The sequence below is a fragment of the Janthinobacterium algoris genome, assembly GCF_051380935.1.
Lineage (GTDB): Bacteria > Pseudomonadota > Gammaproteobacteria > Burkholderiales > Burkholderiaceae_D > Janthinobacterium.
In genome coordinates, this window is record NZ_JBNYXZ010000003.1 from 170482 (window position 1) to 225861 (window position 55380).

A 55380-nucleotide genomic window follows, 5' to 3' on the forward strand; every position below is an offset into this window, starting at 1 on the left:
GTGGGTTTCATCGTTGTCACGACCGACAAGGGTCTGTGCGGCGGCATGAATACCAACATCCTGCGCCAGGTGATGTCGAAGTCGCGCGAGCTGGAAGCAGCTGGCAACCGGATTGAAGCAGTTGCCATCGGTAACAAGGGTTTGGGTTTTTTGAATCGCATCGGCGTCAAGATCATCGCGCACGCCATTCAAACCGGTGATACGCCCCACCTGGACAAATTGATCGGACCCGTCAAGGTCATGCTCGAAGAGTTCCAGGCAGGCAAGATCGATGCAGTGTACCTGTGCTACACCAAATTCATCAACACGATGAAACAGGAACCAGTCGTGGAGCAATTGCTGCCCCTGACGGCCGACAAGATGGTCGCCGACAAGGGCGCCCACACGTGGGATTACATCTACGAGCCGGATGCGCAAAGCGTGATCGACGAATTGCTGGAGCGCTATGTAGAAGCGCTGGTGTACCAGGCAGTCGCGGAGAATCTGGCGTCCGAGCAATCGGCACGGATGGTCGCGATGAAAGCTGCAAGCGACAACGCGGGTAGTGTGATCGGCGAACTGAAGCTGATCTACAACAAGACCCGCCAAGCTGCGATTACCAAAGAACTCTCCGAAATCGTCGCCGGTGCGGCTGCGGTTTAAACGAATTTAACTATATTGAAGGAACGAACATGGCTGATGGCAAAATCGTTCAGTGTATCGGCGCTGTGGTGGACGTTGAGTTTCCCCGCAACGCGATGCCTAAGGTATTTGATGCCTTGAAGATGGCAGGCTCGGAACTGACCCTGGAAGTACAACAGCAGTTGGGCGACGGTATTGTCCGTACCATTGCACTCGGCACGTCCGATGGCTTGCGTCGCGGCATGATGATCCAGAACACCGGCAAACCTATCATGGTGCCAGTCGGTAAAGCAACCCTGGGTCGCATCATGGACGTGCTGGGCAACCCGATTGACGAATGCGGCCCAGTGTCGCACGAGCAAGTCGCGTCGATCCATCGTACCGCTCCTGCATACGACGAACTGTCGCCATCGCAAGAACTGCTGGAAACCGGCATCAAGGTGATCGACCTGGTTTGCCCGTTTGCAAAAGGCGGTAAAGTGGGTCTGTTCGGCGGCGCTGGCGTAGGCAAGACCGTCAACATGATGGAACTGATTAACAACATCGCCAAAGCGCACAGCGGCGTGTCCGTGTTCGCCGGTGTTGGTGAGCGTACGCGTGAAGGTAACGACTTCTACCACGAGATGGCTGACGCGAAAGTGGTCGATCTGGAAAATCCAGAGAACTCCAAAGTAGCGATGGTCTACGGTCAGATGAATGAACCGCCAGGTAACCGTCTGCGCGTTGCGCTGACCGGCCTGACGATCGCTGAATCGTTCCGTGATGAAGGCAAGGACGTTCTGTTCTTCGTCGACAACATCTACCGCTTTACGCTGGCCGGTACCGAAGTATCGGCACTGCTGGGCCGTATGCCGTCGGCCGTGGGTTACCAACCGACCTTGGCTGAAGAAATGGGCCGTCTGCAAGAGCGTATCACGTCGACCAAGACCGGTTCGATCACCTCGATCCAGGCCGTCTACGTTCCTGCCGATGATTACACCGATCCATCGCCTGCTACCACGTTTGCTCACTTGGATTCGACCGTTGCGCTGTCGCGTGACATCGCTTCCCTGGGTATCTATCCAGCCGTGGACCCACTCGATTCGACCTCGCGTCAGCTCGATCCATTGATCGTTGGTCAAGAGCACTATGACACCGCGCGTGCCGTGCAAACGACCCTGCAACGCTACAAGGAATTGCGCGACATTATCGCGATTCTGGGTATGGACGAGCTGGCACCGGAAGACAAACTGCTGGTTGCCCGTGCACGTAAGATGCAGCGTTTCCTGTCGCAGCCTTTCCACGTCGCTGAAGTCTTTACCGGCGCGCCTGGTAAATACGTTTCGCTCAAAGACACGATCAAGGGCTTCAAAATGATCGCTTCGGGCGAACTCGATCACCTGCCGGAACAAGCGTTCTACATGGTCGGCACGATCGAAGAAGCAATCGAAAAAGCCAAGAAACTTAACTAAGTTAAGTCTGGGCCTAACCCCGCCCGTCACACGGCGGGGTTCTTCAACCCGATAGGACACACATGGCACACACAATTCACGTTGACGTGGTTTCCGCTGAAGAACTGATTTTTTCAGGCGAAGCAGAATTCGTCGCGTTGCCGGGTGAACAGGGCGAGCTGGGTATCTACCCACGCCACACGCCTTTGATTACCCGCATCCGTCCGGGCGCGGTCCGCATCAAGGTAGTCGGCCAGGCTGAAGAAGAATTCGTCTTCGTTGCTGGCGGCCTGCTGGAAGTGCAACCGGACACCGTGACCGTCCTGGCCGATACCGCGATCCGCGGTCACGACCTGGATGAAGCGAAAGCGCTGGAAGCGAAGAAGTTGGCGGAAGAAAATATCCACAACAAGGATTCGGGCATCGACTACGCGCAAGCGCAAGCCGAGCTGGCCAGCGCGATTGCGCAGTTGGCAGCGATCCAGAAGCTGCGCAAGCATTAATTTGCTCGCACGCAGTAATACAAAAGGCAGCCTGCGGGCTGCCTTTTTTTTCAGCAAAAATTAGCGGCGCTTGTCTTTCCCCCTTTCCAGTCCCGCCTTCAATATCGTCTTCCACTTGGCGCGCGCCGCGATGCGCTCGAGCGGCGTTTCCTCAATGCGTCGCGCGTCGCGCAGCAGCTTGTGATAATTGCGCAAGCGGTCCGCATCGACGGCGCCGCGCACCTGGCAACCTGGTTCGCTGGCATGCCGGCAATCGCGGAATTGGCACGTCGATGCGAGCGCCGCAATGTCGTCAAACGTGGCCGCCAGGGTGTCCGCATCGGCATCGGCCCGCCAGCTGCGCAAGCCCGGCGTATCGATGATGCAGGCGCCGCTGGAGCACAGGTGCAGGGAACGCGCCGTCGTTGTATGCCGGCCACGACCGTCGCCGTGGCGCACACCATTGGTTGCCTGTCCTGCCGCGCACAGGGTATTGGTCAGGCTGGACTTGCCGGCGCCCGATGACCCGAGCAAGACCAGGGTCTGGCCTGCGCCCAGCCAGGGTTCCAGGATGGCCACGTCATACGCATGGCGCGTATCGATGGCAAACAGCGGCACGTGCTGCGGCAGGCGTTGTTTCAGCTGCGCCAGCTTGCCGGCCACGTCGTCAGCCACGTCGGCCTTGCTCAGCACCACCACGGGGATGACCTGGGCCGCCAGCACGATGGCCAGATAGCGCTCCAGGCGGCGCGGGTTGAAGTCCGCGTCCAGTCCCATCACCAGCAGGGCTGTATCGACATTACTGGCGAGCACTTGCCGCCGGCCGTCATTGCTGCGCCGCGCGATCTGCGTGCCTGGGGATAAGCGTGTAGTTATCCACAGCGTGCCGTGAAGATCATGTTCGGCGCCGACCCAGTCGCCGACCGTCAGGACGCTGTTCTGCTGCAGCAGTTGGTGCAGCAGGCGCGGTAGGATCTGCGCCGGGTGTTCCTGGTGGCCATCGTGCACGAGGATGCCGTCGCGGTGTACGGCGCTCACGCGCAGCAGCTGCGCGGCGGGGGAAGATAAGTCGAGTTGGGTGGCTGCGCCGGCGATGGCCTGCTGCAGCCCGATAAGGCGTAGTTGCGCAAAATCGAATGCGATCATGGTAGCGTGATTCCACATTTTGTCGTCCGCGTGCGGACGTGAAGCCTGCGCGTGCAGGCACCGCCAGTCGCTATGACTGGCACGAAAGAAGGGAAGTCGGCTACGCGATCACGCGTATAAAGAATAGCCGGCTAAGGGTCTTAGCCGGGAAAGACAGTGATCAGGCAGCCGACAGCACGGCAGTATCTGAATGACGCATGTTGTCTACTCCTGTTGTGTGATGGAAAACGTTAGTGTGCCAGTGGCGTGCGCCGCCGTCAATGGACGGCGTGGCTCAGCTGCACATGCCGTAGGCGCTGCGTTCGGGGAAATAGCGGTAGGTAAACGTGCGTACCGGGTAGCGCTTGCCGGCGACGAGCATGTCGGGCATCGACAGATCAAAGCGCTGCGGCAGTTGGCGCGGCAGTTGCAAGCGCAGCCGCCACTGGGTTTCCTTGCTGTTGCCGACGGCGGCAAACATGATGGGCAGCTTTTCGATGACGTCGACTATCTCTGCCTTCTGGTTCATGCCGCGCTGGTAAATGGTGAGTATCTTCGCTTCCGCGAAGGGCGGCTTTTTCGGCTCTTCCAGCAGGAACGACAGGCGCGTGAAACTGGCTTGCGTACCGACGGGCAAGGTGAAAATCAGCGCCAGCTCCGTGCCGCCTTCCTTCAGGGTGACAGGTGGCGTGGCATACACGCTGATACCGCGCGGTAGTTCGAAACGCGAGCCCTCCGTCCACGTCTTGCACTCGGGCGTGGTGGCCTGGTACAGGCTCGGTGCCGTGTAGTCATCGCAGGCGGAAACCAGCAGCAGCAGGGGCAGGGCAAGGAAGGCGGAACGGCGCATGGGAGTCACGGTTGGAGGATGAGCCGACAGTGTAAGCGATCCCCACGCGATCCACCAGCGAGCTTACCCCGGCGGCGCGCGGCGCACGGATTGCAGCTGGCAGTGCGTCGCCTGCAGCGCATCCTTGATGATGTCGAGCGCCAGTTGCGGCCGGGCCGCGCCGCACATGAAGATATCGATGGCGGCAAAGCTGCATTCCGGCCAGGTGTGGATAGAAATATGCGATTCGGCCAGCAGCACCACGCCAGTGACGCCCTGGCCCGCGCCAAAGCTGTGGAAATGGCTATGCAGTACCTGCGCGCCGGCCGTGACGGCCGCGTCGCGCAGCAGGCGCTCGAGCGCGGTGCAGTCGCGCAGGCGTTCCGGCACGATGCCCGACAGGTCGGCCAGCAAATGGGTGCCCAGGGGCAGGTGCGGTGTAGACGTCATGCTTACTTGTGGCTCCCGCCGCTGGAACCGCCGCCATAGCTGCCGCCGCCGCTGCCCGTGCGCGAACTCCAGCTGCTGCCGCCGCTGCCGCTGCCGGCCACCTTGAACATGCGCACCCAGTTGGCGGCCGTGACGGAAAACGTCACCATCAAGGCATAGATCACGTATTTACTCATGGGGGATTCTTTGCATTCTTGTCGAGAAAAGCGGCCGGCAGGAACAGCGCCAGGCAGCCCAGCAAACTCCACATCAAGGTGCTGGAGAACGAGACGAACATCGGTATCGCATTCAAGACCAGCACGATGATGATGAAGACCTTGGCGATGCCGCGGTGGCTCAGCTGGATATTCTGCACCTTGGCGCCACCATGGAAGGCGGCGCCGAACCAGGCGGCCATCTGGTCATAAGCGACGGGTACAGAGCGCGACCAGGTCATTTCCTCGCCGGTGATTTCCGCCGCCAGCTTGGTCTGTCCCTGCTCGAATTCATGGACGCGCGTGCTGTCGCCGACGGCTACCTTCCAGTTGAAGGCGCCTGCTGCATACACCACCTGCGAGCCGTAGTCATACAGTTTGCGGTAGGTGGCGCCATCGAGTGTGCAGGTATCGGCCTCCAGCGAGGCCCAGTTGGGCCAGTTCGGCAGCACGTCCGAGCGCGACCAGCCATCGTCCGTCTCCACCAGCCAGAAGAAGCCGGCGCGCGCGTTGTACAGCAGGTATTCGTTCCATTCGCTACCTTCGTCGTCGGCGCGGCGCATCATGCCGATGACCGTGAAATCGACATTGCTGATCTTTGCGCTGGCACCCAGCTCCAGCGTGATGTCGGCGTTGTCGTGCACCTGCTTGCCGATGGCCAGCACCTGCGCTTCCGGGCCGCTGGCGTCGAGCTGCGCGTGGCAGGCGGGGCACACCAGCTGCGCCGCCGCGCCGGGCACATACTGGATGCCGCTGCCGCAGGAGGGGCAGTCGAGCGCATCGAGCTTGCCGCGGTACTTGCCGGCGCTTTTGGCAATGGCATCGTCATCGCGCAGCAGCTGGCACTGCAAGCCATCGAGGGTGACGGCGACGCCCTGGTAGACGATGGGTTGCGGGCCATCCGTGTAATCGAGCGTGATAAAGCTGGCGTAGTTGCGGAAGTCCGCCACCTGGATGCGCCAGCCGGCGCCCACCTTGAACGGCAATTCACCCTGGCCGGCGATGCATTCGGCATTGCGGATCTCGGCCGCCGTGTATGGCTCGCCGCAGATCGTGTAGCGTTTACCTGGCGCCAGCTCGCCAAAGACGGGCAAGGCATCTTGCGTCGCGCGCTCGCGCGTCAGGGTGTACAGGCCGGACGAGTCGCCCAGCCACGCCGTGCTGGCATCGTCGAACAGCACATACCACTCGTTCCACGTGCCGGCGCTGTAGCGCTGCTGGATGCGTCCGACGACGGTGAAGTGGATGCCATCGTGCACGCCGGCCGTGCCGATCTGGATCGGCGAATAGTCTTCCAGGACGGCTGACATCTTGCCCACGTCCCTGACGGAGTCGGCATCCTTCAGGATGGTGCTATGGCAGTACTCGCATACGGCGAGCACGGAAGCGTGCGAGCGGAAGTGGACTTCCGCGCCGCAGCTGGGACAGGAAACAGTTTGCATGCAGTCGCGCTTAGCCGATCAGTTTTTTCAGCAGTTCAGCCTTGGCGCCGTCGTAGTCGGCCGGCGAAATGAGACCCTTGTCGAGCAAGCCTTTGAGCTTTTCCAGACGCGCCTCGATCGGTTCTTCCGCAGGCGCGGGCGGTGCCGCCGGACCTGGTGCCGGGGCGGGCTGCTGCAGCGCATTGCCCGTACCCTGCGCCATGCTTTGCGCCATCACCTGGCCGATCGACAGCCCGGCGCCGAGGCCCGCGCCGATGCCGGCCATGCCGCCTTCGTTCTGCGCCGCCAGCGGGATCGCGTTGGCGACCTGGAATTTCGTATAGCCGCTCATCTTGTCGGCGCCCAGGCCACCCTTCATGCCGGCGGAAATGCGCTCGTCGAGTGCCGCCTGCAATTCCTCGGGCAGGCTGATGCTGGCCACGTTGAATTCATCGAGGCCCACACCGTAGCGGGCAAACGCTTGCGCCAGGCCATCCTTGACTTCCTGTGCCATCAGCGCCTGGTTGGCCGCCATGTCGAGGAAGGGGACATTCGCGCCGCCCAGCGAGCTGGCCATGCTCGACATCAAAATGCCGCGCAATTGATCTTCCACCTCGTCGCGCGTATAGACTTCGCGCGTGCCGCTGATTTCGGTAAAGAAGGTGCGGGCGTCGGCGATGCGGTACGAGTACATGCCGAAGGCGCGCACGCGTATCATGTCGAAATCCTTGTCGCGGATGGTGATTGGCTGCGGCGTGCCCCACTTGCGGCCCGTCTGCACGCGGGTGCTGAAGTAATACACGTCCGACTTGAACGGCGAATCGAACAGCTTGTCCCAGTTTTTCAAGTTGGTCAGCAACGGTAAAGTTTGCGTCGTCAGCTTGTGCGTGCCGGGGCCGAAGACATCGGCGATCTTGCCTTCATTGACGAAAACGGCCACTTGCGATTCGCGCACATTCAGGATGGCGCCATTCTGGATTTCGAAATCCTGCATGGGAAAACGCCAGGCCAGCACGCCTTCCGTCTCTTCGTTCCACTGCAGTACGTCGATAAACTGCTTCTTGATAAAGCTGCCGAGGCTCATGATGGATATCCTTGAAAAAGGTAAAGCGGTGTCAGGAAATGCAGGCGGCGTTGATGGCGCCGATTGACAGGGAAATGGCGGCCAGCAGGCCGCCGAAGGCGCTGTTGTTCGATTCGATCTGGTCCTTCGACATGCGCAGCAGGCGCGTGGTGACTACGTACGCCAGCAGTTGCACCACCATGGCGCCGAAGGCCCAGGCGAAGAATTGCTGGTAGTCGGCCGTATGCATCAGCGAGGAGGCGATGGTGGCGGAAAAGCCCAGCAGGGAGCCGCCCAGCGACAGGGCCGCCGCCTGGTTGCCCTGGCGGATCAGCAGCACTTCGTTATACGGCGTGACGCGCGTATAGGTGATAAAAAATACAATCAGCAGCCCGGCGGCCAGTAAAAGATGGATCAGATAGTTTAGGATGGCGGGCACGGCTTTCCTCGCAGTGAGTATTTGATAACGTCAACGCATATTAGAACAAAAAAAGTCCAATGAACAAAAAAATTCTGATCTTGTCCGTCTTCGTGGTCGCCTCCTGCGGCCTCGCGTATGAGCTGATCGCCGGCGCCATGTCCAGCTACCTGCTCGGCGACTCCATTCTGCAGTTTTCCACCATCATCGGCTGCTACCTGTTTGCGATGGGTGTGGGTGCCCACTTTTCAAAGTATGTACAGGACGACGACGTGCTCTCGCGCTTCGTCGACATCGAACTGGCGGTGGGCCTGATCGGCGGCCTGTCGGCCGCCATCCTGTTCATGACGTTTTCATGGATGGCCGCGCCATTTCGCACCTTATTGTATGTGATGGTGTTCCTGATCGGCGCACTGGTCGGCATGGAAGTGCCGCTGGTGATGCGCGCCCTGAACTCGCGCCAGACGGAATTTTCTGAACTGGTCAGCCGCGTGCTGACCTTCGATTACCTGGGCGCGCTGGCCGTCTCGTTGCTGTTCCCGCTGGTGCTATCGCCGTATCTGGGACTGGTGCGCACGGGCTTCTTGTTCGGCATGCTCAACGTGGGGGTGGGCCTGTGGACAATCTGGGTGTTCCGCGCGGAGCTGAAGAACCTCACAGGGCGCTTCCTGCGCGCCTGCGCCGTGATGCTGGTGCTGATCGCCGGCTTTGCCATGTCGGACCGCATGGTGGCCTGGGGCGAACACGGCCTGTTCGGCGACCAGATCGTGTATTCCACCACCACGCCCTACCAGCGCCTGGTGATCACGCGCTGGAAGGACGATACGCGTTTGTACATCAACGGCAACCTGCAGTTTTCTTCGCGTGACGAGTACCGTTACCACGAGGCGCTGGTGCACCCCGTGCTGGAAGCCTTGCCGTGGGCGCGCCGCGTGCTGGTGCTGGGCGGCGGCGATGGCCTGGCGCTGCGCGAAATCCTGCGTTATCCACAGATTGAACACGTCACCGTGGTCGACCTTGACCCCGCCATGACGGCCGCGTTTACCACGCGCCCGGAACTGGCAAAATTAAATAACAGCGCGTTCTCGGATAAGCGCGTTACCGTCGTCAATGCCGATGCCGCCGTCTGGTTGCGCAATAACGGCGACATGTTCGATGCGGCCATCGTCGACTTTCCCGATCCGTCCAGCTTCGCGCTCGGAAAACTGTATTCCGTGCCCTTCTACGACCTGGTGAAAAAGCACCTGGCCGCCAAGGGCTTGATGGTAGTGCAATCGACGTCGCCCTTCTTTGCCCCGCATGCCTACTGGACCATCAATTCGACCCTGCGCGAAGTGGGCATGCGCACCTGGCCTTACCACGCCTATGTGCCCTCGTTCGGCGAATGGGGTTTTATTCTGGCTTCGCCCCAGCTCGACTACAAACCGCCCACCAGCTATCGCCTGCCCATGCGCTACCTGAATGCGGACACCACACGCGAGATGTTTATCTTCCCGCCCGACATGCAGCCGTTGCCGATGGCGCCGAATCGCCTCAACACCCAGTCGCTCGTGCATGAATTCGAGCAGGACTGGAACCGGGTGATCCGCTGATGCAGCGCCGTTCCTTCATGCTGTGGGCTGCCGGCGGCACTGCGGCGGCAGCCGCTGGCATTGGCAGCATCGCCGCGTATCTGCATTGGCAGGAAATCACACCCAAAGTGCTGTACCCGGGCCGCAGCGAGGGGCATTATTTGCGCAATCTGCTGCGCGAGCGCAAGGCGCTGCCGGCGCCTTCACGCACTTTGAGTACCGACGTGGCCATCCTCGGCTCCGGCATCGCCGGCCTGACGGCGGCATGGCGCCTGAACAAGCTGGGGCATCAGGATTTCCTGATGATCGACGGTCCCCAGCCGTATGGCAACGCGGCCGGCGGCCATTTCGGCGAGCTGGCTTACCCGACCGGTGGTCATTACCTGCCGCTGCCTTCGCCCGAATCGACGCATGTGCGCGAAATCCTGTTCGACCTGGGGATTATCCAGCGCGATCCACAGGCGGAAAAGCCGACTTACGACGAGCGCTACATCCTGCATGCGCCCGAGGAACGCCTGCTGTTCAAAGGCCAGTGGCAGGATGGCTTCATTCCCACCGAAGGCGTGCCGCCCGAGGAACTGGCGCAGCATGAGCGCTTCTTTGCCGAGGTGCGGCGGCTGCGCCAGGCGCATGGCAACGATGGCAAGCGCGTGTTTGTCTTCCCTACCGTGGAATCGTCGCAAGACCCGGTTTGGCAGGCGCTCGACGCCATCACCTTGAAGCAGTGGATGGAGCGCGAAGGCTATACCTCGCCCACCCTGCACTGGTACCTGAATTACTGCTGCCGCGACGATTACGGCACGCGCTACGACCAGGTTTCAGCTTGGGCCGGCTTGCATTACTACTGCAGCCGCTGGGGACAGGCAGCGAATGCGGGCAATGGCGCCTGGCTGACCTGGCCGGGCGGCATGCAGCCCGTGGCCACGGCCATGGAGCAGGCGTCAAAAGTGCAGCGCCATTCCGGCACGGTGGTCTCGCTCACCACCACGGCAAATGGCGTGGAAGCGCTGTGCCTGGAACTGGTCGATGGCCAGCCGCGCACTTACCTGGTGCGCTCGCGCAAGGCCATCTGCGCCATGCCGCTGTATGTGGCGGCGCGCGTGGTGAAGAATATCGCCGACTATGGCTTTGACGCGAAACGCGATACGCCCGCGTATGCGCCGTGGATGGTGGCCAACTTCCTGCTCAAGCGCTTTCCCGATGAACTGCCGCATGCGCCCCTGTGCTGGGACAACGTGGTGTACCAGGAGCCGGGCCTCGGCTATGTCGTTTCCACGCACCAGGACATCCGCGTCCGCCCGCCCGAGAAAACCGTCTTCAGCGCCTACGTGGCGCTGTCCGACCGCACGCCGCAGGCAGCCCGCAAGTGGCTCGATACGGCCACGCCTGAGGAGCTGCTGGCGCTGGCCAGCATCGACTTGAAAACGGCGTATGGACGCGACTTTGCAAGCTGCGTCGAGCGGGTCGACATCACCGTGCGCGGCCACGCCATGGCCGCGCCGCTGCCCGGTTTTCGCAGCAATACGGGGTTGAAGGCGCTGCGCGAACACGACGGCGCCATTCTGTTCGCGCATGCCGATTTGTCCGGCTTTTCCGTATTTGAAGAAGCGGCGTGGTGGGGGGATCGGGCGGCGCGTCTGGCCATCACATGAGAATAAAAATAAAAAAGGCCGGCGCGAGCGCCGGCCAGAGCCCCCTAAGGCTCGAACCGGTCTACTTGTTCTTGTTGATCACGTCGATGAAGACGGCGGCCAGCAGCACCAGGCCCTTGATCACTTGCTGGTAGTCGATGCCGATGCCCATGATGGACATACCGTTGTTCATGACGCCCATGATGAAGGCGCCGATCACTGCTCCCATCACCTTGCCCACGCCGCCCGAGGCCGAGGCGCCGCCGATGAAGCAGGCGGCGATCACGTCCAGCTCGAAACCCGTGCCAGCCTTCGGCGTGGCCGTGTTCAGGCGCGCCGCGAAGATCAGGCCGGCCAGTGCGGCCAGCATGCCCATGTTGACGAAGGTGTAGAAGCTGACGCGTTCCGTTTTGATGCCGGACAGGCGCGCCGCTTTTTCATTGCCGCCGACTGCGTAGACGCGACGGCCCAGCACGGTGCGGTTGGTGACAAAGGTGTAGGCGACGATCAGGATCGACATCACGGCCAGCACGTTCGGGAAGCCGCGGTATGACGACAGCAGGTAGCTGAAGTACACCATCACGGCGGCGAAGATCGCGTTTTTCAGCAGGAAGAAGGCACGCGGCTCGTTTTCCATGCCGTGCTTCAGTTGCTTGGCGCGGCTGCGCAGCGAGGTGATGATCAGCGCCGCGGCGGCGATCACGCCCAGCAGCAGTGACAGGCCGCGCAGGTTTTCGCCGCCGAACGGGTCGGGCAGGAAGCCTGAGCTGAGCATCTGGAAGCCTTCCGGGAAGGGGCCGACCGACTGGCCTGCCAGCAGCGCCAGGGTCAGGCCCTTGAACACCAGCATGCCGGCCAGGGTGACGATGAAGGACGGGATTTTAAAGAAGGCGACAAAGTAGCCTTGCGCGCCGCCGATGACGGCGCCGGCGATCAGGCAGATGATGCTGGCGGCGACAAAATTCATGTGGTAGTTGACGATCAGGACGGCCGCCAGCGCGCCGACGAAGCCGACCACCGAGCCGACGGATAAATCGATATGGCCGGCTACGATGACCATCAGCATGCCCAGCGCCATGATGACGATGTAGCTGTTCTGCAGCACCAGGTTGGTCAGGTTGAGCGGCTGCATCAGGGTGCCATCGGTCATGTACTGGAAAAATCCCATGATGACGATCAGGGAGAGCAGCATGCCGTAGTCGCGCATATTGTTTTTCAAAAAGCCGGCGTAGCTTTTCGTTTCCGGCGCTGCCGCTGGCGTTGCTGGTGCGCCCGCTGTCAGTTTATTGTCCATTGTTTTCTCCGTGTGTGACGATCGCGCGCATGATTCGCTCTTGCGATGCTTCTGCTGCGCTAAGTTCTGCCGCGAAGCGGCCTTCGTTCATGACATAGATCCGGTCGCACATGCCCAGTAACTCCGGCATTTCCGAGGAAATCATGATGATGCATTTGCCTTCGGCGGCCAGGTCGCTGATGATGCTGTAGATTTCATACTTGGCGCCCACGTCGATGCCGCGGCTCGGTTCATCGAGGATCAGGATGTCGGGGCGCGAAAACAGCCACTTCGCCAGCACTACTTTCTGCTGGTTACCGCCGGACAGGTTGACCACCTTCTGCGCGACGCTGGAGCAGCGTGTCTTGAGCTTGCGGCGGAACTCCTCGGCCACGCCGAATTCGCGCTGCTCGTCGATCACCATGTGCTTCGAGATCGCGTCCAGGTTGGCCAGGCTGGTATTTTTCTTGATGTCCTCTTCAAGGATCAGGCCCAGGCCCTTGCGGTCTTCCGTGACATACGCGAGGCCGTGGGCGATTGCCTTGCCGATGGTGCTGATGTCGATTTCCTTGCCATTCTTGAGTACGGTGCCGCTGATGCGCTGGCCGTAGGCGCGCCCGAAAATGCTCATCGCCAGTTCCGTGCGCCCGGAGCCCATCAAGCCGGCGATGCCGATGATCTCGCCTTTTTTTGCGTGCATGTTGATACCCTTGATGACGGGGCGGTCGGCATGCTCAGGATGGAATACCTTCCAGTCGCGCACTTCGAAAATGGTCTCGCCGATGGTTGGCGTGCGCGGCGGATAGCGGTCCGCCATCTCGCGCCCGACCATTTTTTCGATGATGCGGTCTTCGCTGACGGCTTCGATGCGGCAGTCGAAACTGTCGACCGTGTTGCCGTCGCGTAGCACCGTGATGGCGTCGGCGACGCGCGAGATTTCATTGAGCTTGTGCGAAATCAGGATCGATGCGATGCCCTGGCGTTTCAGGTCCAGCAGCAGGTCGAGCAGGGCCGCGCTGTCGCTTTCGTTGAGGCTGGCCGTCGGTTCGTCGAGAATCAGCAGCTTGACGTCCTTGCACAGCGCCTTGGCGATTTCGATCAGCTGCTGCTTGCCCACGCCCAGGTTGGTGATCAGGGTGTCCGGGGACTCTTTCAGGCCGACTTTGTGCAGCAGTTCGCGCGTCTTCGTTTGCGCGTATTCCCAGTCGATGACGCCCATGCTGGCCGGCTCGTTGCCGAGAAAGATGTTCTCGGCGATCGACAGCAGCGGCACCAGCGCCAGTTCCTGGTGGATGATGATGATGCCGATTTCTTCGCTGTCCTTGATGCCGCGGAAGTGCCGCGTCTGGCCCAGGTAATCGATGTCGCCCGTATAACTGCCATGGCCGTAGACGCCGCTCAGCACTTTCATCAGGGTCGATTTGCCGGCGCCGTTTTCGCCGACGATGGCGTGGATCTCGCCGCTGCGTACCCGCAGGTTGACATTGTCGAGCGCAACGACGCCCGGGAATGTTTTGCGTATCCCGCGCATTTCCAGGATAGTGTTCGTCATATAACCTCTCTGGCACGGCCGCGCTGGTCGGCATCGGTCGTGCGGCATTCTTGTTCTGGATAGTGCATGAAGCGTAAGGCCCGGCATCGCCGGGCCTTCAGTACTGTCGATGCTTATTTCACTTGCGCTTCCGTGTAGTAGCCGCTGCCGGTGACGAGCACCTGCTTCCAGTTCGCCTTGTCGACGGTGACCGGTTTCAACAGGTAGGACGGCACGACTTTCACGCCGTTGTTATAGGTCTTGGTATCGTTGACGGTCGGTGTCTTGCCGCTCATCATCGCGTCGACCATGTTCGCCGTCACCTTGGCCAGTTCGCGCGTGTCCTTGAACACGGTCGATGCCTGTTCGCCGCGGATGATCGATTTCACCGACGGGATTTCCGCGTCCTGGCCCGTCACGATGGGGAAGGGCTGTTTCGGCGTGCCGTAGCCGACGCCCTTGAGCGACGACAGGATGCCGATGCTCAAGCCGTCATACGGCGACAGCACCGCGTCGACACGCGCATTGCCGTAGTAGGCACTGAGCAGGTTGTCCATGCGCGCCTGCGCCACGGCGCCGTCCCAGCGCAGGGTGGCGACCTTTTCCATGCCCATCTGCTTCGAGCGCACTACCAGCTTGCCGCTGTCGATGTACGGTTTCAGCACCGACAGCGCGCCGTTGTAGAAGAAGTGCGCGTTGTTGTCGTCGGCCGATCCGCCGAACAGTTCGATATTGAACGGACCCTTGCCTTCCTTGAGTTTCAGCGCCGATTCGATATAGCCCGCCTGCAGCACGCCGACCTGGAAGTTGTCGAAGGTGGCGTAGTAATCGATGTTTTTCGTGCCGCGGATCAGACGGTCATACGAGATGACCTTGATGCCCTTGTCGGCCGCCTTTTGCAGCACGTTCGACAAGGTGGTGCCGTCGATGGCAGCGATCACCAGCACCTTGGCGCCCTTGGTGATCATGTTTTCCACCTGCGCCAGCTGGTTCGGGATATCGTCGTCGGCAAACTGCAAGTCCGTCTTGTAGCCGCGCTCCTTGAATACCTTGACCATGTTGTCGCCGTCGGCGATCCAGCGCATGGACGACTTGGTCGGCATCGAGATGCCGATGGCGCCCTTGTCGGCGGCGCTTGCCACGGGCATTACTGCCATGCCGCAGATGGCCAGCGCCAGGCTCGCGGTCAGCATTTTCATTGTTGTTTTCATTTCAGGTCTCCACCGTCTTCGATAGTTGAATGTGCCAGGGCCGTCGTCCCAGTGGGCGGGCTCCGTGCCGATGGCCGATTGCAGGCCACGGCTGATACTAGTTTGTCCATCCATCCCCCACCAATCACTTTTTTCGCATCGGCGATATCCAAAACGGTATCGATAAGCAGATTGATGCAATGCGCCATGCGGCCCGTTACCGCCGTGTAGACAGGGCGGTAACGGGAGCTCGGCGGCGGCTTCTTTTGGTGCGCTGCAATACCAATAATCATCATCCAATTTGGTGATTTTCGTAATTGCGACGACACAGGTCGGCGCGCAGAATCGGTCCGAACTTGAAGACCAGCCATCCCGCCATACCCTTTTGAAAGCTTGCCATGCAGCCGATTTCCCCCGCTTCCCTGTTGCCCGCCGACCTGGCGCAGGCCCTCCTCATCGGCCGCATCTGGCGTGACGGCCCGTGCGTCATCGCCGTGCGCTGCGGCGAGGTGGTCGACATCACGCAGACAGTGGCGACGGTGGCCGAGCTGTTCGAGCGCAGCGATGCGCTCGATATCGCCCGCCATGCGCCTGGTATGGCGCTCGGCCCCGTGCAGGCGCTGCTGGAGCAGGCGCTGGCCGCGCCGGTCGGCGAGCCGCTGCTGCTGGCGCCGTGCGACCTGCAGGCCGTCAAGGCATGCGGCGTGACCTTCGCCGTCAGCCTGCTGGAACGGGTGATCGAGGAACAGGCGGGCGGCGACGCGGCACGCGCCGCGAGCTTGCGCGCCGCGCTGCAAATGACCCTGGGCAGCGACTTGTCTGCGTTGAAACCCGGCTCGGAGGCGGCGCAGCGCCTGAAACAGCAGCTGCAGCAGCGCGGCGCCTGGTCGCAATACATGGAAGTGGGCATCGGCCCCGATGCGGAAGTGTTTACCAAGGCGCAGCCGATGTCGTCGGTGGGATGCGGCGCGCAGGTGGGCTTGCTGCCATCGTCCGCCTGGAACAACCCCGAGCCGGAAATCGTCCTGGCCGTCAACAGCCGCGGCGAGGTGCTGGGGGCTTCCCTGGGCAACGACGTCAACCTGCGCGATATCGAAGGGCGCAGCGCCCTCTTGCTGGGCAAGGCCAAGGACAACAACGGCTCCTGCGCCATCGGCCCCTTCATCCGCCTGTTTGACGAGGGATTTACGCTCGATACCGTGCGCCAGGCGGAAGTGTCGCTGCTGATCGAAGGCGCGGACGACGGCTTTGTGCTCGAAGGTGCCAGTTTCATGCGCGAGATCAGCCGCGACCCGCTCGACCTGGTGCGCCAGACGGCAGGCCAGTACCACCAGTATCCGGACGGTTTCATGCTGTTCCTGGGCACCATGTTCTCGCCCGTGAAGGACCGCAGTGCGCAGGGCGGGGGCTTTACGCACCACCTGGGCGACCGGGTCACCATCGCCAGCGCCGCGCTGGGCGCGCTGGTCAACGAAGTGCAGCGCTGCGATGTGATTCCTCCTTGGACGTTTGGCGTGCGCGCGCTGTACCAGAACCTGGCCCAACGCGGTTTGCTTTGATCCGATTATTTTGAAAAGAGAGACACCATGCAGCACGCAATCTATCCCAGCCTTGCCAACAAGCGCGTCGTCATCACGGGCGGCGGAACCGGCATCGGCGTAGCCATCGTCGAGGCGTTCGCACGCCAGGGCGCCCAGGTCACCTTTCTCGACATCGCCAGCGGGCCTTCGCGCGCACTGGAAGAAAAACTGGCCAGCCTGCCGCATCCTCCACGCTTCCGCTATTGCGACCTGACGGACCTGGGTGCTCTGGCCGCCAACTTCGCTGAGATTGAGCACAGCGTGGGCGCCACGGATATCCTCGTCAACAACGCGGCCAACGACGACCGCCACCAGTTGCAGGACGTCACACCGGCCTACTGGGACGAGCGTATCGCTGTCAACCTGCGGCACCAGTATTTCTGCGCCCAGGCAGTGGCGCCTGCCATGCGCGCCAAGGGCAGCGGCGTGATTCTCAACCTGGGGTCGATTTCCTGGCACTTGGCGCAGGCGAACCTGTCGATCTACATGACGGCGAAAGCCGGCATCGAGGGCTTGACCCGTGGCCTGGCGCGCGACCTGGGCGTCGACGGCATCCGCGTCAACTGCATCATTCCCGGCGCCGTGCGCACGCCGCGCCAGGAAAAACTGTGGCATACGCCGGAAGCGGAAACCCTGATCCTGCAGGGCCAATGCCTGCAGACGCGCGTGGAACCGGAAGACGTGGCGGCGCTGGCGCTGTTCCTCGCGTCCGATAACGCGGCCAAGTGCGCCGGCCGCGAATACTACGTCGACGCAGGCTGGTACGGCGCATGAGCACCCCAAGCAATCGCCAGGCGCGGCGCTTCCGCTCGCAGGACTGGTTCGACAATCCCGACCACATCGACATGACGGCGCTGTACCTGGAGCGCTTCATGAACTACGGCATTACGGCCGAGGAGCTGCGTTCGGGCCGTCCCATCATCGGCATTGCGCAAAGCGGCAGCGATATCAGTCCCTGCAACCGCATCCACGTGGAATTGGCGCAGCGCGTGCGCGATGGCATCCGCGACGCGGGCGGCATCCCGATGGAATTCCCCTTGCACCCGATCTTTGAAAACTGCCGCCGTCCCACGGCCGCGCTGGACCGCAACCTGGCGTATCTGGGCCTGGTGGAAATCCTGCATGGTTACCCGATCGACGCCGTGGTGCTGACCACGGGCTGCGACAAGACCACGCCGGCGCAGCTGATGGCTGCCGCCACGGTGGATATCCCCGCCATCGTGCTGTCGGGCGGCCCCATGCTCGATGGCTGGATGGACGGCGAACTGGTGGGTTCGGGCGCGGCCATCTGGAAGGGCCGCCGCCAGCTGTCCGCCGGCTTGATCGACAACGACAAATTCCTGCAAATCGCTGCCGCGTCGGCGCCGTCGGCCGGCCACTGCAACACCATGGGCACGGCATCGACCATGAATGCACTGGCCGAGGCGCTGGGCATGTCCCTGACGGGCTGCTCGGCCATCCCCGCGCCGTACCGCGAACGGGGCCAGATTGCCTACGCAACGGGGCGGCGCATCGTCGGCATGGCGTTCGAGGACGTGCGTCCTTCGAGCATCCTCACACGCGACGCGTTTTTGGACGCGATTATCGTCAATGCAGCCATCGGCGGCTCTACCAATGCCCAGCCGCACCTGATGGCCATGGCGCGCCATGCGGGAGTGGAATTGCACTCGAGCGACTGGATGGAGCACGGCTACGACGTGCCGCTGCTCTTGAACATGCAGCCGGCCGGGAAGTATCTGGGCGAGCGCTTCCACCGCGCCGGCGGCGTGCCGGCCGTGATGTGGGAACTGCTCAAGGCGGGTTTGTTGCATGCGCAGCGCCCCACCGTCACGGGCCAGAGCATGGCGGCGAACCTGGCCGGCCACGAAAGCGCGGACCGCGAGATGATCCGCCCGTTTGCCTCGCCGCTTAAGGAGAAGGCCGGTTTCATGGCCTTGCAGGGCAACCTGTTCGACTTCGCCATCATGAAGACCAGCGTGATCTCGCCCGCTTTCCGCGAGCGTTACCTGAGCACGCCTGGCAGTGTAGGCGTGTTCGAGGCGCGCGCCATCGTTTTTGACGGCTCGTTTGACTATCACGCGCGCATCAACGACCCGGCATTGGCCATCGACGACAGCTGCATGCTGGTCATGCGCGGCGCCGGCCCTGTCGGCTGGCCCGGCTCGGCCGAAGTGGTCAACATGCAGCCGCCCGATGCCTTGCTCAAGGCGGGCATCCTGAATTTGCCGACCCTGGGCGACGGGCGCCAGTCGGGCACCTCGGACAGTCCCTCGATCCTGAACGCCTCGCCGGAAAGCGCCGTCGGTGGCGGCTTGGCGCTGCTGCGCACGGGCGACATCATCCGCGTGGACTTGAACGCGGGCCGCTGCGACATGCTGGTCGATGCCTTTGAGCTGGCGCGCCGCGCGCAAGAACTGCCGCCGCCCGTCAACGACAGCGCCACGCCGTGGCAGGAGATTTACCGCGCCAGCGTGGGCCAGCTGGAAACGGGCGCCTGCATGGAGCTGGCACTGAAATACCGCGCCGTGGGACAGACCCTGCCACGGCATAACCATTGATGTAGGAAGCCGCAACACCCGTAGTTAAAAAACGTTGTTAATAAAATCCACAAGGAGACACCTAATGAACAAGATCATCAGTGCAGCCATCATGACCGCCATGCTGGCATTCACCAGCAGCGCCGCCCTGGCCGATGCGAAAAACCCGAAGATCGGCTTTTCCATCGACGATTTGCGCGTGGAACGCTGGACGCGCGACCGCGATTTCTTCATCGCCGCCGCCGAGAAACAGGGCGCCAAGGTGTTCGTGCAATCGGCCGACGCCAGTGAACAGCGCCAGATTTCGCAGATCGAAAACCTGATCTCGCGCGGCGTGGACGTGCTGGTGATCGTGCCGTTCAACGCCACGGTCCTCAACAACACCGTCAAGGAAGCGAAAAAGGCCGGCATCAAGGTGCTGTCGTATGACCGCCTGATCCTGAACGCCGATATCGACGCGTATATTTCGTTCGATAACGAAAAAGTGGGCGAGATGCAGGCCGAAGGCGTGACCAAGCTGCAGCCGAAGGGCAATTACTACCTGCTGGGTGGCTCGCCGACTGACAACAATGCCAAGATGCTGCGCGAAGGCCAGATGAAGGTACTGAAACCGTTCATCGACAAGGGCGACATCAAGATCGTCGGCCAGCAGTGGGTGAAGGACTGGAGCGCCACCGAAGCGCTGTCCATCGTGGAAAACGCGCTGACGGCCAATAGCAACAAGATCGACGCCATCGTCGCCTCGAACGATGGCACAGCCGGCGGCGCCATCCAGGCCCTGGCCGCGCAAAAGCTGGCTGGCAAGGTGCCGGTCTCTGGCCAGGACGCCGACCTGGCGGCGGTGAAACGCGTCATCGCCGGCACGCAATCGATGACGGTCTACAAACCGCTGAAAACCATCGCTTCGGAGGCGGCCAAGCTGGCCATCCAGCTGGCGCGCAATGAAAAGCCGGCCTACAACTCGAGCTATGACAACGGCCTGAAAAAAGTCAGCACGGTGCTGCTGAAACCTACACCGCTGACCAAGGCGAATGTAAACATGCTCGTCGACGACGGCTTCTATACCAAGGCGCAATTGGGTAATTAATCGCCCGGCTGATGTCGGCTTGCGCACTGTGCGCTAAGCCGACATTCTTCTTCGTATCCGCAACGAGAGTGAGCATGTCCGACTATCTGCTTGAAATGAAAGGCATCGTCAAACAGTTTGGCGACGTCCGCGTAGGCGGTGTCCGCGCGCTTGACGGCATCGACCTGCAGGTGCGGGCCGGCGAGTGCATCGGCTTGTGCGGCGAGAATGGCGCCGGCAAGTCGACCCTGATGAAGGTGCTGTCCGGCGTCTACCCGCACGGCACCTGGGATGGCGAAATTCGATGGGTTGGCCAACCCCTGCGCGCGCAATCGATCCGCGACACGGAAGACGCGGGCATCATCATCATCCATCAGGAACTGATGCTGGTGCCGCAGCTGTCCGTGGCCGAAAATATCTTCATGGGCCGCGAGCTCACCCTGCCCGGCGGGCGCATGCATTACGCGGCCATGTACAAGCGCGCCGACGAGCTGCTGCGCGAACTGAAAATTCCCGAACTGAACGTGGCGCTGCCGGTCATGAACTATGGCGGCGGCCACCAGCAGCTGGTGGAAATCGCCAAGGCGCTCAATAAGAATGCGCGCTTGCTGATCCTCGACGAGCCATCGTCGTCGCTGACGGCCTCGGAAATCGCCGTGCTGCTCGATATCCTGCGCGCCCTGAAAGCCAAGGGCGTCACCTGCATCTATATTTCGCACAAGCTCGATGAAGTGGCGGCCATCTGCGACACCATCGTCGTCATCCGCGATGGCAAGCATATCGCCACCACGCCGATGGCGCAGATGAACGTGGAACGCATCATCGCGCAGATGGTGGGGCGCGAAATGAACCAGCTGTATCCGCACCGTACGAAAAAAGACGCCATCGGCGAGGTGCTGTTCGAGGCGCGCCATGTCACATGCATCGATGCCGATAACCCGCAGCGCAAGCGCGTCGACGATGTGTCATTCACCCTGCGCAAAGGCGAGATCCTCGGCATCGCCGGCCTGGTGGGGGCGGGGCGCACGGAGCTCGTCTCGGCCCTGTTCGGCGCCTACCAGGGGCCGTGCCAGGCCGAGGTGTGGCTCGATGGCCGCCGCATCGATACCGGCTCGCCGCAAAAGGCGATTGCCATGGGCCTGGCCATGGTGCCGGAAGACCGCAAGCATCACGGCATCGTGCCCGACCTCGACGTGGGGCAGAACATCACCCTGGCCGTGCTGGAGGAATTTGCGCGCGCCACGCGCATCGACGGCGAGGCGGAACTGACGGCCGTGCGCGGCGAGATCGCCCAGCTGGAACTGAAGGCTGCCAGCCCGTCGCTGCCCATCACGAGCCTGTCGGGCGGCAACCAGCAAAAGGCCGTGCTGGCCAAGATGCTGCTGACGCGCCCGCGCGTGCTGATCCTCGACGAGCCCACGCGCGGCGTGGACGTGGGCGCCAAATATGAAATCTATAAATTGATGCTGGCGCTGGCCGACCGGGGCGTGGCCATCATCATGGTCTCGTCGGAACTGGCCGAGGTGCTGGGCGTGTCCGACCGCGTGCTGGTGATGGGCGAAGGCCGTCTGCGCGGCGACTTTATCAACGATGGCCTGAGCCAGGAAACCGTGCTGGCGGCGGCGCTGGCCCAGCACCCGGCGCCCGCCGCCCCTACCGCCTACAAGGAACCCGCAGCATGAAACCGCACAGTATCAAACAGCTGTTCACCCAATACAAGATGCTGGCCCTGCTGATCGCCGTGGCGCTGATCTGGGCCTTTTTTTCGTGGAAGACGCAGGGCAGTTTCCTCACGCCGCGCAACCTGTCAAACCTGCTGCGCCAGATGTCCGTCACCGGCATCCTCGCCTGCGGCATGGTGCTGGTGATTATCGCCGGTGAGATCGACCTGTCGATCGGCTCCCTGCTGGGACTGTTGGGCGGCATTGCCGCCGTGCTGGATGTGACGCAGCACTGGCCGCTGGCGCTGAACCTGGCGGCGGTACTCGGCTGCGGCTTGGTGATCGGTCTCTTGAATGGCTACCTGACGGCGTACCGGGGCATCCCTTCCTTTATCGTCGGCCTGGGCGGCATGCTGGCGTATCGCGGCATCCTGCTGGGCATCACGGGTGGCATCACGATCGCGCCCGTGTCCGAGCCGCTGGTTTACCTGGGACAGGGCTACCTGCCCGCCTCGCCCGGTATCGCGCTGGGCATCGGCCTGTTCCTGCTGGCGGCCTTTTTGACGTGGCGCGCGCGCGCCAGCCGCGCGCAGCATGGCTTGCCGCAAACGGCGCCCTGGGCCGACGGCTTGCGCCTGGCCGTCATCGGCGCCGTGTTGTATGCCTTCGTGCAAACCCTGAACGGCTATGAAGGCATCCCGCTGCCCGTGCTTTTGCTGCTGGCCTTGCTGGGACTGTTCAGCTACATCACCAGCCAGACCGTGTTCGGCCGCCGCATCTACGCCGTGGGCAGCAATATGGAAGCGACGCGTCTGTCCGGCATTAACGTGAAAGCCGTCAAGCTGTGGATCTTCGGCATCATGGGTTTGATGTGCGCGCTGGCTGGCCTGATCAACACGGGCCGCCTGGCGGCCGGTTCACCCTCGGCCGGCACCTTCAGCGAACTCGATGCCATCGCCGCCTGCTTCATCGGCGGCACCTCGATGCGCGGCGGCTCGGGCACGGTGTATGGCGCGCTGATTGGCGCGCTGGTCATGGCCAGCCTGGATAACGGCATGTCCATGCTGGACGTGGACACCTACTGGCAGATGATCGTGAAAGGCAGTATCCTCACCCTCGCCGTGTGGGTCGATGTCAGCACGCGAGCAGGGCGCAGATAGCCGTGAAACGATCTGGCACGGGAGGAGACACCATGAAGATGCCGACCGCGCACCGGATCGCGCTGTTGTTTAACGGGAATAAAATCTACGACCGTGACATCATCGCGGGCATTGCCGCTTACCTGAACACCACGCGCGTGTCGTGGGACCTGTTCCTGGAAGAGGATTTTCGCTGCCGCCTGCCCGGCATCGAACGCTGGCAGGGTGACGGCATCATTGCCGATTTCGACGATCCCGCCGTCTGCGCGGCGCTGGCGCACAGCCGCCTGCCTGTGGTCGCCGTGGGCGGCTCGTATGCGCGCCCCGAGGATTACCCTGCCGGCATCCCGTATGTGGCGACCGATAATTTCAAGATCGTCAAGCTGGCCTATGAGCACCTGGTGGAAGCGGGCTTGACGCGCTTTGCTTGTTTCAGCCTGCCTGAGGCCGATGTCAACCGCTGGGCGCAGGAGCGCGAAACGGCGTTTTGCGCCTTGATGGAGCGCGACCACATGCGCGCCGATGTGTACCGGGGCGTCGCCACCAGCGCGCCCTCGTGGGACGAGGCAGTGGAGCAGCAGATCGCCTGGCTCAATAGCCTGGAAAAACCCGTCGGCATCATCGCCGTGAGCGATGCGCGCGCGCGCCAGTTGCTGCAAGCCTGCATGCATGCGGGCATCGCCGTGCCGGAGCAAGTGGCCCTGATCGGCATCGACAACGATCCGCTGGCGCGCATGCTCACGCGCATTCCGCTCAGTTCCGTGATCCAGGGCACCGAGGAAATGGGCCGCACGGCGGCGCACCTGCTGCACCAGATGCTGAATGGCGCACGCCTGTCCGGCACGCGCATCCTGGTGCCGCCGGCCGGCTTGAATGTGCTTGCGTCCACGCGTCACCAGCCGTTCCAGCACCCGCAGGTGATGCAGGCGCGCCATTTCATTCGCCAGTACGCCTGCCAGGGCATCAAGACGGAGCAGGTGGCCGATTACGTGGGCGTGTCGCGCTCCTCGCTCGAAGCGCACTTCCGCCACGAGCTGGGGCGCAGCGTGCACGATGAAATCCTGCATTTCAAGCTCGATGCGGCCAAGACCCTGCTGGCGCGCGGGCCGGGGCAGGTGGCCGAGGTGGCCGTGCGTTGCGGCTTTACCACGGTGCAGTACATGCATGCCGTCTTCAAGCGCGAACTCGGTTGCACGCCGCGCGAATTCCAGCAGCGCAGCCAGCCACCGCCCGCCCCCGGACAGGCGCCATGATGCACACCCTGCGCAACGGGCGCGGCATGCGCGTGGCCATCGACGCGCACGATGCCAGTGTGCGGGCCTGGTGGGCGCCAGATCGCTATGGCCGCTTGGCCGATGTGCTGGGCGCGGCGCCCCCTGCGGCGCTTTCGGCCACTGGCTGGCAGTGTGCGCCGCCGGACGATGGCCACCTGCGCTTGCGCCTGGAACAAGACGGCCTGTCGGTGCGCTTGGCTTACCGGCTCGACGAGGATGGCAGCCTGCACCTCGACTGCCTCGCCACGGCCGAGACGGTTTCCCGTTTTGCGCTTGCCGCGCCCCGCTTCAATCTGCAGGGCAGAGGGGCCGCCGTGGGCGACCATGTGCTGCGCCTGGATGCCGATCGCTATTGGCCGGGTGGCCGCACGGGCGAGGCGCCGCTCGATGTGGCGGGCAGCGCGTTTGACTTCCGCCAGCCGGCGCCGCTCGCTTCGCGCCTGGCCTGGCCCGCGTTGGCGAACTTGCCGGGATTCCGGCATGACTTTTACTGGACGGGCAGCGGCCAGCTGCGCGAGGCGGCGCGGGTTGCCGACCCCGCGTCGGGCCGGGTATTGCGTTTTTCCAGTACCCAGGACAGTTGCCGTCTGTATTCCGATACGCGCTGTTTTTCCCTGCTGGCGCTGGGTGTGGAAATGCCGCCGGGACAGGTGATGCGCTTCAAGCTTGCCTACCGTCTGGGCGTGCAGGATATCGATGCGTTTGACATATCCGAACCGGTATCAATGATGTCAAATAAGTGATTGGTCAGATATGCGGGGCAGTTCTACCATGGGGTAGTTTTTCCTCATCTATTTTTGCCCTTACCGACGCTGCTAACCTGCCCATGAACATACTCACCATCGATGCCGGCACCACCAATACGCGTACCTTGCTGTGGCGCGCAGGCGCGGTCATCGCCCAGGCGCAGCTGGAAACGGGCGTGCGCAATACCGCCATCGATGGCCATAACGGCGCGCTGAAACAGGCGCTGCGCGACACCATCGCCAGCGTGCTGGCCAGCGCGGGCATCGCGCCCTCCGAGATGGACCTGGCGCTGGCCTCGGGCATGATCACCTCGCCCATGGGGGTGCAGGAAGTGCCGCACTTGCCGGCGCCTGCCGGCCTGGCCCAGCTGGCGCAAGGCATGCAGGCGGTGGACTTGCCCGACGTGCTGGCGCAGCCCCTGTGGCTGATTCCCGGCGTGCGCAATCAGCATGGCGCCGTCGGCCTGCATAACGTCGAAGCGATGGACATGATGCGCGGCGAAGAGACGGAAGTCGTCGCGTTGTTGGAGCGCCTGGAATTGCGCGGCGCGGCGACCTTGATCATGCCCGGTTCGCATACCAAATTGATCAGCGTGGATGAGCAGCGCCGCATCCTCGGCTGCAGCACCACCATCGCGGGCGAGCTGCTACAGGCGATCACGCAGCACACCCTGATCAAGCAATCGGTCGATGGCGGTTTTGCGCAGACCCTTGTGCCGAAAATGCTGCTGGCCGGCGCGGCCGCGGCGCAAAAAACGGGGCTGGCGCGTGCCTGCTTCAGCGTGCGCACCCTGGGCCAGTTCAGCGCGGTCGAATGCAATGAACGGGCCAATTTTCTGATGGGCGCTGTCCTCAGCGGCGACTTTCTGGCGCTGCGCAACAGCACCGCCATCCAGATGCGGCCCGAGACCCCGCTCGTCATTACCGGCAAGCCCATGCTGCGCCAGGCGCTCGGTCTGCTGATCGAAGAACACGGATTTTTTTATGGCAAGCGCATCATCGTCGACGACCAGCAGCAAGCCAATCTGGCTGGTTACGGTGCGCTGCTGATCGCCGCCGCGCGCGGCTTGATTTCCCCGCAGGAGACAGTATGAGTGACAACAAGAACAAGCGTCCCTTGCGTTCGCAAGCGTGGTTTGGCGGCGACGACAAGGACAGTTTTATTCACCGCAGCTGGATGAAGAACCAGGGCTATCCCGGCGACGCCTTCGATGGCCGTCCCGTCATCGGCATCTGCAATACCTGGTCCGAGCTGACGCCCTGCAATGGCCATTTCCGCGACCTGGCCGAGATGGTCAAGCGCGGCGTGCTCGAAGCGGGCGGCTTTCCCGTCGAATTTCCCGTCATGTCGCTGGGCGAGACGAATCTGCGTCCGACGGCCATGCTGTTCCGTAACCTGGCCAGCATGGATGTGGAAGAATCGATCCGCGCCAACCCGATCGACGGCGTGGTGCTGTTGACGGGCTGTGACAAGACCACACCGGCCCTGCTAATGGGTGCGGCCAGCGTGGACTTACCCACCATCGTGCTGTCGGGCGGCCCCATGTTGAACGGCAACTATCGCGGCAAACCGATCGGTTCGGGCACCGACGTGTGGAAGTTTTCCGAGGACGTGCGCGCCGGGCGCATGACCTCAAACGAATTCAAGCAGGCCGAATCGTGCATGTCGCGCTCCGCGGGCCACTGCATGACCATGGGCACGGCGTCCACCATGGCCAGCATGGTCGAGGCGCTCGGCGTGACCCTGCCCGGCAACGCGGCCATTCCCGCCGTCGACGCGCGCCGCAAGCTGCAGGCGCAGCTGACGGGCCGGCGCATCGTCGACATGGTGCATGAAGACCTGAAACTGTCGCAGATCCTCACGCGCGCAGCGTTTGAAAACGCCATCATGGTCAATGGCGCCATCGGCGGCTCGACGAATGCCGTGATCCACCTGCTGGCGATTGCCGGGCGCATCGGCGTGGACATGCGCCTGGCCGACTGGGACCGCCTGGGCCGCGACATTCCCTGCCTGCTCAACCTGATGCCGTCGGGCCAGTATCTGATGGAAGATTTTTACTATGCGGGCGGCCTGCCCGTGATCATCCGCGACTTGCTGGGCAAACTGCATGGCGAGGTGCTCACTGTCACGGGCGCCAGCATGGCTGTCAACGTGGCCGAAGCGGAAAATTTCAATCCCGAGGTGATCACGCCGCTGGCGCAGCCATTCAAGGACGAGGGCGGCATCGCCGTCTTGCAGGGCAACCTGGCCCCGCGCGGCGCCGTCATCAAGCCATCTGCCGCCTCGCCGGAACTGATGCAGCATCGTGGCCGCGCCGTCGTCTTCAACAGCATCGAGCATTATAAAAAGCGCATCGACGATCCCGCACTCGATATCGACGCCAGTTGCGTGATGGTGCTGCAAAATTGCGGCCCGCAGGGCTATCCGGGCATGGCTGAAGTGGGCAATATGGGATTGCCGAAAAAACTGCTGGAGCAGGGCGTGCGCGACATGGTGCGCATCTCGGATGCACGCATGAGCGGCACGGCCTATGGCACGGTGGTGCTGCACGTGGCGCCGGAAGCTGCCGTGGGCGGGCCGTTGGCGCTGGTGCGCGATGGCGACATGATCGAACTCGATGTGGCGGGACGGCGTTTGCACCTGGACGTCGACGATGCCGAGCTGGCGCGCCGGCGCGAAGAGTGGCGCGCCCCCGAGCCGGCCATGAAAGGCGGCTATCAGTCGATGTATATCAAGCACGTGACGCAAGCCGACGAAGGCGCGGACCTGGATTTCCTCGTCGGCTGCCGGGGATCCGCCGTGCCGCGCGAATCACACTGAAAAACAAGGAAAAATGATGGGGACACAGGCCCAATTGCTGGTCGATGCGCAAAACTTCCTGGGCGAGGGAGTGCGCTGGTGCGAACGCAGCGGCCGCGTTTTCTGGACGAATATCGAAGGCTGCCAGCTGCATGCGCTGGTGCTGGCCACGGGCGAGCGCCAGACGTGGGACATGCCCGAGCGCCTGGCCTGCTTCGCGCTGACGGACAGCGATGAGGTGCTGCTGCTGGGCCTGGCTTCGCGCCTGGCCTGGTTTGACGCGCGCAGCGGGGCCGTCACGCCCTTGCACACGGTGGAGGGGGACTTGCCCATGACGCGCCTGAACGATGGCCGTTGCGACCGCCAGGGACGCTTTGTATTTGGCACGCTCGATGAACGCCCGTGCCGCGCTGCCATCGCCAGTTTCTACCGCCTCAACCTGGACTTGACTCTGGAGCGTCTGCCGCTGCCGCAGATCGCCATCTCGAACAGCATCTGCTTCAGCGTTGATGGCACGGCCATGTATTTTTGCGACTCGATGAAGAGGGCGATCTACCGCTGGGACGATTACCTGGGCGGCGACGCCAGCCGGGTGCGCGTGTTTGCCGTGCTCGATCCGGGGCCGGGCGCCGCCGACGGCGCCACCATCGATGCGGACGACCACCTGTGGAGTGCGCAATGGGGCGGGGGCAGGGTCTTGCGCTTCGCGCCGGACGGCAGCGTCGAGCGCGCGATCACCTTGCCCGTGTCGCAGCCCAGTTGCGTGAGCCTGGGCGGGCCGCACTACGACGAATTGTTCGTCACCACCGCTCAGGAGAGTTTGACGCCGGCGCAGCTGGCGGGCGAACCGCTGGCCGGGGGATTATTTCATGCGCGCCAGCCTGGCTTGCGCGGCTTGCCGGAAGTGCGCTTTGGCGCCCTGCCGGCCTGACAGGAGAGAGCATATGCAAAAGCACACGGTTTTTGAGGGCATCCTCACACGGGGCATGGTCGGCATCGTGCGTGCAGATTCGGCGCAGGCTGCCGTGCAGATCGCCGAGGCGTGCATCGCCGGTGGCATCACGGCGCTGGAAGTGGCCTTCACCACGCCCGATACCCTGGGCGTGCTGCGCACCCTGCGCGAACGCCATGGAGACGACGTGCTGCTGGGTGCGGGCACGGTGCTCGATACCGAGACGGCGCGCGCCGCCATCCTGGCCGGCGCGCAGTTCATCATCTCGCCCGGCGTGAACGTGGAAACCATCGCGCTGTGCCAGCGCTACCAGGTGCTGGCCATGCCGGGCGCGATGACGCCGACGGAAATCGTCACCGCGCTGCAGGCGGGCGCCGACATCGTCAAGGTCTTCCCCGCCGAGATGTTCGGTCCCGCCTACATCAAGGCCCTGCGCGCGCCCTTGCCGCAAGCGCCGCTGATGCCGACAGGCGGGGTCACGGTAGAAAATCTGGGCGAATGGTTCGCCAGCGGCGCCGTGGCCGTGGGCATCGGCAGCAGCCTGAGTGGACCGGGTGCCACGGGCGACTATGCGGCCGTGACGGCGCGTGCACGCGAGTTTGTGGCGAAGATGGCGCTGGTGCGCACTTCTAGGTCTTCTGGATAGCTCCCTGTCCTGGATAATTCTGCTACGCTAGGCGGGCAATGTCGCACGCCTGACCACGACCCGAATATGCCCAACATCGCCCGCATCCTGCAAGACAGCCGTATCATCGCCATCGTCGGCATGTCCGACAAACCCGAACGCGCCAGCCACGAAGTGGCTGCATACCTGCTGCAGCATGGCTACCGCGTGCTGCCCGTCAATCCGGCCCTCGCCGGTAAGGAAGTGCTGGGACAGCGCGCTTACGCCACCCTGACGCAGGCTGCGGCGGCGGTCGCGCCGGCGCGCATCGATATCGTCGACTGCTTCCGCAAGTCCGAGGATATCCTGCCCATCGCCGAGGAAGCCATCGCCGTCAAGGCGGGCTGTTTATGGCTGCAGCTGGATATCGTCAACGAGGCGGCGGTGCAGCTGGCACGGGCGGCTGGCCTGGACGTGGTGATGGATCATTGCACAAAAATCGAGCATCGCAAGCTGGCGGTGACAGCATGAAGGCGCGCACGCAATTTCGCGCCGGCCAGGGTTTCGACCTGAACGAGGATTTCGCCGGCAAGCGCCTGCTGGGCGCTGCCACCAAGGCGGCGAACAAGAAGCTGACGGCAGCCCAGTGCAAGGCCCTGGACCGCGAGGAAACCGTGGCGCTGACGGCGCAGATCGCCGAGTGCCAGAGCATGCTGTATGCGCAGCACAAGAAAAAAGTGCTGCTGGTCCTGCAGGGCATGGATACCTCGGGCAAGGATGGCACGGTCAAGGCCATCTTCAGCAATATCAACCCGATGGGCATCCGCGCCGTGGCGTTCAAGGGTCCCACCGATATCGAACTGGCGCACGATTACCTGTGGCGCGTGCACCAGCATGTGCCCGTGAAGGGCGAGATCGCCATCTTCAACCGCAGCCATTACGAGGATGTGCTGATCACGCGCGTGCAGGACATGATCGACAAGGCCGAATGCCAGCGCCGCTACGCGCAGATCCGTGATTTCGAGCGCATGCTGAGCGAAACGGGCACCGTCATCCTGAAAGTCTTCCTGCATATCTCGAAGGACGAGCAACGCGGACGGCTGCAGGAGCGGCTCGACGATCCCGACCGCCAGTGGAAGTTCGACCCCAACGATATCGCCCAGCGCAGGAAGTGGGATGGCTACCAGCGCGCCTATGAAACGGCGATCCGCGAGACCGATGCCGATCACGCGCCGTGGTATGTGGTGCCATCCAATTCCAAGACCCAGCGCAACCTGGTGGTGGCGTCCCTGCTGCTGGAAACCCTGCAGGGCATGAAGTTGGAATACCCGGCGCCGGACCCGAAACTGTCGTCTTTCAAGGTCGAGTAGAGGCGAGGGCAGTTCAGCGCTGCGCCTGCGGAATCGGCCGCGCTGTGGCATAGTATCCCTCGTCGATAATTCAAACCAGACCGGAGATCCATATGCTGCAGTTGAAAGATCCTACCTTGTTGCGTCACCAGGCTTACGTGAATGGAGCCTGGGTCGATGCCGATGGTGGCCAGACGATTAATGTGAGCAATCCGGCCACCGGCGAGCATATCGGCACGGTGCCCCTGATGGGCGCAGCCGAGACGCGCCGCGCCATCGAGGCGGCCAATGCCGCCTGGCCTGCCTGGCGCAAGAAGACGGCCAAGGAACGCGCGGCCGTGCTGCGCCGCTGGCATGACCTGATTCTGGAAAACGCCGACGACCTGGCGCTGATCATGACCACCGAGCAGGGCAAGCCCTTGCCGGAAGCGAAGGGCGAAGTGCAGTTCGGCGCCTCGTTCATCGAATGGTTTGCGGAAGAAGGCAAGCGCGTCGCGGGCGATACCCTGCAATCGCCGTGGCCGGACCGCCGCCTGGTCATCACCAAGGAGCCGATCGGCGTATGCGCCGCCATCACGCCGTGGAATTTCCCCGCCGCCATGATCACCCGCAAAGTCGGCCCGGCCCTGGCAGCCGGCTGCCCGATGGTCTTGAAACCGGCCGAAGCAACACCGTTTTCCGCGCTGGCGCTGGCCGTGCTGGCCGAGCGCGCGGGCGTGCCTGCGGGCGTGTTCAGCATCGTCACGGGCGCGCCGAAAGACATTGGCGGCGAAATGACGTCGAATCCCATCGTGCGCAAGCTGACGTTTACGGGCTCGACCCAGGTGGGCCGTTTGCTGGCCGAGCAATGCGCGCCGACGATCAAGAAACTTTCGCTGGAACTGGGCGGCAACGCGCCGTTCATCGTCTTTGACGACGCCGATCTGGACGCGGCAGTGGAAGGCGCCATTGCCTCGAAATACCGCAATGCGGGCCAGACCTGCGTCTGCGCCAACCGCCTGTACGTGCAGGACAGCGTATATGACGCCTTCGCCGACAAGCTGGTGGCCGCCGTGGCCAAGCTGAAGGTGGGCAATGGCATCGAGGCGGGCGTTACGCAAGGACCGCTGATCGACGCCAAGGCCGTCGCCAAGGTGGAAGAGCACGTGGCCGATGCCTTAGCCAAGGGCGGCCGGCTGCTGGCCGGTGGCAAGCGCCATGCGCTGGGCAACGGCTTCTTCGAGCCGACCATCATCGCCGACGTGACGAACGACATGCGCGTGGCCACCGAGGAAACCTTCGGCCCGCTGGCGCCGCTGTTCCGCTTCAAGACGGACGATGAAGTGATCGCCCTGGCCAATAACACGGAATTCGGCCTGGCCGCCTACTTCTATTCGCGCGACATCGGCCGCATCTGGCGTGTGGCGGAAGGCCTGGAAACGGGCATGGTTGGCGTCAACACGGGCCTGATCTCGAACGAGATCGCCCCCTTCGGCGGCGTCAAGCAATCGGGCCTGGGCCGTGAAGGGTCGACCTACGGTATCGAAGACTATCTCGTCATTAAGTACATCTGCATGGGCGGTATCTAAGGCCGCCTAGCGTGAGCCGCGGCGCGCAGCCAACCTGTCCAGCATGCCCTTGACCGCTTGCATCTGTGTGCCGCTCTTGCGGTAAAAATCCGGATCGATCGGATTGATGCTGGTGTAGCCCCAGAAATCCCAGCAGCCTTTCGGGTTGTAAGGGTAGACGGGGCTCGGTTCGGCCTGCGGATACAGCACGATGATCTTGTTGGCGTCCGCCACCTGATTGTAGCCGGTGGTGGTGTAGAAGCGGTTGCCGATGGCTTGCGTCGTTTGCAGGCAGCCGTGGAAGACCACGTGCACGCGGCAGCTCTCGCTGTCGCAGGCTTTCGGGATGTAGGCGTAGCCCGTATTGTTCATGCTGGAATACGTGCTCTGGATGAAGCTGCGCTGGTTGAAGGCGATCAGCTTGCCCGTCAGGGTGGTCGACGAGGGCTGCAGGTCCGGGTACAGGTGCTGCAGGATGTCGCGCGCCTGCACGAAGTCGCAGTCATTGATGAACGGCGATTCCGTCACGGCGCAGGGTTTGTCCTGATTGTTGTCTGTGATGATGGCATGGCCCGCGCCGACCGTATCGACGAAGCGGATTTGCGCCGCCGGCGTGCCCGCCAGTTGATAGAATTTTTCCACCTGCTCCACCACTGGCCGCGTCACGGTCTGGTCTTTCGTTCCGCTGAACAGATATACGCGCTGGCGTTTCAGGTTGGCCGTGTCGTCGATGAGACGGGTGCGCGCAAAATCGTTTGCCGCGCGCAGCAATTCGCTGGCCACGGGCGGCGCCACTTGCGCGCTGCCCGGATTCATGCAGGTGGTCAGGGCATTCGTCAAGTAGGGAATATAGGGGAAGCGGCCCGGCTGACCCGAGCAGAAATACGGGCCACCGGCGATGATGCCGGCGCCGGCGACAGTGGCCGAGTAGGCGACGGCAAATTGCGCCGCCATGAAGCCGCCCGAAGACAGGCCCGATACGGTGGTCTGGCTCAGGTCGGCCTGGTAGGCGGGCAGGGCGGGGGCATCCTTGGTCGCGGCGGGCTTGACGGCTTTGGCAGCCGTGGCGGCGTGCGCGCCGCCTGGCGCCAGGACGAGCAGGCTGGCGGCCAGCAGGGCGGTGGGTAATGCGGTCAGGTGCGGGAAGGACATGGTAACTCCACAGGGCAAGGGCAGGAAGGCCGAGCATAGGTAAAAAAACTGTGCGCTGGGCAAGTACTGCACTGTCATTGATGTCGCTCAAGCAATCGCTGTTGTTGTACGTCTTATACGCGCGCGCGGCGTTTGGCATAGAATGGTTTTTTTCCTTTTCAACCACGGTGCCCTTCATGTCCAAGACCCTTGCCCAGCTGTTTGCGCTGACCACCCTTGCCGCCGGCGCCAGCCTGGCCATGCCAGCCCAGGCTGCCGAAACCGCTGCTGCCACGAGTGCCGCAGCGGCCGCCTGTCCCGCCATCCTCAAGCAGACCTTCAACCGCTTGCAGGATGAAGCGCCGCAAAACCTGTGCCAGTACGCGGGCAAGGTCGTGCTGGTGGTGAATACGGCCAGTTATTGTGGTTTTACTAATCAATACGAAGGGCTTGAGGCGCTGTACGCCAAGTACGGCAGCAAGGGCCTGGTGGTGCTGGGTTTCCCGTCGAACGATTTCGGCAAGCAGGAGCCCGGCAACAGCAAGGAAATCGCCGATTTTTGCTACAACACCTATGGCGTGAAGTTCCCCATGTTTGCCAAATCGGTGGTCTCCGGCCCCACGCCGAATCCGCTGTACGTTGATTTGATCAAGCAGACGGGCAAGACGCCGGCCTGGAATTTCCATAAATACCTGATCGACCGCCATGGCAAGGTCGTCGACAGCTTCCCCAGCAAGGTGACGCCGGACGACAAGAAACTGGTGGGCGCGGTGGAAAAAGCGCTGGCGATGTAAGTTGCCGATACCCGAGCAGGCTTGCGCGCCTGCTTTTTTTAATGCCGCGCTTGTCGTCTTGCCATCATTGTCCTAAGCTGGTTGTGCGCGTTTGTCACAACAAAGGAGAACATCATGGCGTATGTCGATGGATTTGTGGTGTCCGTGCCGAAAGCCAAGCTCGATGCTTACCTGGCCATGTCGCGCGCCTGCGGCGCCGTCTGGCGCGAATATGGTGCGCAGGAATTTCGCGAATGCGTGGGCGACGATGTCAAGCCGGGCAAGCTGACCTCGTTCCCGCAGGCGGTGGACTTGCAGGATGGCGAAGTGGTGGTGTTTTCCTGGATCGTGTTCGAATCGCGCGCCAGGCGTGATGAAATCAACGACAAGGTCATGAAAGACCCGCGCCTGGCCGAGATGATGGACCCGGGAAAATTGCCGTTCGATGGCAAGCGGATGATATACGGCGGTTACGAAATGCGCATCGACCTGTAACCCCTGAAACAGTCCATGGCGGCGTTGCAGTGCCTCGTAGTGCGTTCGCACTGCCTTCGGCAATGCGCCTTGCCCTGAACGGTTTCAGGTGCTACCGGATTTACAGGATGAGCTTGGCCGGCATCGCGCCGCGCAGTGCATTGCACACGACAATCGCCTCGGCCTGCGCCAGCATGGCGCGCGTGATGATGGTTTCCTGCGCATTCCAGGCGGGATCGGCCAGCATGGTCGCGCGCTGCACGCCGGGCAGCAAGCCGCAGGACAGGGGAGGCGTGTGCCAGCAGCCATCGAGCTGGACGAAGACATTGCTGCGCCCGCCTTCCGTCAGCTCACCCCGCTCGTTAAAGAACAGCATGTCGAAACCGCCTTGCGCCTCGGCCGCGCGCCAGGCCGCGTCGTAGCGCGCACGCACGCTGCTCTTGTGGCGCAGGAAGAGGTCGTCGGCCATGCTGGCGTCGGGCGCCAGCAGGATTTTTACCGTGTCCGGCAAGGTGGTGAGCGCACCGCTTTGCACTGTGAACTGGCCATCCTGGCGCAGCGCCAGGCGCAGGCGGAAGGGGGTATCGTCGGGGCGTGCCGCGCAGGCTGCCTGTAGCGCGGCGCGGGCAGCGTCTGCATCCCAGGCAAAACCGAAGTAGGCGCTGGAGGCGGCCAGGCGCGCCAGATGGCGCTCTTGCTGGCGGCAGCCATAGTCGCGGCTGGCGTGCAGGGTTTCGAACAGTTCGAAGTCGTTGGTCAGACCCGTCAGGAAGCGGGCCTTGAGCTGGCATTCCGCAAATTCCTCCTGCGGATCGCTATCGAGCACGATGCCGGCGCCCACGCCCATTTCGCCGCGCCGGATGCCGCCGGGGCCAGCCGCTTGCAGGGCCAGCGTGCGGATCGGCACGGACATGCAGAAGTCGCCCACCGCGTGGACAGCGCCGGCGGCAGGCGGATCGAACCAGCCGATGGCGCCCGTATAGATGCCGCGCGGCGCCCCTTCCAGTTCGGCGATGATTTCCATGGTGCGGCGTTTTGGCGCGCCCGTGATCGAACCACACGGATACAATGCCTGGAAGATGTCGGCCAGGCTGGCGTCGCCGCGCAGGCGCGCTTGCACGGTGGAGGTCATTTGCAGCACGCTGCTGTAGCGCGTCACCTGGAACAGGGTCGGCACCTTGACGGAGCCCGTGGCGGCGATGCGGCCGATGTCGTTGCGCAGCAGGTCGACGATCATCAGATTTTCCGCGCGGTTTTTCGGATCATTGGCCAGGGCGGCGGCGCGGTGCGCGTTTTCTGCTATTTGCTCAGGCGGGGCGGCCGGCGCCGTGCCTTTCATGGGACGTGCCGTCAACTCGCCTTGCGCATGGCGTACGAACAGCTCCGGCGACAGCGACAGCAGGGCGCCGCCATCGGGCAGCATCACCAGCGCGCCGTAGGGCACGGGTTGGCGCGCGCGCAGCCGCGCATACAGGGCCGGGGGCGAGCCAAAGGCATCGAAGCGCAAACGATAGGTATAGTTGACTTGATAGGTGTCGCCGGCCACGATGTAGTCGTGGATGCGGTGCAGCGCCTGCGTAAATTGCGCCTGCTCGACATTCGCGCGGATGTCGGCCACGCCGGCCGGCCCAGCGTCCGCGTGGACGCGTTCGGCCAGCCACTGCGCCACGTCGTCGTGCGACAGCTGCGTGCAATGGTCGAAGACGAGCACTTGCGCCAGCGGCGGCGCGTCGATACCGGCCGCGCGCGGCGGCATGGCCAGCAAATGCGCGCCCAGCTCGTAGCTGCACACGCAGACGGCGTACTGGCCGCGTTTTAAAGCCGCTTGCAGCCCTTCGAGCAGGGCCGGCCACCCGCCGCCCTCGGTGCACTGCAAAACCGCTGTCAGGCCCGTGTACAGGCGCGAACCGGCGCCCGGGGTGCTGGCATCGTCGAGCAGGGCGAAACAGTCGGTGTGCATGGGGACAGCCACGGCGTTGACTTACCCCAGCAGCATGGCGATTTGCAGCGCCGCTTCCTGGGATGGATTGATCTTGAAGCCGCTCTTGGCGTAGCGGTGCCAGCGCCCGATGACGAAGCTGACGATCAAGGTGGCGCGCGCCGCCACTTCGCTTTCCTTGCCATGGCCTTCGGCGGCGGCCACGCGCAAGGCTTGCTTGAGCGCCAGTTCGACGCGGTCGTAGAACTGGTTCATGCGCACTTGCAGGCGCTCGTCCTCATTCACCAGCGCATCGCCGATCAGCACGCGCGTCATGCCCGGATTGCTGATGGCGAAATTGAGCAGCATGCCGACGATGTCGCGCGTCTGCGTCATGCCGTCGCTGTGCTTTTCTGCGATCTGGTTGATCAGGCCGAAGACGCTCGACTCGATGAACTCGATCAATCCTTCGAACATTTGCGCCTTGCTGGCGAAATGGCGGTACAAGGCCGCTTCCGAGACGGCCAGTCTGGCGGCCAGTGCGGCAGTGGTGATCTTTTCGCCTTTCGGCTGCTCCAGCATTGCGGCGAGGGCCTGAAGAATTTGTAGCCTGCGTTGGCCCGGCGGTGTGCTTGCCATATTTTCTCTTGTCGTTAAAAAAAATGCTGCCTTGATGGGGAGGTCCGTCACCGCCGCTAGCGGTGCGGCTTCCGGCGTCAACCGGAAGCCCAAGAGTCCCCTTCAGCGCAGACGGTGAAGGCGGCGTGCCAAATGCCGGACAGATTTTACTTTGACATCGACGTAAGCGGGGCGATTTAACGCTCTGGGCAGCTTTGCCACGCCGATCGGATCGGCCATTTTCAGGTATTGCGTGATCCAGGCCGTGCGCAGGCCCAGTTTTTTCGCACCCTTCAGGTTGGCCAGGGTGTCTTCTACCAGGATGCAGCGGCCAGGGTGGATCTGGTGCTTGCGCATCAGTTTGCGCAGCATCAGGGTCGATGGCTTGGGTCGCAGCTGGCGGTGCACATGCATCGCCTCGATGGCGATATGTTGCGCAAAGTGCTGGCGCAGGCCCAGGTGGCGCATCACGTCGCTCGAATAGCGCAGCGGCGCGTTGGTGAGTAAAATTTTACGGCCAGGCAGGCGTTTGAGTAAAGCCCCCAGCCCCCGCTCGGCGCGTATCATGGCGCGCAAATCGTCGAAGGTATGCGTCTCGTGCAAAAAATGTGCTGCCTGCACCTGATGGTGCTTGACCATGCCAAGCAAGGTGGCGCCATAGCGGCGCCAGTAGGCCGCGCGGGCCGCATTGACGATGGCGTCGTCGGCCGGCGTCACACCGTCGCCTAGTACGCGGGCAATATACGTGTTCATATTGGCCGTGATGGTGGGGAAGATGGCGTGCGAGGCATTGTGCAGCGTGTTGTCGAGGTCAAACAGCCAGACCGGCGACGAGCGGTTAAGATGGGACACAGGCACAAGAGTCTTTGCTAGCGAGAGAAGATGAAAAATTCAACAATCAGGAAAACCATGCGACGCCAGATTATAGTGATGTTTTGCGGATTATTCTTGCTGCCGTTGCAGGCTGCCCTTGCCGACGCGCCGCCCGTGGCGCAAAACCGGGGCGCCCTGTTCAAGGTGCAGGACGCCAGCCATACCTTGTATTTGTTCGGTACCATCCATGTCGGCGCCCCTGATTTTTATCCGCTCGAGCCGACCGTGACGCAGGCATTGGAAGGCGCCGGGGCGCTGGCGCTGGAGATCGATCCCGACGTCGATCCGCGCGCCGCCCTGGGCGCCGTGCTGAAATACGGCATGGACGCGCCGGGCAGCACAGTGCCTGCCGATTGCCGCCAGACCCTGGCACCGCGCCTGGCACCGTTGTTGCAAAAATACGGCATTCCAGCCGAATCGGTGGCGCCGATGAAGCCGTGGATGCTGGCCAGCATGCTGGCCATCGGCGAATTTTCCACCCTCGGCTACCGCTCCGACCTGGCGGTGGACAATTATCTGTCGCAGCAAGCCAAGGCGCGCAAGATCCCCGTAGTGGAACTCGAATCGATGGAAGGCCAGATGGCGCTGTTTGGCGCCATGTCGCCGGCGGACCAGTGCCGCTTCCTGGAGGACGGCGTGGCATCGATCGAGGATCAGGAACAAAGCCAGGAAGCGCGCGAGATCGCCAACGCCTGGCGCACGGCCGACGCGGCGGCCTTCGACAAGCTGGCGGCAAAGGCGGCGCAAGACCCGTCGTTCGCCGCGCAGTTCGTGCAAAAAGTGCTGCTCGACGGCCGCAACCCGGCCCTGGCCGACGGCATCGCCAAGTTGCTGGCGCGCGAAAAGCACAGCCTGGCCGCCATCGGCGTACTGCACCTGGTCGGAACGAAAAGCGTGCCGGACTTGTTGCGTCAAAAGGGCTTGAAGGTCGAGCGGGTGTATTAAGTTCTGACAGCAGACAGCAAGAATGCCGTGGCTTAGCCGCGCGACAGGCTGCGGCAGAGTAGATGAAAAGTGTTCAGGGCAAGGCGCCGAGCCGAAGACAGTACGCATGTACGGCGAGGCGAGGCAACGCAGCCATGGACATTTTTCAGATACGGGGAGATATAGTTGGTGCCCTTGACGTGGATCGAACACGTGGCCTCTCCCTTACCAAGGGAGTGCTCTACCACTGAGCTACAAGGGCATAAAAAATCGGCGCTGGGTGAATTGCGCCGAATTAATTTTTAGTGCGAACGGATCATAGTACCAAAAGCCTGCTCGGTCAACACTTCCAGCAATAATGAGTGTTCGATGCGGCCATCGATGATGTGCACCGTGTTCACGCCGGACTTGGCGGCGTCGAGCGCGGACGATATCTTCGGCAGCATGCCGCCCGAAATCGTGCCATCGGCGAACATCTCGTCAATTTCACGCGCGGACAGGTCGGTCACCAGGTTGCCCTGCTTGTCCTGGACGCCGGCGATGTTGGTCATCATGATCAGCTTTTCCGCTTTCAGGATTTCCGCGATCTTGCCCGCCACCACGTCGGCGTTGATGTTGTAGGCCTGGCCATCCTGGCCGAAACCGATCGGCGAGATGATGGGAATGAAGGCATCGTCTTGCAGCGCCTTGACGACGGCCGGGTTGATCGCGTCGATCTCGCCCACAAAGCCGATGTCGAGGAATTCGCCCGGATGTTCGCGGTCCGGCATCTGCATCTTGCGCGCGCGGATCAAGCCGCCATCCTTGCCCGTCAGGCCGACAGCCTGGCCGCCGTAATGGTTGATCAGCATGACGATATCCTGCTGGACTTCGCCGCCCAGCACCCACTCCACCACTTCCATGGTTTCTTCATCGGTGATGCGCATGCCTTGCACGAAGGTGCCTTGCTTGCCGATTTTTTTCAGCGCGTTGTCGATCTGCGGTCCGCCGCCGTGCACCACGACCGGGTTCATGCCAACCAGCTTGAGCAGGATGACGTCGCGCGCGAAGCCGTGCTTCAGGCGTTCGTCCGTCATGGCATTGCCACCGTATTTGATGACGATGGTCTTGCCATGAAAATTGCGAATGTAGGGAAGGGCCTCGGCCAGAATCTGCGCCTTGATTTGCGGCGACACCGCCGTCAAGTCGTCATTCATGTCCAGGTTCAAGTTAGCTAGTTGATTCATGGCGAGTCCGGAAAATAGATTGGTGAGATTTTACAGGGAAGAAGAAAATCTTGGAGGCATTATAGGGCGATCTTGTTGTATTTTCCCTGATGATCCTATAGTCTGGCCCGATATGTCCCCCAGCCAGCCCTTTTACTGCCAGTTACATCTGCGTCGCATCCCGGCGCAGCATGACACACACTTGCCAATTCAAACACAGCTATGAGCCAGTGCAGCCTGTGCGGCGCCACCTTCCAGTGTGGCCAGCTAGACCCGGACGCCAAGGAACCCTGCTGGTGCGTGGCCCTGCCGCCGGCCGTTCCTGTGCCCGGCAGCAGCGCCGGGCGCTGCTGGTGTCCCGCCTGTCTGCAAGCCCACATCGCCTCCTTGACTCCGCCTGAAAAAGTCCCAACAGCGCCTAAATAAGCGCTTCGACGTCTAATTCCTTTGCAATAAACCTTGCATTCCGTAGGGGAATACGTTCAGACTTCGATTTTCAAGAATTTCTGATAGGAAAGTCATGCGCTTCAGGGATATCCGCATCGGCGTGCGCATCAATGCCGGTTATGCCATGTTGATCGTGCTGATGCTGGTCGTCATCGTCCTGGCGGGTAGCCGCATCTATGCCATCCGTGCCGAGACCGACGATATCCTGCAGCGCGACTGGGTCGCCGCCAAGGCCACCAGCAAGATCCATGGGCTGGCGCGCGAGGCGGCCACGCGCATAGGCAGCCTGCCGAACCAGCACGAGTTGGCATGGCGCCAGGCGAATCAGGTGCGCCTGGAAGCGATCAAGCAAGGCATCGACGAACAGGTGCGCATCCTCGATGGTCTCGATGCGCGGCCGGAAGAACGGCGCCTGCTGGAACAGATGCACCTGGCACGCGCCGACTACTATGCTTCGCTCAAGGCGATGTTCGAACTGGTCGAGCGCGGCGAGGATGCTGCCGCGGAGCAGGCCATGCAGACGCAGACCTTGCCGGTGCTGGAAAAAGTGCTGCTGTATGTGGGCCAGCTCGATGACTTGCAGCAGCAACTGATACGCGACAGCGCGGCCAGGATACGCAACGACATCGATACGTCGCTGATCCTGATGGGCGGCATCGGACTGGCAGCCCTGTTGACCGGCATGGCCTTTGCCTGGTCGGCGCGTTCGATCACGCGTCCGCTGGGCGAGGCGGTGGCGATCGCCACGCGCGTGGCCAAAGGCGACTTCAGTTCCGTCATCGAAGTGACGTCGCGCGATGAAACGGGCGAATTGCTGCAGGCGCTGAAAAACATGAGTACTAACCTGGCCGTCGAGCAGGATCTGCGCCATGCCGTCGAAGTGGCCGAAGATGCGACCAAGATGAAGTCGGACTTCCTGGCCAATATGTCCCATGAAATTCGCACGCCGATGAACGGCATCATCGGCATGACCCACCTGGCGCTGCAGACCGAGCTCACGTCGACCCAGCGCAACTACCTGGAAAAGGTGGAATCGGCTTCGAAGAATCTGCTGGCCATCATCGACGATATCCTTGATTTCTCGAAGATCGAGGCGGGCAAGATGGCCTTTGAAAAAGTCGACTTTTTCCTCGAGGATGTGCTGGCGCAGATCGCCGACCTGTCCGTGATGCGGGCGCAGGACAAGGGGCTCGAACTGCTGTTCGACATCGGCCCCGACGTGCCGAACGCATTGCAGGGCGACCCGCTGCGCCTGGGCCAGGTGCTGATCAACCTGACCAACAATGCCATCAAATTTACGGACAAGGGCGAGATTGTCGTCAGCATCCGCCTGCAGCAGCTGGAAGAGCATGCGGCGGTGCTGCGCGTGGACGTGCGCGACACGGGCATCGGCCTGACGCCGCCCCAGCGCAGTAAATTGTTCCAGGCATTTACCCAGGCCGACACGTCGACCACGCGTCACCATGGCGGCACCGGCCTGGGGCTGACCATCAGCAAGCGCCTGGTGGAAATGATGGAAGGCGAGATTGACCTGGTCAGCGAAGCGGGTGTGGGCAGTACCTTTTTCTTTACGGCCCGCTTCGGCCTGGCCGCCGTGCCGCGCGACAGCCTGCCAGTACCGCCGCAGTTCCAGGGCCTGCGCGTGCTGGTGGTGGACGACAACCCCAGCGCGCGTGAAATCTTCGTCAGCATGCTGACGGCGCTGGGTTTCGAGGCGCGCGCCGTGTTTGGCGGCGTGCTGGCCATCGGCGCCGTGGCGCAGGCGCGCACCGAAGGGCGCCCGTACGGCCTGGTGCTGATGGACTGGAAAATGCCGGGCATGAACGGTCTGGATACTCTGGCCGGCATCCGCGCCGATGCCGCCGGCATCGATGCGACGCCGGCCTGCATCATGGTCACGGCCTTCCACCGCGAAGCGCTGCTGGAGGCGGCGCGCCAGCGGGACTTGCCGCTCGACGGCGTATTGAACAAGCCGGTCAGCGCCTCGACCCTGCTCGACCAGATATCGTTCGTGTTTGGCGGCGTGACGGGGCAGAGCCGCAAGACGCAGCGCCAGAGCAGCTACCGCGACGACGAACGCGCGCTGCGCGGTGCCTGGCTGCTGCTGGTGGAAGATAATGAAGTGAATCAGGAAGTGGCGCAGCATATTCTCAACGACGCCGGCATCCGCGTCGATATCGCGAGCAATGGTGCCATCGCGCTGGCGAAGATCGAGGAAAACGCCTATGACGGTGTGCTGATGGATTGCCAGATGCCTGTGATGGACGGTTACCAGGCCACCCGCAAGCTGCGCCAGGATCCGCGTTATTCGAATTTGCCGGTGATCGCCATGACGGCCAATGCCATGGTCGGTGACAAGGAAAAATGCCTGGACGCCGGCATGAACGATTTCATCGCCAAGCCGATCGACGTGGCGCAGCTGTTCGGTACCCTGGCGCGCTGGATCGCGCCGGCCACGCCGCAGGAAATGACGGCGATGGTGGTGCAGCCGGAAGCGGAGCTGCCGGTGATCGCCGGCCTGAAAATGGCGGAAGCCATGCGGCGCGTGGGAGGCAATGCCACTTTGATGCGAAAATTGCTGGATCGTTTTGTGGAAACCCAGTTCGATGCCATGCAGCGCATCGTTGCCGCCATCGAGAACAACCAGCTCGAGACGGCGATCCGCGAAGCGCATACCCTGAAAGGCCTGGCCGGCAATATCGGCGCCGGCGGCCTGGCCGACAGCGCCGCGCGGGTCGAGCATTTGCTCAGCCTGGGCTCGCACGATGGCTTGCCGCAGGCGCTGGCCGCCTGCACCCTGGCACTCGATGAACTGGTACCGAAAATCGTGCTGGCCATGCAGTCGCGCGGCAATGTGACCGAGCCGGGCAACGCCGTGGTGGCGCCGGTGGACCGGGCATACCTGGAGGCGGGCTTGCGCGAACTGTCGCAGTTGCTGCAGCAGGACGACGCGCAGGCCGTCAAGCATCTCGATGGCATCGGTCCCGTGCTGGTCGCGGCCGGGCAGGCGGAACACGCGCGTCAGTTGAAGCGCATGCTGGGACAATACGATTTCGAAGGTGCGCTGGCGCAGCTGGGCGAGGTGGCCGATGCGCTGGAGCTGACACTGTGACAAGGATAACTATGCAGAACGAAGGACGGGCATGAGAGCCCCAGCAAGCAAGCCAACCATTCTGGTAGTCGACGACACGCCAGATAATATCGACCTGTTGCGCGCGGTGCTGGAAGACGATTACCGGACCAAGATCGCCGTGAATGGCGAGCGCGCCCTGAAGATCGCCGGCGGCGGCGACCAGCCCGACCTGATCCTGCTCGACATCATGATGCCGGGCATGAGCGGCTACGATGTGTGCCGCGCGCTGAAGGCCGATCCCGCCACGGCTGGCATACCCGTAATTTTTGTGACCGCCATGAGCGAAGTGGCCGACGAGCAGCTGGGCCTGGCCCTGGGCGCCGTCGACTACATCACCAAGCCGATTTCGGCGCCCATCGTGCTGGCGCGCATCAGGACGCAGCTGGCGATGAAGCAGATGCAGGATTTTTTGCGCGACCAGAATCATTACCTGGAAACGGAAGTGGAGCGCCGCGTGCAGGAAGTGGCGGCGCTGCAGGACGTCACCATTCACGCCATGGCCTCGCTGGCCGAGACGCGCGACAGCGAGACGGGCAACCATATCCGCCGCACCTCGCACTACCTGAAGGCGCTGGCCGAGAAAGTACGCGGCCTGCCGCGTTTCCGTGACTTTTTGACGGACAAGAATATCGAACTGCTGTTCAAGACGGCACCGCTGCATGACATCGGCAAGGTGGGGATCCCCGACCATATCCTGCTCAAGCCGGGGCGTTTCGAACCACACGAAATGGCCATCATGAAGACGCACACCACCCTGGGGCGCGACGCCATCCTGGCGGCCGAACACGAGCTGGGTATCGAAGTCGATTTCCTCAAGTACGCCAAGGAGATCGCCTACAGCCACCATGAAAAATGGGATGGCAGCGGTTACCCGCTAGGACTCGCAGGCGAAGACATTCCGATTTCGGCGCGCCTGATGGCGCTGGCCGACGTATATGACGCCCTGATCAGCCGGCGCATCTACAAGCAGGGCATGCACCATGCGCAGGCCGTGCAGATTATCGTCGAGGGGCGCGGTTCGCACTTCGACGCCGAGATCGTCGACGCCTTCCTGGAGATCCAGGACCAGTTCATCGCCATCTCCAACCGGTATGCCGATGGCGTGTGCGAGATCGCCGACAAGCAGCGCCAGATCGCGCCCTACACCGAAAACATCAGCTAACGGTCTTGAAGAAGCGCAGCATCTCTCGGCTGGCGTCCGGCCCTTTGCCATCCGTGTAGCTGCCACTGCCACTGCCGCCGGACCAGGCATGACCTGCGCCGTGGATGACCCAGTGTTCGCCCAGCGGCGAGCCATCGGCCTGGCTGTGCGTGGTGCGCGTGTAGCGGTGGCCATTCGGTACGCTGCCATCCATGGAAGCGGCCTTGGCAGCCTTGCCGCCCGCCTGGCTGCGCACGCCCTGGGCAATCAGTTCATCGCCATTGCGCGGGTTGACGGTGGTGTCGCGGTCGCCGTGGAAAACGATGATGGGCACGCCGCCCGCCGGCGCCTGGCGCTGGGCATTGGGCATGGCGCCGCCCTTCATGGCGGCCAGCGCCGACGGCAAGTCCTTTGCCGAGGCGAACGGCAGGCCCGAATGCACACCGACGGCGGAAAACAAATCCGGGTACAAGGTGCCGACAATGACGGCCATGGCGCCGCCCGCCGACAGGCCGGCGACGAACACTTCGCGTTCATTCACCGGGTAGTCGTCGATGACTTGCCGCGCGATGCCGGCGATCAGCGACGGTTCGCCCTGGTCGCGCTGCTGGTCGATGGCATTGAACCAGTTCCAGCAGCGCGAACTGTTGGCACCCTGCGTCTGCGCCGGATAGACGACAAAACATTCCTTTTCTTCGGCCAGCGCATTCATCTGCGTGCCGGCCGCGAAATCGTCGGGATTTTGCGTGCAGCCGTGCAGCATCACGATCAGCGGCATGGCCTGGCCGTGATAGCTGCTGGGGATATACAGTTTGTAGGAGCGCGTGCCCGCATGGTTGCGGTAAACGCCGTCGATGAACTGTGCGCCAGCGGGGAGTTCGGCCGGCGTGGTGGCCGGCGCGTTGAAACCTGGCGGATGAAAACTCGGCATTTCGAAGCTGGGCATGTCGAAACTGTGCTGCCCCAGGCCGACAGGCACGCCCAGGCGCGCCATGAAATCCTGCGCGAAATCCTGCGCCGCCTGCGCGGGCGTGGGCGGCACAGGCGGCGCTTCCGGCGCAGCATCAGCTTGCGGCTGCGCGGCCCGGGCCTGCGCTGATGGCGGTGCCGGTGGTGGCGCCGGTGGTGGATTAATGTCGCGCATGGCCTGCGGTGGTGGCTGCTGCGCGGACGCTGCCTGCGGCGCCAGGCCGGCCGCGGCCAGCGCCTGTTGGATGGCTTCGGTGGCGGCAGCAGGACCTTGGCCCATCAGATTGCGGGTTGCTGTGCGCATGTGCGCCAACATGTTGAGAGGTAGTTTCATGACTATCCTTACGGTGCCGCGCATCGGCCGGGTCATCGCCGCGAACCAATACGCTAGTGAATTCGCCCTGCTAGCGCCGTCTTGACGACGGTGCTGGCGTGCAGGGCACCTAATACGAAAATCGACTCGATCGTGGCCAGTGCCAGTTCCACGGAGACGTCGCTGGCGATGCTGGCCAGTCCCAGAACCTGAATTTGCAGGCGCTGGCCGGCTGCCTGGATCGCCTCCAGGTCGGCGCGCGAATAATGCTGCATGCCCAATACCAGGCTTTTACGGGCGACGGTTTGTTTCACCACGTCGGCGTGGATACCTAGCTGATTGCGTATCGCCGTCCGGATCAGATCCGTGCGGTTGGAATAAAATCCCTCCTGGACCAGCAGATCGATTTGCCCCAGGTCGATCAAACCGAGGTTGATCGTGATTTTCTCGGATTCCCCAATTTTGGGCTTGCTGTCTTGCTTGGCCATAAGTCTCCAAAAACTCCCCGTGGCATCCATTTGCCATCTGTATGGATGGTAGTATAGTTCTGAAATATCTCAAGTCAAGCAGGATCTGGCCTAATCGTGTTGTAGGACGGATACCCGCAGAGTGAGAACGGACTGCAAAATAAATTTCCAGAAGATAAGTTTTTGATCATGCTTTCGCTTGAAAATATATTCACGGAAACATTGCATGGGGACGCTATCGCCTCGCCGGCATGGTTTCGCGGCATAATGAAAGCCTTCACGTTTACCGATGCCGCTCCATGATGGTCGCTACCCCACCTCCGCCAGCCGTTCCGCTCCCCTTGCCGTCACCGGTGCCGTCGCCTTGTGTCAGCCTGTGCAAGATGAACCGCAACAGTGGCTTGTGCGAAGGCTGTTTGCGCACGCTCGACGAGATCATTGCCTGGAGCAAGGCCGATGACGACTTCAAGCGCGCCGTATGGGCCGAATTGCCAGGCCGCGAAGCTTTGCTCGACTTCGAGCCCGATTACTGAGGAAGCCCATGCCGCGATCGCCAGCGCTGTTCCCCGATTCCATGCAGGTGTTTGAACGCGGCTGGCTGTCGTCGAATAACATTCTGTTCAAGGGCAAGGATGACGCGGCCCTGATCGACAGCGGCTATGTCACGCATGCGCCGCAAACACTGGCCCTGCTGCGCCATAGCCTGGCCGGCCGGCCCCTGGACCGCTTGTTCAACACCCATCTGCACTCCGACCATTGCGGCGGCAACGCGCTGCTGCAAGCCGAATATGGCTGCCAGACGGCCATTCCCGTGTCGGAAGCGGACAAGGTGAGAGTGTGGGATGTCGATGCTCTCAGTTTCCAGGCTACGGGCCAGCAATGTCCGCGCTTCGGCTTTGACGCCACCATTTCCCCCGGCGACACATTCTCCCTGGCCGACCTGCGTTGGCAGGCGCTGGGCGCGCCCGGCCACGATCCCCATTCATTGATCTTTTATTGTGCCGACGAGGGCATCCTTATTTCTGCCGACGCCCTGTGGGAAAACGGCTTTGGCGTGATCTTCCCCGAACTCGATGGCGGCTCCGGCTTTCTTGAAGCGCGCGCCACGCTCGACCTGATCGCCAGCCTGGACGTGCGTGTGGTGATTCCCGGCCATGGACGCCCCTTCCAGGACGCTGCTGGTGCCCTGCAGCGCGCCTATTCGCGTCTTGATTACCTGTCGTCCGACCCCGTGCGCAATGCGCAGAACGCGGTGAAAGTGCTGCTGAAATTCCTGCTGCTGGAACGCCAGCGCATCGCCCTCGCCGAGATACCGGCCCTGCTGCGCGGCATGCCCGTCTTCGAAGAGGCTAACCGGCGTTTCCTGCGCCAGGAGGCGGCTGCGCTGGCCGAGTGGGCCGTGTCGCAGCTGGTGAGAGCTGCAGCGGCAAGAGTCGAGAGTGAGTACTTGCTCAACGAGGGCTGAAACGGCCAGGCGATAAATTCAGCACGATCGTACTTTTTCTGCACTATAATCATTGTTCAGTGTGTCCCTCATCCCGATCAACTTTCCAGCGAGTCCGCCATGGCATTGCCTGTTGCGTTGCAAAACCTCTCCCTACCCGTTATCGCCTCGCCGATGTTCATCGCCAGCGGCCCGGCCCTCGTCGCGGCGCAGTGCAAGGCCGGCATCGTCGGTTCTTTCCCGGCCCTGAACGCGCGTCCCGCCGAATTGCTCGACACCTGGCTCACGGAGCTGCAAGCCGAGCTGGCAGCCTTCCAGGCTGCCAATCCCGACAAAAAAGTGGGGCCGATCGCCGTTAACCAGATCGTGCACCAGTCGAACGACCGCTTGGCGCATGACGTGGAAGTATGCGTGAAACACCGGATTCCCATCATCATTTCCTCGCTGCGCGCGCCGCCCAAGGAAATGCTCGACGCCATCCACAGCTATGGCGGCATCGTGCTGCATGACGTGATTTCGATCCGTCACGCGAAAAAGGCGCTGGAGGCGGGTGTCGACGGCTTGATTTTGGTGGCCAGCGGCGCTGGCGGTCACGCTGGCACCCTGTCGCCGTTCGCGCTGGTGGGTGAAGTGCGCAAATTCTTTGACGGTCCGCTGGCGTTGTCGGGCTCCATCGCCACCGGCGATGCCGTGCTGGCCGCGCAAGCCATGGGCGCCGACTTTGCCTACATTGGCTCGCGCTGGCTGGCGACCAAGGAATCGAACGTCAGCGACGGTTACCGCGACGCCATCGTCGAGTCTGCCGCATCGGACATCGTCTACACGAACCTGTTTACGGGCGTGCACGGGAATTACCTGAAAAAATCGATCGTCGCGGCCGGACTCGATCCGGAAGCCTTGCCCGAAGCGGACAAGAGTTCGATGAATTTTGGCTCCGGCAGCGCCAAGGCCTGGCGCGACATCTGGGGCGCCGGTCAGGGCGTAGGTCTGATGGATGACGTGCCGAGCGTGGAAGAGATGGTGGCGCGCCTGAAGGCCGAATACGATGCGGCGCGCGCGCGCCTGAAGCTGTAACGCTGGTGCTGCCGGATGATGCGGCATGCCGCGTCATCCGATCCATCCTTACTCCTGCTTCAAATCCTCGGGTTTGATGGCCCACAGGCCCGGCAGGTTGCGCCAGTAGCCGTACGCGTCCATGCCGAAGCCGACGACGAAGCGGTTCGGGATCACCAGGCCGACGATGTCCGCCTGCACGGGCTTTTTCTTGCCGATGGCTTTGTCGGCAAACACGGCCAGGATCACTTCGGAAGCGCCCATATCCAGCAAACGCTGCTTGACGTGCGCCAGGGTTTCGCCCTCGTCGAGAATATCGTCGAGCACGATGACGGTGCGGCCCGCCACGTTCGAGCGGGGGATGACTTTCCACACCACTTCGCCACCCTTGTCGTCGTCGCCGTAGCGGCTCACATGGATGTAGTCGAATTCGAGCGGGAAGCTCAGTTGCGGCAGCAGGTTGCCCGTAAATACGACGGCGCCGCCCATCACGCCCAGCACCAGTGGGAACTCTTTCGAGTCCTCTGCATTGAAGCGCGTGTTGAGTACATCGGCCATGCGCGTGATCGACGCCTGCACGGTATCTTGGTCGAACAGCAGTTCCGCGTTCTTGATCAGGTCACGGGCACGGTTGTGATGAAATTCTTGCATGGACTCTTGCATGGCGATGAATGGGGCTGATGGTCAATGCCGGTATTATCCCGCAAATCGGCCTTATTTGTAATCGCGCATGTCGTCAATGACCTTGCCATCCTGCGCCAGGCTGCCCACTGCCACCAGCACCACGTCGCCGCGCAGCTTGGTCAGTTCGCGGATCGAGCCGATGATGGCTTCCACCCCGCTGGCGTCGCACGGATCGTCGACTTCGCAATGCAAAGCCATTTCGTCGTTGGCCATGCGTCCCGATACCACCAGCCGCGCCTTTTTGATCTGCGGATGGCGGCGCGCGATTTCATGCACCTGCGACGGATGCACGAACATGGCGCGCACCTTGGTGGTCTGGTCGGCGCGTCCCATCCAGCCGCGGATGCGCGTATTTGTGCGCCCGCACGGCGAATCCGCCGCGTCCATCAGCACGGCCGATAAATCGCCAGTGGCAAAGCGGATCAGCGGGTAGTCGGCATTGAAGACGGTGACGACGACTTCACCCACTTCGCCCGGTGCGACGGGAATGCCGCTGCCCGGGTGGACGATTTCGAGCAGCACGTTTTCGTCAACGACCATGCCCGGATTGAGCTTGCCATTGCTGGCCGTTTCATAGGCGATGCTGCCGATATCGGCCGAGGCATAAGTCTGGAACACGTGCGGCACGCCATTCTCGGCAAACCAGCTGCGCAAGGATTCGGGCAAGGCTTCCGCACCCATCACTGCCTTGGTGACGCTGCTGATATCGGCGCCCATCTCGCGCGCCTTCTCGATGATCAGTTTCAGGAATGACGGCGTGCCGATATACGTGTCCGGCTTCAGGTCGACCATCGCCTGCACCTGCATTTCCGTTTGGCCGATGCCGGCCGGGATGACGGTGCAGCCGATGCGTGCGGCGCCCCCTTCGACCATGAAGGCGGCCGGCGTGAAGTGATATGAAAAGCAGTTCTGCAGCAAGCCGCCGGCGCGCACGCCGGCCGCATACATGGGCCGCGCGAAGCGCCACCAGTCCGGGCCGCGGCCTTCCGGGTCGAAGATGGGGCCGGGCGAGACGAACACGCGCGACAAGGCGTTCTTCGGCGTCGTATTCAAGCCGCCGAACGGCAGCGCGCCGTGCTGCAATTGCTTGAGGTCGGACTTGCGCGTGACGGGCAGTTGCGCCAGCGCGGCGCGGCTGGTGATGTCGGCCGCGTTGACGCCATCGAGAATGCGGGCCCAGCCCGGCGCCGCCTGTGCGCGCGCGATCAGTTGCGGCAGGCCGGCCATCAATTCGCGTTCGCGTTCTTCCGGGGCGCGTGCTTCCAGACTGTCGAGCGTATCGGTCATGTTGCTGATTCTCCAATGTCACGTTGCATTTTTTTCGTCAGTCCCGCAAAAATCAGGCTGTATGAGCGCTGCAGCAGGGCCGCCATTTCCCCGTCGTCCAGCGCGTCGGGGCTAGCGACCAGCACCCATTTGGCCCGCGCCAGGTAGGGCGCAGGGCGAAAGCCGGGGCGGTCCGTCAGTTCCAGGAAGCGTTCCGCATCGACTTTGAAGCTGATGCCGCGCGTGCTGTGCGCTTCCGCGCCGCACAGCGCGAACAGCTTGCCGCCAACGGAAAACGCCAGCACGTTCGTCCATTTGATGTCTTCTGTCGCGCCGGGAAAGCCGCGGCACACTTGCTTGGCCCGTTCCAGGTCCATGATGCTTCCTTCCGGTCAGGCCAGCCAGCGCTTGCGGCGGCGGTAGAACTTCATGTCGCGGAAGCTCTTGCGCCCGGCGCTGGAGACGCCCAGATAAAACTCTTTGACGTCTTCGTTGCTGGCCAGTTCCTGGGCTTGTCCTTCCATCACGACCCGTCCGTTTTCCAGGATGTAGCCGAAGTCGGCGTAGCGCAGTGCCACGTTGGTGTTCTGCTCGGCCAGCAGGAAAGACACGTTTTCCTTGTGGTTCAGGTCCTTGACGATGCCGAAGATCTCTTCGACGATCTGCGGCGCGATGCCCATCGAGGGTTCGTCCAATAAAATCATCGAGGGCTTGGCCATCAGCGCGCGGCCGATGGCGCACATCTGCTGTTCGCCGCCCGAGGTATAGCCGGCCTGGCTGCTGCGCCGCGTTTTCAGGCGCGGGAAATAGTGATACACCTTCTCCAGCGCGTCTTTCAGCTCGCCGCGCGACAGGCTGCGCGTGTAGGCGCCCGTCAAGAGGTTTTCCTCGATGGTGAGGTGGCCGAAACAGTGGCGCCCTTCCATCACTTGCGAAAGGCCCCGTTTGACCAATTCATTTGGCGTCAGTTGATCCACGCGCTCGCCCTTGAACTGGACCTCGCCCTTGGTGACGTCGCCGCGTTCGCCGCGCAGCAGCGTCGAGATGGTTTTCAAGGTGGTCGACTTGCCGGCGCCGTTGGCGCCCAATAGCGCCACGATCTTGCCTTGCGGCACTTGCAGCGAGACGCCCTTCAGGACCAGGATCACGTGGTCGTAGATGACTTCGATATTGTTCACCGACAGATAGGGCGGCGGCGCGTCCGCCTGGATCGGGGATTGCGTGGCAGTGTGGGTCATGGCTGCTTCTTTAAAAATGTTAAACACGGGACCGGCGGTGGCCGGTCCGGTTCCTCTCGCCTACTGCATTACTTCATGCACGCCGGCGTGATCTTCTTCTCTTCGGCGTACTTGCCTGACGATTCCTCGACCAGCTTGCGCACCAGGGCCTTGTCGCCGACGATCCATTTCGGCGTGATGGCGTTCCATTTCTTGCCATCCCATTGCTGCACTTTCACGGCGCCCGAGCCTTCATGGTCGTCGCAGCTGGTTTTCACGGTGGGGAACATGCCCAGCGCGCCGACGGCCTTCTGGCGCGCATCGTCAACGTTCAGGTTTTCCAGGCCCCAGCGCATCTGCTCGCCCGTAATCGGTTTGCCCTTGCCGAATTTTTCCTGTGCCACGCGGATCGCCTCCACCCACAGGATGCCGGCCGTCACGCCGCGCATGTGGTAGACGGAGCCGATGCGCGACTGGTCGGACAGATTGCCCTTGCCGGACGTGTAGAGTTTCTTGCGGATGTCGTCCAGCACGGGGTAATTGCCCGGCGTATTAAACGTCATCGCCGTGTAACCCTTGGCTGCGTCGCCCGATGGAATCGTGTCTTCCTCGGAGCCGGCCCACCAGACGCCCAGCATTTTTTCGCGCGGGAAGCCGTTGCGCTGCGCCGTCTTGATGGCAACAGAGTTCATCACGCCCCAGCCCCACAGGATCACGTGGTCCGGCTTGGCCTGGCGGATTTGCAGCCATTGCGATTGCTGCTCGCTGCCGGGCGGCGCGACGGGGATTTTCACCAGTTCAAAGCCGTACTGTTTCGACAGCGCTTCCAGCACGGGCATCGGCTCCTTGCCGAAGGCCGAATCGTGGTACAGGTGGACGATTTTTTTCCCTTTCAGCTTGTCCATGCCGCCATTCTTGTCGCCCAGGTATTTGATCATGGCGGCGGCCTGGCTCCAGTAGCTGGAGATCAGCGGATACACATATGGGAAGACTTTGCCGTTGGCGGCGTCCGAGCGGCCGTAGCCGATCATCGTCATGGGGATCTTGTCTTGCGCCACGCGGTCCAGGATGCCGTAGGCGACGCCCGTGGACAGGGTTTCGACCAGGGTGGCGCCACCCTGCTTGGTTTTCAGGCGTTCATAGCATTCCACGCCGCGCGACGGGTTGTATTCGGTTTCGCATTCTTCCCAGCTGATCTTGACGCCATTGACGCCGCCGGCCTGGTTGACCAGGTTGAAGTAGTCGATGATGCCGCCGTAGAAACCGGAGCCGCCGGCCGCGTAAGGGCCCACGCGGTAGGACGGCAGGGCGATGTACTGCTCCTTGTCTTGCGCCTGCGCGCTGCCGGCAATGGTGAGCGTGGCACTGGCGATGGCGGCGGCCAGCATGAGCGATTTGATGTGTTTCATTGTGTCTCCTCTTGTTTTATTTGGTATTCAAGTGAACCGACATCGGACTGCGAAGTAAAACCGTTAGTGCGGGAAAGGCCAGAGGCGTAATTTTTCTTTCGCGATCTGCCACAGCCTGGCCAGGCCGTGTGGCTCGACGATCAGGAAGAAGATGATCAGCGCGCCGAACACCATCAGTTCGAGGTTCGAGGCCACGCTGGTCGGCAATGCCAGGCCATGCGCGATGGTGTTCAGGAAGACGGGCAGCAGCACGATGAAGGCCGCACCGAGGAAGGAACCCAGGATCGAACCGACGCCGCCGATGATGATCATGAAGAGAATGCGGAAGGACAGGTCCAGGTTGTACGCTTCCGGTTCCACCGTGCCCAGGTAGGCATACGCATACAGCGCGCCGGCCACGCCGCAGTAGAACGAGCTGACGGCGAAGGCCAGCAGCTTGGTGCGCATCAGTCTGAAACCGATCACTTCGGCGGCCATGTCCATGTCGCGCACGGCCATCCACGAGCGGCCCACGTTCGAGCGGATCATGTTCTTGGCCAGCAGGGCCATGCCGGCAACAATCGCCAGCACCAGCAGGTATTTGCTTTGTGGCGTATCGAACTGGTAGCCGAGGATGGTCATTTTCTGCACCGTGATCACGCCCGAGGAGCTGTAGTTGGTCAGGTACGGGATCTTGGTCAGGCACCAGACGACAAAAAACTGCGTCGCCAGCGTGGAGGCGGCCAGGTAAAAGCCGCGGATGCGCAAGGAGGGCAGGCCGAAGGCGATGCCCACCATGGCCGCGCACAGGCCGCCCAGGATGAACGACACCAGCAGCGGCAAGCCAGGCAGGCGGGCCATGAAGTTATACGAGGCAAACGCGCCCACGGCCATGAAGGCGGCCGTACCCAGCGACAGCTGGCCTGCGTAGCCGGTCAGGATGTTCAGGCCGAGTGCTGCCAGCGCGAAGATCAGGAAGGGAATCAGGATCGCCGACAGCATGTACGGCGAGGCAAAATACGGCAGGAGGAAGACGGCGACTAGGAGCGTGGCCGTCAGCGCCAGGCGGTCCTGGCGGATCGGAAAAATCTGGTTGTCAGCCTGGTAGCTGGTCTTGAATTGTCCTGCTTCACGGTAAATCATGGCGTGTCCTTTGCGATGGAGCGGTAGCGTTGTGCGTCGTATGCATGGTGTGCATGGTGTGCATCATGCGGCGGCGGTGCGGCGTCAGATGCGCCGGATGATTTTCTCGCCGAACAAGCCTTCCGGGCGCACCAGCAAGAACAGCAGGGCCAGCACATACGGGAACCAGCCTTCGATGCCGCCGCCCACCATGGGGCCGAGGTAGACTTCGGCCAGCTTTTCCGAAGCGCCGATGATCAAGCCACCGACGATGGCGCCGGGTACCGAGGTAAAGCCGCCGAGGATCAGCACCGGCAGTGCTTTCAAGGCGATGAA

At 62.5% G+C, this 55380-nt stretch carries 54 protein-coding genes and 1 tRNA gene (2 of these 55 cut by a window edge); 29 read left to right on the forward strand and 26 right to left on the reverse strand.

Annotation, left to right across the window (positions count from 1 at the left end; all coding sequences use genetic code 11):
* From atpG to ACQ4W7_RS05725, 3 genes are all read left to right on the forward strand, one after another.
* On the forward strand, positions 1–642 hold the 3' portion of the coding sequence (atpG, locus tag ACQ4W7_RS05715) for a F0F1 ATP synthase subunit gamma (RefSeq protein WP_219887685.1). 234 nt of this gene lie to the left of the window's left edge; the window shows 642 of its 876 coding nt (coding positions 235–876); its start codon lies off the left edge, out of view; the stop codon is at positions 640–642.
* A 29-nt stretch (positions 643–671) separates the two neighbouring features.
* A complete protein-coding gene (gene atpD / locus ACQ4W7_RS05720; protein ID WP_071080005.1) occupies positions 672–2072 on the forward strand; it encodes a F0F1 ATP synthase subunit beta in 1401 nt (466 codons plus the stop codon).
* 62 nt (positions 2073–2134) lie between these two features.
* Positions 2135–2554, forward strand: a complete 420-nt coding sequence (locus ACQ4W7_RS05725; RefSeq protein ID WP_065307860.1) for a F0F1 ATP synthase subunit epsilon — start codon at positions 2135–2137, stop codon at positions 2552–2554.
* Between the two features lie 60 nt (positions 2555–2614).
* Here ACQ4W7_RS05725 and rsgA read toward each other — a convergent pair whose 3' ends face one another.
* From rsgA to ACQ4W7_RS05760, 7 genes are all read right to left on the reverse strand, one after another.
* Complete coding sequence (gene rsgA / locus ACQ4W7_RS05730) at positions 2615–3679, reverse strand: ribosome small subunit-dependent GTPase A (protein WP_436529087.1); 1065 nt, start codon at positions 3677–3679, stop codon at positions 2615–2617.
* 274 nt (positions 3680–3953) lie between these two features.
* On the reverse strand, positions 3954–4508 hold the full coding sequence (locus tag ACQ4W7_RS05735) for a hypothetical protein (RefSeq protein ID WP_436529089.1): 555 nt from the start codon (positions 4506–4508) through the stop codon (positions 3954–3956).
* 63 nt (positions 4509–4571) lie between these two features.
* Entirely contained in the window at positions 4572–4937 is a 366-nt protein-coding gene (speD, locus tag ACQ4W7_RS05740) for an adenosylmethionine decarboxylase (RefSeq protein ID WP_436529091.1), read from the reverse strand.
* 2 nt (positions 4938–4939) lie between these two features.
* Positions 4940–5113, reverse strand: a complete 174-nt coding sequence (locus ACQ4W7_RS05745; protein ID WP_170840580.1) for a hypothetical protein — start codon at positions 5111–5113, stop codon at positions 4940–4942.
* Positions 5110–6573, reverse strand: a complete 1464-nt coding sequence (locus ACQ4W7_RS05750) for a DUF4178 domain-containing protein (protein WP_436529093.1) — start codon at positions 6571–6573, stop codon at positions 5110–5112. The genes ACQ4W7_RS05745 and ACQ4W7_RS05750 overlap by 4 nt, the downstream gene beginning before the upstream one ends.
* Before the next feature lie 10 nt (positions 6574–6583).
* The gene (locus tag ACQ4W7_RS05755; protein ID WP_436529095.1) at positions 6584–7636 is read right to left on the reverse strand and encodes an SPFH domain-containing protein; all 1053 of its coding nucleotides are present in this window, start codon (positions 7634–7636) and stop codon (positions 6584–6586) included.
* A gap of 31 nt (positions 7637–7667) precedes the next feature.
* Complete coding sequence (locus ACQ4W7_RS05760) at positions 7668–8054, reverse strand: DUF350 domain-containing protein (RefSeq protein ID WP_426073599.1); 387 nt, start codon at positions 8052–8054, stop codon at positions 7668–7670.
* Between the two features lie 59 nt (positions 8055–8113).
* On the opposite strand from ACQ4W7_RS05760, the gene ACQ4W7_RS05765 reads away from it, so the two are divergent.
* Positions 8114–9625 (forward strand): polyamine aminopropyltransferase, encoded by a 1512-nt coding sequence (locus ACQ4W7_RS05765; RefSeq protein ID WP_436504883.1) that lies wholly within the window; start codon positions 8114–8116, stop codon positions 9623–9625.
* Positions 9625–11256 (forward strand): NAD(P)-binding protein, encoded by a 1632-nt coding sequence (locus tag ACQ4W7_RS05770; protein WP_436529097.1) that lies wholly within the window; start codon positions 9625–9627, stop codon positions 11254–11256. Before ACQ4W7_RS05765 ends, ACQ4W7_RS05770 begins: the two co-directional genes overlap by 1 nt.
* Before the next feature lie 61 nt (positions 11257–11317).
* Here ACQ4W7_RS05770 and mmsB read toward each other — a convergent pair whose 3' ends face one another.
* The 4 genes from mmsB to ACQ4W7_RS05790 form a co-directional block, all read right to left on the reverse strand.
* The gene (gene mmsB / locus ACQ4W7_RS05775) at positions 11318–12529 is read right to left on the reverse strand and encodes a multiple monosaccharide ABC transporter permease (protein ID WP_436529099.1); all 1212 of its coding nucleotides are present in this window, start codon (positions 12527–12529) and stop codon (positions 11318–11320) included.
* Complete coding sequence (gene mmsA / locus ACQ4W7_RS05780) at positions 12519–14060, reverse strand: multiple monosaccharide ABC transporter ATP-binding protein (protein WP_436529101.1); 1542 nt, start codon at positions 14058–14060, stop codon at positions 12519–12521. Before mmsA ends, mmsB begins: the two co-directional genes overlap by 11 nt.
* A gap of 113 nt (positions 14061–14173) precedes the next feature.
* On the reverse strand, positions 14174–15196 hold the full coding sequence (chvE, locus tag ACQ4W7_RS05785) for a multiple monosaccharide ABC transporter substrate-binding protein (protein ID WP_436529386.1): 1023 nt from the start codon (positions 15194–15196) through the stop codon (positions 14174–14176).
* 50 nt (positions 15197–15246) lie between these two features.
* A complete protein-coding gene (locus ACQ4W7_RS05790; protein ID WP_436529103.1) occupies positions 15247–15525 on the reverse strand; it encodes a hypothetical protein in 279 nt (92 codons plus the stop codon).
* Between the two features lie 102 nt (positions 15526–15627).
* Here ACQ4W7_RS05790 and ACQ4W7_RS05795 point away from each other — a divergent pair, with 102 nt between their 5' ends.
* The 15 genes from ACQ4W7_RS05795 to gabD all read left to right on the forward strand — a co-directional run bounded on the left by ACQ4W7_RS05795 (position 15628) and on the right by gabD (position 32505).
* On the forward strand, positions 15628–16788 hold the full coding sequence (locus ACQ4W7_RS05795; RefSeq protein ID WP_436529105.1) for a fumarylacetoacetate hydrolase family protein: 1161 nt from the start codon (positions 15628–15630) through the stop codon (positions 16786–16788).
* A 27-nt stretch (positions 16789–16815) separates the two neighbouring features.
* Complete coding sequence (gene xylB / locus ACQ4W7_RS05800) at positions 16816–17583, forward strand: D-xylose 1-dehydrogenase (RefSeq protein ID WP_426073592.1); 768 nt, start codon at positions 16816–16818, stop codon at positions 17581–17583.
* Positions 17580–19367 (forward strand): IlvD/Edd family dehydratase, encoded by a 1788-nt coding sequence (locus ACQ4W7_RS05805; RefSeq protein WP_436529107.1) that lies wholly within the window; start codon positions 17580–17582, stop codon positions 19365–19367. The genes xylB and ACQ4W7_RS05805 overlap by 4 nt, the downstream gene beginning before the upstream one ends.
* A gap of 91 nt (positions 19368–19458) precedes the next feature.
* Positions 19459–20433, forward strand: coding sequence for a D-xylose ABC transporter substrate-binding protein (gene xylF / locus ACQ4W7_RS05810; protein ID WP_426073628.1), 975 nt, complete (start codon positions 19459–19461; stop codon positions 20431–20433).
* 74 nt (positions 20434–20507) lie between these two features.
* Positions 20508–22094 (forward strand): D-xylose ABC transporter ATP-binding protein, encoded by a 1587-nt coding sequence (gene xylG, locus ACQ4W7_RS05815; RefSeq protein WP_436529109.1) that lies wholly within the window; start codon positions 20508–20510, stop codon positions 22092–22094.
* Entirely contained in the window at positions 22091–23233 is a 1143-nt protein-coding gene (locus tag ACQ4W7_RS05820) for a sugar ABC transporter permease (RefSeq protein ID WP_436529111.1), read from the forward strand. Before xylG ends, ACQ4W7_RS05820 begins: the two co-directional genes overlap by 4 nt.
* A 32-nt stretch (positions 23234–23265) precedes the next feature.
* Positions 23266–24465, forward strand: a complete 1200-nt coding sequence (locus ACQ4W7_RS05825) for a XylR family transcriptional regulator (protein WP_436529113.1) — start codon at positions 23266–23268, stop codon at positions 24463–24465.
* Entirely contained in the window at positions 24462–25229 is a 768-nt protein-coding gene (locus ACQ4W7_RS05830; RefSeq protein ID WP_426073587.1) for an aldose epimerase family protein, read from the forward strand. The genes ACQ4W7_RS05825 and ACQ4W7_RS05830 overlap by 4 nt, the downstream gene beginning before the upstream one ends.
* An 83-nt stretch (positions 25230–25312) precedes the next feature.
* On the forward strand, positions 25313–26326 hold the full coding sequence (locus ACQ4W7_RS05835; protein WP_436529116.1) for a 2-dehydro-3-deoxygalactonokinase: 1014 nt from the start codon (positions 25313–25315) through the stop codon (positions 26324–26326).
* Positions 26323–28053: an L-arabinonate dehydratase gene (gene araD, locus ACQ4W7_RS05840; RefSeq protein WP_426073585.1), complete on the forward strand. Its 1731-nt coding sequence runs from the start codon at positions 26323–26325 to the stop codon at positions 28051–28053. Before ACQ4W7_RS05835 ends, araD begins: the two co-directional genes overlap by 4 nt.
* Before the next feature lie 16 nt (positions 28054–28069).
* Entirely contained in the window at positions 28070–28963 is an 894-nt protein-coding gene (locus ACQ4W7_RS05845; protein WP_436529118.1) for an SMP-30/gluconolactonase/LRE family protein, read from the forward strand.
* Positions 28964–28976: 13 nt separating this feature from the next.
* Entirely contained in the window at positions 28977–29630 is a 654-nt protein-coding gene (locus ACQ4W7_RS05850) for a bifunctional 2-keto-4-hydroxyglutarate aldolase/2-keto-3-deoxy-6-phosphogluconate aldolase (RefSeq protein ID WP_436529120.1), read from the forward strand.
* 66 nt (positions 29631–29696) lie between these two features.
* Complete coding sequence (locus tag ACQ4W7_RS05855) at positions 29697–30119, forward strand: CoA-binding protein (protein WP_436529122.1); 423 nt, start codon at positions 29697–29699, stop codon at positions 30117–30119.
* Positions 30116–30958, forward strand: coding sequence for a PPK2 family polyphosphate kinase (locus tag ACQ4W7_RS05860; RefSeq protein ID WP_436529124.1), 843 nt, complete (start codon positions 30116–30118; stop codon positions 30956–30958). Before ACQ4W7_RS05855 ends, ACQ4W7_RS05860 begins: the two co-directional genes overlap by 4 nt.
* A 92-nt stretch (positions 30959–31050) precedes the next feature.
* Positions 31051–32505 (forward strand): NADP-dependent succinate-semialdehyde dehydrogenase, encoded by a 1455-nt coding sequence (gabD, locus tag ACQ4W7_RS05865; RefSeq protein WP_436529126.1) that lies wholly within the window; start codon positions 31051–31053, stop codon positions 32503–32505.
* Between the two features lie 6 nt (positions 32506–32511).
* On the opposite strand, the gene ACQ4W7_RS05870 is transcribed toward gabD, so the two are convergent.
* The gene (locus tag ACQ4W7_RS05870; RefSeq protein ID WP_436529128.1) at positions 32512–33636 is read right to left on the reverse strand and encodes an extracellular catalytic domain type 2 short-chain-length polyhydroxyalkanoate depolymerase; all 1125 of its coding nucleotides are present in this window, start codon (positions 33634–33636) and stop codon (positions 32512–32514) included.
* A 176-nt stretch (positions 33637–33812) separates the two neighbouring features.
* Here ACQ4W7_RS05870 and ACQ4W7_RS05875 point away from each other — a divergent pair, with 176 nt between their 5' ends.
* Both ACQ4W7_RS05875 and ACQ4W7_RS05880 read left to right on the forward strand, forming a co-directional pair.
* Positions 33813–34409: a glutathione peroxidase gene (locus tag ACQ4W7_RS05875; RefSeq protein ID WP_436529130.1), complete on the forward strand. Its 597-nt coding sequence runs from the start codon at positions 33813–33815 to the stop codon at positions 34407–34409.
* A gap of 114 nt (positions 34410–34523) precedes the next feature.
* A complete protein-coding gene (locus ACQ4W7_RS05880; RefSeq protein ID WP_436529132.1) occupies positions 34524–34883 on the forward strand; it encodes a DUF1428 domain-containing protein in 360 nt (119 codons plus the stop codon).
* Positions 34884–34983: 100 nt separating this feature from the next.
* Here the strand turns inward: ACQ4W7_RS05880 and pabB are convergent, their stop codons facing one another.
* From pabB to ACQ4W7_RS05895, 3 genes are all read right to left on the reverse strand, one after another.
* Positions 34984–36822, reverse strand: coding sequence for an aminodeoxychorismate synthase component I (pabB, locus tag ACQ4W7_RS05885; RefSeq protein WP_436529134.1), 1839 nt, complete (start codon positions 36820–36822; stop codon positions 34984–34986).
* Positions 36823–36843: 21 nt separating this feature from the next.
* Positions 36844–37419, reverse strand: coding sequence for a nucleoid occlusion factor SlmA (gene slmA, locus ACQ4W7_RS05890; RefSeq protein WP_086144344.1), 576 nt, complete (start codon positions 37417–37419; stop codon positions 36844–36846).
* Positions 37420–37521: 102 nt separating this feature from the next.
* Complete coding sequence (locus ACQ4W7_RS05895) at positions 37522–38256, reverse strand: pyrimidine 5'-nucleotidase (protein ID WP_436529136.1); 735 nt, start codon at positions 38254–38256, stop codon at positions 37522–37524.
* Between the two features lie 51 nt (positions 38257–38307).
* Between ACQ4W7_RS05895 and ACQ4W7_RS05900 the strand changes: the two genes are divergently transcribed.
* Entirely contained in the window at positions 38308–39216 is a 909-nt protein-coding gene (locus ACQ4W7_RS05900; RefSeq protein ID WP_426073574.1) for a TraB/GumN family protein, read from the forward strand.
* A gap of 166 nt (positions 39217–39382) precedes the next feature.
* Here the strand turns inward: ACQ4W7_RS05900 and ACQ4W7_RS05905 are convergent.
* Both ACQ4W7_RS05905 and argB read right to left on the reverse strand, forming a co-directional pair.
* Positions 39383–39457: transfer RNA gene (locus ACQ4W7_RS05905), tRNA-Thr, on the reverse strand.
* Positions 39458–39497: 40 nt separating this feature from the next.
* A complete protein-coding gene (gene argB, locus ACQ4W7_RS05910) occupies positions 39498–40391 on the reverse strand; it encodes an acetylglutamate kinase (protein WP_010393729.1) in 894 nt (297 codons plus the stop codon).
* Positions 40392–40622: 231 nt separating this feature from the next.
* Between argB and ACQ4W7_RS05915 the strand changes: the two genes are divergently transcribed.
* The 3 genes from ACQ4W7_RS05915 to ACQ4W7_RS05925 all read left to right on the forward strand — a co-directional run bounded on the left by ACQ4W7_RS05915 (position 40623) and on the right by ACQ4W7_RS05925 (position 45142).
* A complete protein-coding gene (locus ACQ4W7_RS05915; RefSeq protein WP_426073573.1) occupies positions 40623–40826 on the forward strand; it encodes a cysteine-rich CWC family protein in 204 nt (67 codons plus the stop codon).
* A 94-nt stretch (positions 40827–40920) separates the two neighbouring features.
* The gene (locus tag ACQ4W7_RS05920; protein WP_436529138.1) at positions 40921–43959 is read left to right on the forward strand and encodes a response regulator; all 3039 of its coding nucleotides are present in this window, start codon (positions 40921–40923) and stop codon (positions 43957–43959) included.
* Positions 43960–43990: 31 nt separating this feature from the next.
* A complete protein-coding gene (locus ACQ4W7_RS05925; protein ID WP_426073571.1) occupies positions 43991–45142 on the forward strand; it encodes a response regulator in 1152 nt (383 codons plus the stop codon).
* Here the strand turns inward: ACQ4W7_RS05925 and ACQ4W7_RS05930 are convergent.
* Together ACQ4W7_RS05930 and ACQ4W7_RS05935 are read right to left on the reverse strand one after the other, a co-directional pair.
* Entirely contained in the window at positions 45135–46424 is a 1290-nt protein-coding gene (locus ACQ4W7_RS05930) for an extracellular catalytic domain type 1 short-chain-length polyhydroxyalkanoate depolymerase (RefSeq protein WP_436529141.1), read from the reverse strand. The genes ACQ4W7_RS05925 and ACQ4W7_RS05930 overlap by 8 nt on opposite strands.
* A gap of 53 nt (positions 46425–46477) precedes the next feature.
* Positions 46478–46891 carry a CopG family transcriptional regulator gene (locus tag ACQ4W7_RS05935; protein WP_034783786.1) on the reverse strand — a complete coding sequence of 138 codons (414 nt, stop codon included), beginning with the start codon at positions 46889–46891 and terminating at the stop codon, positions 46478–46480.
* A 362-nt stretch (positions 46892–47253) separates the two neighbouring features.
* On the opposite strand from ACQ4W7_RS05935, the gene ACQ4W7_RS05940 reads away from it, so the two are divergent.
* The 3 genes from ACQ4W7_RS05940 (at position 47254) to ACQ4W7_RS05950 (ending at position 49388) form a co-directional block, all read left to right on the forward strand.
* Positions 47254–47403 (forward strand): DUF1289 domain-containing protein, encoded by a 150-nt coding sequence (locus ACQ4W7_RS05940; protein WP_426073569.1) that lies wholly within the window; start codon positions 47254–47256, stop codon positions 47401–47403.
* 8 nt (positions 47404–47411) lie between these two features.
* Positions 47412–48335 carry an MBL fold metallo-hydrolase gene (locus tag ACQ4W7_RS05945; RefSeq protein ID WP_436529143.1) on the forward strand — a complete coding sequence of 308 codons (924 nt, stop codon included), beginning with the start codon at positions 47412–47414 and terminating at the stop codon, positions 48333–48335.
* A 99-nt stretch (positions 48336–48434) separates the two neighbouring features.
* A complete protein-coding gene (locus ACQ4W7_RS05950) occupies positions 48435–49388 on the forward strand; it encodes an NAD(P)H-dependent flavin oxidoreductase (protein ID WP_099761116.1) in 954 nt (317 codons plus the stop codon).
* 48 nt (positions 49389–49436) lie between these two features.
* Here ACQ4W7_RS05950 and ACQ4W7_RS05955 read toward each other — a convergent pair whose 3' ends face one another.
* The 7 genes from ACQ4W7_RS05955 to ACQ4W7_RS05985 form a co-directional block, all read right to left on the reverse strand.
* Positions 49437–50018, reverse strand: coding sequence for a hypoxanthine-guanine phosphoribosyltransferase (locus ACQ4W7_RS05955; protein ID WP_035823544.1), 582 nt, complete (start codon positions 50016–50018; stop codon positions 49437–49439).
* A gap of 63 nt (positions 50019–50081) precedes the next feature.
* On the reverse strand, positions 50082–51338 hold the full coding sequence (locus ACQ4W7_RS05960) for a phenylacetate--CoA ligase family protein (protein ID WP_426073567.1): 1257 nt from the start codon (positions 51336–51338) through the stop codon (positions 50082–50084).
* The gene (locus ACQ4W7_RS05965) at positions 51335–51694 is read right to left on the reverse strand and encodes an MmcQ/YjbR family DNA-binding protein (protein WP_436529146.1); all 360 of its coding nucleotides are present in this window, start codon (positions 51692–51694) and stop codon (positions 51335–51337) included. Before ACQ4W7_RS05965 ends, ACQ4W7_RS05960 begins: the two co-directional genes overlap by 4 nt.
* A 15-nt stretch (positions 51695–51709) precedes the next feature.
* Positions 51710–52555 (reverse strand): ABC transporter ATP-binding protein, encoded by an 846-nt coding sequence (locus ACQ4W7_RS05970; protein WP_426073565.1) that lies wholly within the window; start codon positions 52553–52555, stop codon positions 51710–51712.
* 68 nt (positions 52556–52623) lie between these two features.
* Positions 52624–53943, reverse strand: coding sequence for an ABC transporter substrate-binding protein (locus ACQ4W7_RS05975; RefSeq protein ID WP_436529148.1), 1320 nt, complete (start codon positions 53941–53943; stop codon positions 52624–52626).
* A 63-nt stretch (positions 53944–54006) separates the two neighbouring features.
* Positions 54007–55065 carry a branched-chain amino acid ABC transporter permease gene (locus ACQ4W7_RS05980; RefSeq protein WP_034752817.1) on the reverse strand — a complete coding sequence of 353 codons (1059 nt, stop codon included), beginning with the start codon at positions 55063–55065 and terminating at the stop codon, positions 54007–54009.
* An 84-nt stretch (positions 55066–55149) separates the two neighbouring features.
* Positions 55150–55380 carry the 3' portion of a branched-chain amino acid ABC transporter permease gene (locus ACQ4W7_RS05985; protein ID WP_198521486.1) on the reverse strand. Its footprint extends 666 nt past the window's final position, so only the last 231 of its 897 coding nucleotides appear in the window; the start codon falls outside the window, past its right edge; the stop codon is at positions 55150–55152.

Coding starts and splice junctions, on each gene's coding strand:
- atpD (WP_071080005.1), top strand. CDS start 672: ATGGCTGATGGCAAAATCGTTCAGTGTATCGGCGCTGTGGTGGACGTT.
- ACQ4W7_RS05725 (WP_065307860.1), top strand. CDS start 2,135: ATGGCACACACAATTCACGTTGACGTGGTTTCCGCTGAAGAACTGATT.
- rsgA (WP_436529087.1), bottom strand. CDS start 3,679: ATGATCGCATTCGATTTTGCGCAACTACGCCTTATCGGGCTGCAGCAG.
- ACQ4W7_RS05735 (WP_436529089.1), bottom strand. CDS start 4,508: ATGCGCCGTTCCGCCTTCCTTGCCCTGCCCCTGCTGCTGCTGGTTTCC.
- speD (WP_436529091.1), bottom strand. CDS start 4,937: ATGACGTCTACACCGCACCTGCCCCTGGGCACCCATTTGCTGGCCGAC.
- ACQ4W7_RS05745 (WP_170840580.1), bottom strand. CDS start 5,113: ATGAGTAAATACGTGATCTATGCCTTGATGGTGACGTTTTCCGTCACG.
- ACQ4W7_RS05750 (WP_436529093.1), bottom strand. CDS start 6,573: ATGCAAACTGTTTCCTGTCCCAGCTGCGGCGCGGAAGTCCACTTCCGC.
- ACQ4W7_RS05755 (WP_436529095.1), bottom strand. CDS start 7,636: ATGAGCCTCGGCAGCTTTATCAAGAAGCAGTTTATCGACGTACTGCAG.
- ACQ4W7_RS05765 (WP_436504883.1), top strand. CDS start 8,114: ATGAACAAAAAAATTCTGATCTTGTCCGTCTTCGTGGTCGCCTCCTGC.
- ACQ4W7_RS05770 (WP_436529097.1), top strand. CDS start 9,625: ATGCAGCGCCGTTCCTTCATGCTGTGGGCTGCCGGCGGCACTGCGGCG.
- mmsB (WP_436529099.1), bottom strand. CDS start 12,529: ATGGACAATAAACTGACAGCGGGCGCACCAGCAACGCCAGCGGCAGCG.
- mmsA (WP_436529101.1), bottom strand. CDS start 14,060: ATGACGAACACTATCCTGGAAATGCGCGGGATACGCAAAACATTCCCG.
- chvE (WP_436529386.1), bottom strand. CDS start 15,196: ATGGCAGTAATGCCCGTGGCAAGCGCCGCCGACAAGGGCGCCATCGGC.
- ACQ4W7_RS05790 (WP_436529103.1), bottom strand. CDS start 15,525: ATGATGATTATTGGTATTGCAGCGCACCAAAAGAAGCCGCCGCCGAGC.
- ACQ4W7_RS05795 (WP_436529105.1), top strand. CDS start 15,628: ATGCAGCCGATTTCCCCCGCTTCCCTGTTGCCCGCCGACCTGGCGCAG.
- xylB (WP_426073592.1), top strand. CDS start 16,816: ATGCAGCACGCAATCTATCCCAGCCTTGCCAACAAGCGCGTCGTCATC.
- ACQ4W7_RS05805 (WP_436529107.1), top strand. CDS start 17,580: ATGAGCACCCCAAGCAATCGCCAGGCGCGGCGCTTCCGCTCGCAGGAC.
- xylF (WP_426073628.1), top strand. CDS start 19,459: ATGACCGCCATGCTGGCATTCACCAGCAGCGCCGCCCTGGCCGATGCG.
- xylG (WP_436529109.1), top strand. CDS start 20,508: ATGTCCGACTATCTGCTTGAAATGAAAGGCATCGTCAAACAGTTTGGC.
- ACQ4W7_RS05820 (WP_436529111.1), top strand. CDS start 22,091: ATGAAACCGCACAGTATCAAACAGCTGTTCACCCAATACAAGATGCTG.
- ACQ4W7_RS05825 (WP_436529113.1), top strand. CDS start 23,266: ATGAAGATGCCGACCGCGCACCGGATCGCGCTGTTGTTTAACGGGAAT.
- ACQ4W7_RS05830 (WP_426073587.1), top strand. CDS start 24,462: ATGATGCACACCCTGCGCAACGGGCGCGGCATGCGCGTGGCCATCGAC.
- ACQ4W7_RS05835 (WP_436529116.1), top strand. CDS start 25,313: ATGAACATACTCACCATCGATGCCGGCACCACCAATACGCGTACCTTG.
- araD (WP_426073585.1), top strand. CDS start 26,323: ATGAGTGACAACAAGAACAAGCGTCCCTTGCGTTCGCAAGCGTGGTTT.
- ACQ4W7_RS05845 (WP_436529118.1), top strand. CDS start 28,070: ATGGGGACACAGGCCCAATTGCTGGTCGATGCGCAAAACTTCCTGGGC.
- ACQ4W7_RS05850 (WP_436529120.1), top strand. CDS start 28,977: ATGCAAAAGCACACGGTTTTTGAGGGCATCCTCACACGGGGCATGGTC.
- ACQ4W7_RS05855 (WP_436529122.1), top strand. CDS start 29,697: ATGCCCAACATCGCCCGCATCCTGCAAGACAGCCGTATCATCGCCATC.
- ACQ4W7_RS05860 (WP_436529124.1), top strand. CDS start 30,116: ATGAAGGCGCGCACGCAATTTCGCGCCGGCCAGGGTTTCGACCTGAAC.
- gabD (WP_436529126.1), top strand. CDS start 31,051: ATGCTGCAGTTGAAAGATCCTACCTTGTTGCGTCACCAGGCTTACGTG.
- ACQ4W7_RS05870 (WP_436529128.1), bottom strand. CDS start 33,636: ATGTCCTTCCCGCACCTGACCGCATTACCCACCGCCCTGCTGGCCGCC.
- ACQ4W7_RS05875 (WP_436529130.1), top strand. CDS start 33,813: ATGTCCAAGACCCTTGCCCAGCTGTTTGCGCTGACCACCCTTGCCGCC.
- ACQ4W7_RS05880 (WP_436529132.1), top strand. CDS start 34,524: ATGGCGTATGTCGATGGATTTGTGGTGTCCGTGCCGAAAGCCAAGCTC.
- pabB (WP_436529134.1), bottom strand. CDS start 36,822: ATGCACACCGACTGTTTCGCCCTGCTCGACGATGCCAGCACCCCGGGC.
- slmA (WP_086144344.1), bottom strand. CDS start 37,419: ATGGCAAGCACACCGCCGGGCCAACGCAGGCTACAAATTCTTCAGGCC.
- ACQ4W7_RS05900 (WP_426073574.1), top strand. CDS start 38,308: ATGCGACGCCAGATTATAGTGATGTTTTGCGGATTATTCTTGCTGCCG.
- argB (WP_010393729.1), bottom strand. CDS start 40,391: ATGAATGACGACTTGACGGCGGTGTCGCCGCAAATCAAGGCGCAGATT.
- ACQ4W7_RS05915 (WP_426073573.1), top strand. CDS start 40,623: ATGAGCCAGTGCAGCCTGTGCGGCGCCACCTTCCAGTGTGGCCAGCTA.
- ACQ4W7_RS05920 (WP_436529138.1), top strand. CDS start 40,921: ATGCGCTTCAGGGATATCCGCATCGGCGTGCGCATCAATGCCGGTTAT.
- ACQ4W7_RS05925 (WP_426073571.1), top strand. CDS start 43,991: ATGAGAGCCCCAGCAAGCAAGCCAACCATTCTGGTAGTCGACGACACG.
- ACQ4W7_RS05930 (WP_436529141.1), bottom strand. CDS start 46,424: ATGAAACTACCTCTCAACATGTTGGCGCACATGCGCACAGCAACCCGC.
- ACQ4W7_RS05935 (WP_034783786.1), bottom strand. CDS start 46,891: ATGGCCAAGCAAGACAGCAAGCCCAAAATTGGGGAATCCGAGAAAATC.
- ACQ4W7_RS05940 (WP_426073569.1), top strand. CDS start 47,254: ATGAACCGCAACAGTGGCTTGTGCGAAGGCTGTTTGCGCACGCTCGAC.
- ACQ4W7_RS05945 (WP_436529143.1), top strand. CDS start 47,412: ATGCCGCGATCGCCAGCGCTGTTCCCCGATTCCATGCAGGTGTTTGAA.
- ACQ4W7_RS05950 (WP_099761116.1), top strand. CDS start 48,435: ATGGCATTGCCTGTTGCGTTGCAAAACCTCTCCCTACCCGTTATCGCC.
- ACQ4W7_RS05955 (WP_035823544.1), bottom strand. CDS start 50,018: ATGCAAGAATTTCATCACAACCGTGCCCGTGACCTGATCAAGAACGCG.
- ACQ4W7_RS05960 (WP_426073567.1), bottom strand. CDS start 51,338: ATGACCGATACGCTCGACAGTCTGGAAGCACGCGCCCCGGAAGAACGC.
- ACQ4W7_RS05965 (WP_436529146.1), bottom strand. CDS start 51,694: ATGGACCTGGAACGGGCCAAGCAAGTGTGCCGCGGCTTTCCCGGCGCG.
- ACQ4W7_RS05970 (WP_426073565.1), bottom strand. CDS start 52,555: ATGACCCACACTGCCACGCAATCCCCGATCCAGGCGGACGCGCCGCCG.
- ACQ4W7_RS05975 (WP_436529148.1), bottom strand. CDS start 53,943: ATGAAACACATCAAATCGCTCATGCTGGCCGCCGCCATCGCCAGTGCC.
- ACQ4W7_RS05980 (WP_034752817.1), bottom strand. CDS start 55,065: ATGATTTACCGTGAAGCAGGACAATTCAAGACCAGCTACCAGGCTGAC.